Source organism: Hyphomicrobium sp. 99 (assembly GCF_000384335.2).
Taxonomy (GTDB): domain Bacteria; phylum Pseudomonadota; class Alphaproteobacteria; order Rhizobiales; family Hyphomicrobiaceae; genus Hyphomicrobium_B.
On record NZ_KQ031382.1, the window covers coordinates 228,661 to 283,789 of the forward strand.

Genomic DNA, 55,129 nt, shown 5'->3' on the forward strand with positions numbered 1-55,129 from the left:
CCCCGCTTTCGCCACGCAGCGCCAAGCGTCTCGTGAAAGCCGACCCGAAGCTCCAGGCTCAAGGTCCGAAGCTGAAGTCGGCGGATGCAAGCACCGGCTGGAATTCGTTCGTATCAGGCACGACGTTCGCCTGGGGATCCGACGCTGGCGGGTCGAGCCCCCGCACCAGATCGTCCCAGAACGAAGGCGATGCGGCTCTCGGCGCCGTCCAGCCGATCTTGAGGCGTTAACGGGCAGTCCGCCCAATGACCCCGGTTGCCGAACCGGTGCCGGTCCGGCTATGGCTCCTCACCTGACAATTATGCTCGTGTCCAACGCCCGGGCTAAACCGAAAGAGATTGCAATGCCGAAGGGATACGTCATCGCCCACGCCACGGTCACGAACCCCGAGAAGTGGGCCGAGTACGTGGCGAAATCGAAAATCGCTCTCGACAAGTACGAAGGCAAACCCATCGTGCGCGGCGGCCAGAGCCAGGTGATCGAAGGCAACGGAACGACGCGCAACGTCGTGCTGGAGTTTCCGAGCTACGAGCACGCTCGCGGTTACGCGACATCGCCGGAATACGCCGAAGCAAAAGCGCTTCGCCAGGGCGCCGGAACGATCGACATCACGATCGTCGAAGGCGTCTGAACACGTGCCGTCATGCCGACGAAGGTCGGCACCCAGTCAATTGGCCGCTCGCTGAAATTTGCCTGGATCCCGGCCTGCGCCGGGATGACGGAGACTAGGACTTCTCCTACGTCATCCTCTGTTTCGGCGGAGGACGATATTTTTTTGAGAGACCGCCATGCCTCACTTCCCCGCCAATGATGGACGGCCGGCATGGCGGGCACTCGTCCTGACCCTGTTCCCGGAAATGTTTCCGGGTCCGCTTGACGTATCCCTGCTCGGCCAAGCCCGCACCGCGAACATCTGGTCGCTCGATACTATCCAGATCCGGGACTTCGGCCTCGGCCGCCATCGGCAGGTGGACGACACGCCCGCAGGCGGCGGCGCAGGTATGGTGCTCCGCGCAGACGTTCTGGGTCCTGCGCTCGACCACGCACAAAACCTTTCTCCCCAAGCCCCGCTCATCTACCTGTCGCCGCGCGGCACGCCGCTGACCCAGAGCCTCGCACGCGATTTGTCCGAAGGCCCCGGCGTGACATTGCTCGCGGGCCGCTTCGAAGGCATCGACCAGCGCGTGATCGACGAAAAGGGCCTCAGGGAAATTTCGATCGGCGATTACGTCCTCGCCGGAGGCGAACTCGCTGCGATGGTTCTAATCGAAGCGTGCGTCAGGCTTCTGCCGGGCGTTCTCGGAGCCGCCGAAAGCCTCGCCAGCGAAAGCTTCGAGACAGGACTTCTCGAATACCCGCAATACACCAAGCCGCGTGAATGGGAGGGGCGGTCGATCCCCGAAATTCTCCTCTCGGGCGACCATAAGAAAGTTGCAGAGTGGAGACGGCATCAGTCCGAACAGCTGACCGCCGGCCGCCGTCCGGATCTCTTGCGTCCCACCCGAACCTCAAAGTGACATCGCGAGGCGCTTCGCCTTTGCATGGCCAGGATTTCTTGCCCAAATACGCCGGGAGAAAGATTCGCCGGCATGTCCCAGGGGCATTCGCGAATAGCGCTCTCGGCACGTGCGCGTTGCCCATTGAGAGACGGCGATGAAGAGTTTCAAGAAGCTTCGGTCTGTTTTGTCGGCCTCATTGCTGATCGGCGAGTTGCTGATCCTATCTCCGGCGTTTGCCGAAGACGCGGCCCCGGCGGCTGAGGCTTCGCCTCCGGTAGCGGCCGCCGTCGCAACTCCGGAAGTGCAGGACGACGCAGTGCTGATGGCCGTGCGAACGAAGCTTGCCGCCGAGCCCGCCGCGAACGAAGAACGCGACCGCAAGGATCAAACCGCCCTCGTCGATTTCTACGCTGCGCGCCACGGCGAAGCGCTCTGGGTCACCGCATCCGGCGTAAAGCCCGAAGCCAAGGCGCTCGCCGCCGAGATCGCGAACGCCTGGGCCTACGCACTCGACCCCGCGAGGTTCAAGCTTCCGGCGCTCAACGAAGGCACACTGCCCGCAACCGACACGGATTCGCTTGCCGAAGCCGAAATCGAATATTCGAAAGCGGCACTTCTTTATGCCCGCGACGCGCGCGGCGGCCGCATTCCCGATCCGGCGGAAATGCTGACGACGAACCTCGATCGCCGCCCGCAATGGATCGAGCCCAAGGTCGTCATCGAAGCGCTCGCCGCGACGCACGAACCCGACGCCTACCTGCGCAGCCTAGAGCCGCAGCATCCCCAGTTCGAAAAACTCCGCCAGATTTATCTCACCATGCTGCCGAAAGATGGCAAGCCGGGCAAGCTCAGCCCCGCCGCCAAACGCGTTCGCGCCAACATGGAGATGTGGCGCTGGATGTGGCCCAACATGGGCGACTTCTACGTGCTGAACAACATCCCCGAGTTCATGCAGTACGTCTACAAGGACGGGCAGATCATCCGCTCGGAGAAGATCGTCGCCGGTCTCCTGGACAAACAGACGACGATATTTTCGCGGCCCCTGAAATACGTCGTGCTGCGTCCGGCGTGGCGCGTGCCTGAAAGCATCAAGGTCAATGAGCTGTGGCCGAACCTCATCCGCGGCGGCGGCATGATGCGCCAGTATGGCTTGCAGATCGTCACCAAGGACGACAAGCGCGTCGACTATCGCAGCATCGATTGGGCAACGACCGATATCCGCAAATACGACGTGCTCCAGCCGCCGGGTCCGAAGAGCGTGCTCGGCCACGTCAAGTTCTCCTTCCCGAGCCAGCACACGATCTACATGCACGACACGCCGGACAAATGGATGTTCAAGCCCGCGCAACGCACGCTGAGCCACGGCTGCCTGCGCGTCTGGAAGCCGATGCAGTTGGCCGAGCTTATCCTCAAAGAAGACAAAGGCTGGGACGCCGATAAGATCGCCGAACTCGATCGGTCGGGTCCGCTCAACAACGAGATCCCGATCACCAAGGAAATTCCGATCCACCTCGTCTACTTCACGGCGTGGGTCGGCGAAGACGGCAAGCTGAAAACATTCAGCGACGTCTACGGTCACGAGAAGCGCGTCACGCAGGCGCTCGACGGCCAGTGGGAAAAGATTAACAAGGGCCGCGATCACCTGGCGCCGGTTGAACCATCGTTCAACCCGTCGGCAGTCGCCGCGCGCGGCCAAAACATGGACGGTGATTACGTCCCGGCCTCCAAGCGCAAAAGCGCCAACGTCGGCGACATGATCGGCAACGCCCTGGGCCTCAGCTACTGAGGCCAGTCACGTACTGAGGCCAGTCACGGAGCCACCGCCGTCTCGCCCAGGGGTCAGAGGGCAGAACGGCGCATGGCCGCGATATGGGCTTGGCCCCACTCGACAAAACCAGCCTCTTCCGCTATCACCCCGCCAACAACAATTCCCCAAACGGGTTGCCCTTAAAGGGCTGCACGACCGGCTCGGGTCCTGATGGACGCCAAGTCGATCCTCTGCGTCATCAAAAAACGAAATGGAATCAACAAGATGAACATTATCCAGCAGCTCGAGCGCGAGCAGATGGACGCCATTCTCGCGAAGCGCGGCGTCCCCGAATTTGGTCCCGGCGACACCGTCAAGGTGATGGTCAAGGTCATCGAGTCCGCCGATGCCGACCCCAAGGACAAGAAGAAGAAGGGCGCCGTCAAAGAGGCGACCGTCCGCTTCCAGGCCTACGAAGGCGTCGTAATTGCCCGTTCGGGCGCCGGCCTCAACGAGAACTTCACCGTTCGCAAGATTTCCTATGGCGAAGGCGTTGAGCGCGTATTCCCGGTTTACTCGCCTTACATCGCCGAGATCGAAGTCGTCCGCCGCGGCAAAGTCCGCCGCGCCAAGCTTTACTATCTCCGTGGACGCCGCGGTAAGGCCGCCCGTATTTTCGAACGTACGGACGCACGCGCTCGCCGCCTGAACGCCGCCTGGAAGGGCTTCAAGAAGCCGAAGGGCGAGGCCGAGGATCTGACGCAGATCAAGGGCATCGATATCGACCTGCAGAACCGCCTGAAGCAGCTCAACTGCTACAAGGTGGAGCAGATCGCCAACCTTTCCGACGAAGATATTGCCAACATCGACGAAACCCTGAACCTCAAGGGCGCCATCGAGAAGCAGGACTGGGTTGGACAGGCACAGCGTCTTCTCGCTGAGCTGACCGCTGCTGAAGTTCCGGCTGAAGAAGCCAAAGCCTAAGCCCAGCCACGGCTGATCTAGGCTATCGATTGAAAGCGCCGGGGAATTCTCCGGCGCTTTTTGCATGAGAAGTGCCGCACAGCGACGCAAGGTATTTTGCCGGCGATGATTTCGCACTAAATGTAGAAGCGTCAGCACCGTCCGACGTGGCGTGGAGTAGTATGTCAAACATCGAAGTATCCAAAACGGCCAGCCGCGACGGCAAAATTCCGCTGCACGGTCCCGATGCGTTTGCCGCCATGCGCAAAGCCGGCCGGCTCGCAGCCGAAGCACTCGATATGCTCGTTCCGATCGTCCAGCCCGGCGTGACGACGGCGGAGATTGATGAACTGGTGCTCTCGTTCGCGCTCGATCACGGCGCCATTCCCGCAACGCTGAATTACCGTGGCTACCGCTACGCGTCGTGCACGTCCATCAACCATGTCGTCTGCCACGGCATGCCGAACGACAAGCCGCTCAAGCCGGGCGACATCGTCAACATCGACGTCACGCTGATCGTTGACGGCTGGCACGGCGACACGAGCCGCATGTATTCGGTCGGCGATGTCTCGCGGCGCGCCGAACGCTTGATGCACGTAACCTACGAATCCCTGATGCGCGGCATCGCCGTCGTGAAGCCCGGCAACACCACGGGCGACATCGGCGCAGCGATTCAGCGCTTTGCCGAAGGCGAACGCTGCAGCGTCGTCCGTGACTTCTGCGGCCACGGTCTCGGCCGCGTCTTCCACGACCGCCCGAACATTCTGCATTACGGCGAGCCGGGAGAAGGCACCGTGCTCGAACCGGGCATGCTCTTCACGATCGAGCCGATGATCAACCTCGGCAAGCCCCACGTGAAAATTCTGGCGGACGGCTGGACGGCCGTGACGCGCGACCGGGAGCTCTCCGCACAGTTCGAGCACACCGTCGGCGTCACCGAAACCGGCTGCGAGATTTTCACCGAAAGTCCGGCGGGATATCATTTTCCACCCTACGGCGCTCGCGCCGCCGCTTGATGGAGTGAATGTCGATGTCGCGTTCCGATGGATTTCGCGACAAGACAAGCGCCGCCGAGCAAGCGACATTCTTTTCCGTAACGCCGGAACAGAAAAGCCAAACGAAAGCCGAAGCCAAAAGCGCGCCCGACGACAAGGCGGGCCATCGCCGGCGCCTGCGCGAGCGCTTTCAGAACGGCGGCGCCGAAGCCGTACCCGATTACGAACTTCTCGAAATGATCCTCTTCCGCGCCTTCCCGCGGATCGACACGAAGCCGATCGCGAAACGCTTGCTCGCGAAATTCGGCTCGTTCGCGGATGTCGTCTCGGCTCCTCCCGAACGCCTGAAGGAAGTCGAAGGCGTCGGCGATCGCGCGGTTGAAGAATTAAAGCTCATCAAGGCCGCAGCCGAACGCTTGACCAAAGGTCAGATCATTTCCCGGCCTGCGCTGTCGTCATGGGACGGCGTGCTCGATTATTTGCGCCTGGTGCAGGGCTTCGAAACGCGCGAGCAATTCCGCATCCTGTTTCTCGACAAAAAGAACCAGCTCATCGCCGACGAAGTGCAGGGACGCGGCACCGTCGATCACACGCCCGTTTACGTGCGCGAGGTCGTGAAGCGCGCGCTGGAACTCTCCGCGAGCGCCATCATCCTCGTGCATAATCATCCCTCAGGCGACCCGACGCCCTCGCGCGCCGACATCGACATGACCAAACAGATCATCGACGCATCGCGCCCGCTTGGCGTCGCCGTCCACGATCACATCATCGTCGGCCGTAACGGTCACGCGAGTCTCAAAGCTCTGCGCCTGATCTAAGGTGCGTCCGCTAAGCGCTGCCTGACCTGTCGATCGCGCTATCGGTCCGCGTATCTCGCATCGTCGCATAAACGCAAAGCGAGACGAGGATGCAGCCCGTAACGTACCAATAGAAATAGTGTTCGTTTCCCAGCTGCTTCAGCCAAAGCGCCATCCATTCCGCCGTACCGCCGAACACCGCAACGGTGATCGCGTAGGGCAAGCCGACGCCCAGCGCGCGGACCGATGTCGGAAAAAGCTCGGCCTTAACGACCGCATTGATCGCCGTGTAGCAGGAGATGATCGCGAGCCCCGCCATCACCAGGAGAAACGCGTTCCACGGATCGCTGATCGTCTGCAGCGTCGTGAGGATGGGCACTGTGCAGAGTGATCCCAGCACGCCGAATGCAATCAGCACCGGACGGCGTCCGACAATATCCGATAGCGCACCAACAACCGGCTGCAGAAGCATGTAGATGAACAGCGCCGACGCGGAGATGATCGTCGCCGTGTCTTTCGAAAACCCGGACGTGTTGACGAGGAATTTCTGCATGTACGTCGTGTACGTATAGAACGCCAGCGTACCGCCGAGCGTCAGCCCGACGACGATCGCGACTTCGCGCGGATGTCTGAGCAGCGCCGAGATCGATCCCTCTCGCTGCTTCGCGAACTTGAACGACTCCGTCTCTACGAGGTCACGACGCATCACAAAGGCGATGACGGCGAGGAACGCGCCAATAGCAAATGGAATGCGCCAACCCCACGCTTCGAGTTCGGCTGGCGTCAGTACGAGCTTTTGCAAAATGATCAGCACAAGCATCGCCGTCAGCTGTCCGCCGATCAGTGTCACGTACTGGAAGCTCGAATAGAATCCGCGGCGCTCAGAGGTCGCCATCTCCGACAGATAGGTGGCGCTGGTGCCGTATTCGCCGCCAAGGCTCAAGCCTTGGATCATGCGGGCGAAGAGCAGGATGATAGGCGCCGCGACCCCAATTGTTGCATAGACGGGCGTGAGCGCGATGAGCGCCGACCCGCAGCACATCAACAGCACCGATGTCGTCAGCGCCACCCGCCGTCCATGCCGATCTGCCATCCGGCCGAAAAACCACGCACCGATCGGGCGCATCAAAAACCCGACCGCGAAGATTGCCGCCGTGTTCAAGAGCTGCGCGGTCTGATTGCCTTCCGGAAAGAACGACTTGGCGAAATAGAGGGAAAACGCCGTGTAAACGTAGAAATCGTACCACTCGACGAGATTACCCGAAGATCCGATCAGGATGGCGTTGATTCGCTGCGCAAGGCTCAGCGTTGCCGGTGCCTTAATGTCTTGCACGCGCCCGTTCCCCCTCATTTTTCGTGAGGTATCTAGCACGCGCCGCGCCGGAGTGCCGCACATCTCCGCGTAACGGGGACGTCTGAGCCACCGTCATTGACGATTGGCGGACGGGCCCCCTAATTAGCACCCCTGATCGCGCTGCGAGCGGGCCGGAGATAGAGACATGACCAAAAAACCGCATCACGCGAAGGTAATCGTTCTGGGTTCAGGCCCGGCTGGCTATACGGCCGCGATTTACGCCGCACGCGCCATGCTCGCACCGACCCTCATTCAAGGCACGCAACCGGGCGGCCAGCTCACCATCACGACCGATGTCGAGAACTATCCGGGCTTTGCTGATCCCATTCAGGGTCCCTGGCTGATGGAGCAGATGCAGGCGCAGGCCGAACACGTCGGCACGCACATCGTCATGGACCACATCAACAAGGTCGAACTCCGCAGCCGGCCGATCCGCCTCGAAGGCGATAGCGGCGACACCTACACGTGCGACTCCCTCATCATCGCCACCGGCGCGCAAGCGCGTTGGCTCGGACTGAAATCCGAAGAGCATTTCCAAGGCCACGGCGTATCGGCGTGCGCGACGTGCGACGGCTTTTTCTACAAAGGCAAGGAAGTCGTCGTCGTCGGTGGCGGCAATACGGCCGTGGAAGAAGCGATATTTCTCACGAACTTCGCGAGCAAGGTGACGCTCATCCATCGCCGCGATTTTCTGCGTGCCGAGAAAATTCTGCAGGAACGCCTTTTCAAGAATCCGAAGGTCGACGTCATCTGGGATAGTGTCGTCGAAGAGATCGTCGGCACGCATGCGCCGAAGTCCGTGACCGGCGTCGTGCTGAAGAACTTGAAGACCGACATGACGTCCGAACTGCCGGCTGACGGCGTCTTCGTCGCCATCGGCCACGCGCCGGCAACCGAGCTTTTCAAAGGGCAGCTTGAGATGAAGCCGTCCGGCTATCTGATCACGGCGCCGGATTCGACCGCGACAGCGATCCCCGGCGTGTTCGCAGCCGGCGACGTCAAAGACGAAGTCTTTCGCCAAGCCGTGACTGCCGCCGGTATGGGATGCATGGCGGCCCTCGAAGCTGAACGCTATTTGGCCCAGGTCGAAAACCAAGCCGCCGCTGCAGAATAGCCTGTAACGGCGGTTTAATTTGCACCGCGACGCGACAAGACGGCGCTCGGAGGCTACAAAGCCGCGAATCTGCCATGCTGCTGTTGCATTGCGTCCAGTGCATAGCTAAATGCAGTGACCCAGAAACTGCTCTCGCAGGTCTCCGAAAATGGATTGGGATAAGCTTCGCATCTTCCATGCGGCCGCTGAGGCTGGCAGCTTCACCCACGCCGGTGAACAGCTCCATATGAGCCAATCGGCCGTCAGCCGCCAGATCTCGGCTCTGGAAGCCAATCTTCGCGTTACGTTGTTCCATCGCCATGCGCGCGGTCTGGTTCTGACCGAGCAGGGCGAGCTTCTGAACCGGACCGTGGCCGAAGTCTTTGCAAAGCTGCAGACCGCTGAAACGCTGCTGTCTGATTCCACGACGAAGCCTTCGGGCGACCTCAGGATTACCGCGCCCATCGGCTTCGGCACCATCTGGTTGACGCCGCGCCTTAGAGAATTCGGCGAACTCTATCCCGAAATTCGCGTCGAGCTGATCCTCAACGACGATCAGGTCGATATTGGCATGCGCGCCGCCGATGCCGCGATCTGGACGCGCGAACCGGAACAGGCCGACCTCATCCGCCGTCCGCTGTTCGAAAGCCGTGTGCGCGCCTTCGCATCCGCGCAATACGTTCGCAAATACGGCGCGCCGAAAAGCTTGGCCGACCTCGATCAGCACCGCATCATCGGCTACACGGGCCCGTCCGCGCAGCATCTCGACGCCATGTCCTGGATCGAGACGGCCGGCCGCAATGGACCGGGTTCCTCGCGCGAAGCGGCTCTCAGAGTAAACAGCGTCGTGGCGATCAAATATGCCATCCGCGCTGGTATCGGCGTCGGCATGATCCCGGATTATCTGACCGAAGAACCGTCCGATCTCGTACCCGTGCTGACGGAGATCGAGCAGCCGTCGCTCAACATGGTCTTCGCCTACCCGGAAGAGCTGAAATCTTCCAAAAAGGTCCAGCTTCTCCGCGACTTTCTGGTCTCGAAGATCTCGAAAAATAGAAATAATTAATACCGGCCGCGACAGGCTGCCGGAAGCGCTGAAATTTCGCTCCGGCAGTCCGAAGCAGGCCCGCTTTCCGCTTATGGCAGCTGCGACGAGCGCTGATTTGCGCAAACGGGCACGAGACGCTATCTAACCGGCTCATCCTCATCCGCCGTCCTCCAAAGGCTCAACGAAGTCATGGCAAAAACGCTGTACGATAAAATCTTCGACGATCACGTGGTTGAACAGTCGCCGGACGGAACGAGCCTCCTCTATATCGACCGCCACCTCGTACACGAAGTCACGAGCCCGCAGGCTTTCGAAGGCCTCCGCATGGCCGGCCGCAAGGTCCGCGCTCCCGAAAAAACGCTCGCCGTCGTCGACCACAACGTTCCGACCACCGACCGCACGAAAGGCATTGCCGACGAGCAGAGCCGAGTTCAGGTCGAGACGCTGGCGACGAACGCTCGCGACTTCGGGATCCAGTACTTCAACGAGCTCGACAAGCGTCAGGGCATCGTTCACGTCGTCGGACCCGAGCAGGGCTTCACCCTTCCCGGCACGACGATCGTCTGCGGTGATAGCCACACCTCGACTCACGGCGCTTTCGGCGCGCTGGCCCACGGCATCGGCACGTCCGAGGTCGAGCACGTTCTGGCCACGCAGACGCTCATCCAGAAAAAAGCCAAGAACATGCTGGTGACGGTCGACGGCGTCGCCCCGCACGGCGTCGGCGCCAAGGACATCACCTTGGCGATCATCGGCGAGATCGGCACCGCGGGCGGCACCGGCTCCGTCATCGAGTACGCGGGCGAAGCCATTCGCGCGCTGTCGATGGAAGGCCGGATGACGGTCTGCAACATGTCGATCGAAGGCGGCGCCCGCGCCGGCATGATCGCGCCCGACGAGAAGACCTTCGCTTTCCTCAAGGATCGTCCCAAGGCGCCGAAAGGCGCGGCCTGGGACATGGCGATGAAATATTGGGAGACGCTCCGCACCGATGAAGGCGCGCACTTCGATCGCGAAGTCCGCCTCGATGCTGCGAAGCTGCCGCCGATCGTCTCCTGGGGCACGAGCCCCGAGGACGTGACGTCGGTCGCCAGCACCGTTCCCAATCCCGCCGACGTTCACGACGAGAACAAGCGCATCTCGATGCAGCGCGCGCTCGAATACATGGGCCTGACGCCGGGCACAAAAATTACGGACATTCCGCTCGACGTCGTCTGGATCGGAAGCTGCACGAACGGCCGCATCGAAGACTTGCGCGCTGTCGCCAAAGTCGTCGACGGCAAGAAGATCTCGTCGCGGCTTGCCTACGCGATGATCGTTCCGGGATCTGGCCTCGTCAAAGAGCAGGCCGAAGCCGAAGGCCTCGACAAGATCTTCAAGGACGCCGGTTTCGAATGGCGCGAGCCGGGCTGCTCGATGTGCCTCGGCATGAATCCTGACCAGCTGAAGCCGGGCCAGCGTTGCGCCTCGACATCGAACCGTAACTTCGAAGGCCGCCAGGGCTACAAGGGCCGCACGCACCTCGTCTCGCCGATCATGGCAGCAGCTGCAGCGCTCGAAGGCCACTTCGTCGACGTGCGAGACTGGCAGTAAAAAAATTGGCAGGCCAAACGGCCTGCCATCATTTACGTCGGCCCAATTCGGCAGTGCCGATTACCCCTGCGCCGCAACCTTGCTGTCGTCGTCCTGCACGGCGGCAGCGGCAAGCGCCGGCTGAATGGCGACGCGCATACTCGCCACCTCGTCCGGCGTAATCTTGAAGAAGCGGTTTTGCAGCTTCTGGCGCATCTGTGCCTGCTTCAGGCTACCGCCCAGCAAGGTGATCTTGAAATCGCCCGGCGGATAGAAAGCTGGCTCCCCGATCGGCTGAAAGCCGAGCATGTATTTGTAGAACTTCACCCAGTCGGGACGCGTCGCGATCAGCAGCATCGAAACTTCTGCTGCCTGCGCCGCCGTCAGCGCCGCGCGCACGAGAAAAGCGTAGAGCGTCGTCCGGTATGATGTGTTGTTGATGCCCGGCTCGATGGAAAGGCGCGAGACTTCGACGAGCGCGCCGTCGGCTCTGCTTTTGATCTCTTTCAACGCCGGATAGTACGGACCGCACGGTAGCGACGAAATCGTCTGCCACGGATGGTTGAAACAGAGGCGGACGCTCCCGACGAGTCGGCCGTTATCGTACGCGCCGAGCAGCACCGTCGTCTCAAGCGAGTCGAACCGGTCGGTGTATTTGCCGTTGTCGCTCGAGACGTCGTAACCGATCGCCTGATAAGCGCGGAGCCGAAGCGCAGTCGCCTCATCGACATCGTCTGCTTTCGTAAGCACGCGCAATTCGAACGTCTGTATGTCGCCGTGCCAGGATCCTTCCTCGGGCGGCAGAGAATCTTGCCGTGGACGAAACGACAGCGGTATCGACATGTATGGAATTCTCGAAATGGAACTGCTGGAAGTCGGCGGGCGAACGTAAAGTGGGGGCAGAGATAGGAGTCCTTTACCGCAGGGCCGATGCGGCAAATGTTCTTTTGTTGCATTAACATTGCTTAGTTACCTTGCGGACACAAAACGTTTTTTCAACACTGATGCCGAGGTGCAACGTGACTGAAGATTTGAATGCGGTGATCCGCTCGAAATTCGGTCCTGCAGCAGCCGAGTACGCCACTTCCGAGGTGCATGCGAAAGGCGAGAGCCTGGCTCGCATCGTCGAGCTTGTGGCACCGCAACAGAATTGGAGCGCGCTCGATGTGGCGACGGGCGCCGGGCATACCGCAGCCGTTTTCGCACCCCATGTCGCGACCATTATCGCGAGCGACATCACCGACGAGATGCTGAAGGAAGCGGCCAAGCTCGCAGCTTCTCGCGGGCTCGCCAACATGTCGACGGCGACCGCATCGGCAAGCGCCCTGCCGTTTCCCGATGAAAGCTTCGACCTCGTCTGCTGCCGCCTTGCGGCCCATCATTTTCCCAGTCTCGAAACCTTCGTCGCCGAAGTCCACCGCGTTTTAAAGAAGGGCGGCCGCTTCGCTCTCGTCGATAACGTGGCGCCCGATCACGAGCGGCTTCCCGGCGCGACCGAAGATGAAATCAGCGACGCGGTCCGCGCCTACAATGCGTTCGAGAAATTGCGCGATCCCAGTCACGGTTTCGCGCCGCAGCCCGAGCACTGGTGCAATCTTGTTCGCGCTGCGGCGCTCAAGATTGTGGCGCGCGAGCAGATGGAAAAAGAATTGGAGTTCGATCCGTGGGTCGCCCGCATGCGTTGCTCACCCGCGGTCGTTGCCGAGCTGAAACAAATCTTGGGCGAGGATGGCTCGCACCTCAGATCGTTCCTGAAGCCCCGGCTCGATGAGCGAGGCGCGCTCCATTTCACGTTGCAGGAGCTGCTGCTCGTTGCCGAAAAAACAGATTGAGCGGAATAACCTTCCTATTTGCTGCGACCGGACCTATCTCCTGCACTCAACTTTCCGGAGTGAGCGCATGCCGACCGATTGGACCCACGCAACACCGCCAACGCTTGCCGATTTCGAAGCTTTGGCACAGGCGGCATGGAATACGCTTCCATCCGAATTTCGCGCGATGGCTGGCGACGTCGTCATTCGCATCGAGGACTTAGCATCGGACGACCTCCTCGACGAGATGGACATCGAAGATCCGTTCGAATTGACGGGCCTTTATTCAGGCGTGAGCCTCGACCGGCAGGGCGCGACGCCAGAAACCCGCGAGCCTGATATGGTCTTTCTCTATCGCCGCGCCATTCTCGATGAGTGGGCATCAGGCGACGAGGAACTCGGTCATCTCGTGGCCCACGTGCTGATCCACGAGATCGGCCACCACTTCGGCTTTTCCGACGAGGACATGGAGCAGATCGAGCAGCAGGTTTCCGACTGACCTTCGGCCGGAAGCCACACCGCAGGTCATATCAACTTAACTCCATTATGTCACAAGACAGCGCAGCTTGAGCCTGGGGTGATTTCAGGCCATGTTGTAGGGGCAGGCCGAGCGGGGCATGCGGAGCATTTCTGAAAGCATGGGCGAATGAGAGTACGGCGATTCATTTCCAGATTCGTCTTGGGCGTTGCCTTGGGCTCATCCCTGGCGATCGCGCCGGTTGCGATTGCGCAGGACACGACAACGCCCGTTCGTGACGGCATCCCGACGCCGGAGCAGTACATTTCGACCGTTGGCGGTGACAGCCACCTCGTTCCGCCAGGCGAGTTCAAGCTCGATGGCCGTCAGCAGTACTGCGGCCAGCGACCAACCGTAATCGATAACAAACTCGACGATTACGGCGCCGCTTATCCGGGCTTCCTGATTATGAACCCCAAATTGCTCGACCGCGTCTCGACGCCGGTGAAGCAATGGATTTACGCGCACGAATGCGGCCACCAGTTCCGCGGCCCCGATGAGGAAACCGCCGATTGCTTCGCCGTTCAGCGTGGCCGCCGCCAGGGATGGCTGAAGCCTGAGGGTCTCGAAGAGATCTGCACATTCATCAGCCCCGCCAAGGGCGACAGCATGCATTTCTCAGGGTCCTACCGCTGCGAATACATGCGCAAGTGCTACGAGGACCCGAACATCCGCTAGCAGCTTAGGCTGCAATCGTGCCTAGCGACTCATCCCGGCGAAGGCCGGGATCCATCCAGGCCGATGTCTGGTTGTTTCCCCACACTTGGACGGATACCCACCTGCGCGGGGATGACGTTAGTGTTTGGATAACGCCAATCAGCCGGATAAACTTATCCCCGCGCGCTCAGGCGCCCCTAAAATCGCAGATCCGTCGACCCGAGGATCTGCAATGCGGTTTGCCGACTATACCGAGCGTCTGTCCGAGCTTGCCAAGACCGTTAACCGTTGGTTGGCGCTCGCTGCCCGGCTCGACGTCCTGAGACGCGAGAAAGTCGCGCTTTATGCCGAAGAAGTGGCAGCCACCCTGGCCCGGGCCGCAGCCAACCTTGCGACATTGGAGACCTGCCCGGCAGACCGCCCGGCGCTCCTTTCCGCCACCCGTGAACTCGGCCGCATTTCGGGATATGTCGAAACGATTGTCGCCACGCTCGAAGATCATCTTGACGGGCGCAAGCGGGCTGGCGTTAAACGACGCCTAGAACATTTGCAGCCCTTCGATCTCGAGGCCGCCATCCGGGAGTTCGGCGCATTCCGCCACGCCCGGCGTCTCGCCTCGGCCGAAGGCTATTTCCGGGCGCTTGCGGACACGTTGCGCGCCTGACGACCAGGAGACCTAGACATGGACAAATTCACGGTTCTGACGGGCGTCGCGGCCCCGCTGCCCATCCGCAACGTCGACACCGACATGATCATCCCGAAGCAGTTCCTGAAAACGATCAAGCGCACCGGCCTCGGCAAGTCGCTGTTCTACGAAATGCGCTACGACCCGGCGACGGGAAATGAAATTCCGGACTTCGTCCTGAACAAGCCGCAGTACCGCAGCGCGACGATCCTCGTGACCGGTGACAACTTCGGCTGCGGTTCGTCCCGCGAGCACGCGCCATGGGCACTCCTGGATTTCGGCATCCGCTGCGTCATCGCCCCGGACTTCGCCGACATCTTCTATAACAACTGCTTCCAGAACGGCATCCTGCCGATCAAGCTGCCGCAGAGCGAAGTCGACAAGCTGATGGACGACGCGAACCGCGGCGCCAACGCGAGGCTCACTGTCGATCTCGAGAAGCAAGAAATTCACGGCCCCGACGGTGGCGTCATCAAGTTCGAAATCGATCCGTTCCGCAAGCACTGCTTGCTCAACGGCCTCGATAACATCGGCCTAACCCTCGAGAAGGGTAAGCAGATTTCATCGTTCGAAACGTCGACCGCTTCGTCGCGTCCGTGGCTCTGAGGCTGGCGAAGTCAAAACTTGCTCACGCTTCTACTCATCAACGTTTTCGTCCTTATCGGTTTGGAAGCGGCACTTCTCTACGGGCTCCGCGCACTCGTCGCGAGGTTGCCGTTGTCGAATTGGACTAAGCAGGTGTGTTTCGTGATAGCCTCGGTTCTGCTGTTCGCGCCTGTGGTCATGCCGATCGGCATCAGCTTGGCGTTGTTCGTTCCCAACGCCCTATTCCTTGCCTTTTCCAACTCGCCGGATCTTCTTCATTGGTACGAGATGACGTCGCCTCTTATCGCTCCGTTTGCACTTGTAATGGTGGTCGTGAGCTGGTGGATCGGCGCGAATAGCTTTCTGACTGATGCCCGACGCGGTGAAACAGGAGAGTTGTAAATGGCCAAAATCGTCCACATGATGATCCGCGTGCTCGACGAGGCGCGCTCGGTGAAGTTCTACGAGGCCTGCTTCGGTCTTGAAATCGCAGAGCGCAAAGAGTGGCCGGACTTCTCGCTCACCTACATGAGAAATCTCGAAACGGGTTTCGAAGTTGAGCTGACCGTCAACAAGGGCCGCACCGAGCCCTACAATCTGGGCGACGGCTACGGCCATATCGCTTTCGTCACGGGCGAGCTCGAAGCCGTCCACAAGCGGATCGCAGATGCCGGCTATCAGCCGAAAGACATCAAGACGATGAACTTCGAGGGCAAGCCCTTCGGCACGTTCTTCTTCGTCGAAGATCCGGACGGCTACAAAATCGAAGTTCTGCAACGCGGCGGACGTTTCCAATAACGAGCGGGCATAACGATCATGGCCGATGACGACTTCAAGTTCGATGCGGCAATGATGGGGCGTCTCGCAGGCGCATTGTCATTCGTCGTCGGCGCCGACCACGCCGCGACGAAAGCCCTGAAGACCGCATCAGAGACCGGTACCGAAAAAGACATCAAGGCCGCACGCACGCAATTCCTGCGCTTGAAGCCCGGTGACCGGCGCGCCGCGCTGACGATGCTGAACGATTAGCTGCCGCAGGTTGCGTGCGCATGGCCCTCATCCTCGAGCATGCGCTGCTTCCGATCTTCTTCGCGATTGTCGCCGCGCTCTATGCGTCCGTCGGACAGGCAGGCGGAACCGGCTACATCGCGATCATGGGCCTCGCAGGCTATGGCCCCGAGGTCATCAAGCCCACCGCCCTTGCGCTCAACGTCATCGTCGCCGCCATCGGATGCGCGAGATTTGCGCGCGCAGGTCTGCTGACGTGGCGAAGTTTCTATCCCTTCGCCATTCTCGGCGCACCGTTCTCGGTCCTGGGCGGCATCAGCGACTTGCCGCGCGGCCTCTATCAACCGGCGGTCGGAATATTGCTGCTCGCAGCGAGCGCATTGATGATCCGCTCTGTTGAGCGCGCGGCCGAGATCGATCGTGCCGCCGCCGCGACACCACCATTCTGGCCATCGCTCCTGGCGGGCGCCGTCGTCGGATACGTCTCTGGGCTGACAGGTGTTGGCGGCGGAATATTCCTCAGCCCACTCGTGCTCGCTTTCGGCTGGATCGCAACGCGTCAGGCGGCAGCCGTTTCCACGGTCTTCAATCTCTTGAACTCCGCCGCGGCCCTTGCCGCGATATGGACGGTGATACCCGCCATGCCGGAACCTCTCCCATGGTGGATGTTGGCCGTCGGGATAGGCGGACTGTTCGGCTCCGGACTCGGCATTCAATTCCTGTCGCCGAAGGCGCTACGCTACATACTCGCCGGCCTTCTTCTGGCGGCGGGCGTCAGAATGGTCTTCGCATAACGAGAATTCTAAAACCGCGATCCGCGCGAAGCGATGAGAGCACCCGTCAACGCATCGGCAAAATTTCGCCGCTCGTCATCCGTCAGGAATTGTCCGAACAGAACTTCCTTGCCTTGCGCGGCAAGCCGGAGTGACGTCCGCCCGTCAGGCCGGTCGACCGTGCAGCGAACGCGCGCCCAATAAGGGTTGAAATCGAACTCCTCGCGCTTTCCAGATGGATAGACGCGCGTCAGCTTAAGAAGCTCCGGCGACAGCGTCACCGTTTCGTAAAGCCGGCCCGAGCGATAGTTGAGCTTGAACGCCCAATAGATCAGCGCCACGTCGAGCCCGAAAAATCCGAAGACCGGCCATGCTCCCATCAGGAAGAAGACCATGCCGATGACGAAACTGACGAGACTGATCAGCGTCATCATGATCACAAAACCGCCGGGCGGCAGAGACCTGTGCGGGTGAAGCACAAACTGCGTCCCGTTCGAGGGTTGATTTTCGGACCGGTTATCGATCATTTCTGGTCATCCCCGTTGCGGGACTCTCGCGTGAATCTCTTTCCGAGGCCGCTGCGCATCAACGAACCGGAGCTCTGATGGCCAAAGCGTCCATGAAGATTGTACCTCCAAAGATCGGAAGTTCCGTTTCAAAAGGCAAGGCCGGAAAGCCGGGCGCCATCGCCGCAAGCAAAACCCGCAAACCGAAGCTTCTGGACGAAGCCCAAATCGCTGAGGTTTTCCGGCGCTTTCAAAAGGTAAACCCGGAACCCAAGGGCGAACTCGAGCACATCAATCCCTATACGCTCCTTGTCGCAGTCGTCCTTTCCGCACAGGCGACCGACGCCGGCGTCAACAAGGCAACGCGGCCCCTTTTCAAGGTGGTCGACACGCCGGAAAAAATGCTCGCGCTCGGCGAAGAGAAGCTGCGCGATTACATCAAGACCATTGGGCTCTATCGCGCCAAAGCGAAGAACGTTATCGGGCTATCGCAACGCCTCGTCCATGATTTCGGCGGTCAGGTTCCAGCCGATCGCGACGCGCTCGAATCTTTACCGGGCGTCGGCCGGAAAACCGCGAACGTCGTGATGAACATGGCGTTCGAGCATCCGACGATGGCGGTCGACACGCACGTCTTCCGCGTCGCCAATCGTATCGGCCTGTCGCACGGCACCACACCACTCGCCGTCGAAGAAGATTTGCTGCGCGTCGTGCCAACGGAATTTCTGATGCACGCGCACCATTGGCTGATCCTGCACGGCCGCTATCTTTGCAAAGCTCGCAAACCCGAATGCTGGCGCTGTGTCATCAGCGACATCTGTCTCTTTCCCGACAAGACGCCCGCGCCCTGAGCACACCCACCGTCATGCCGACGAAGGTCGGCACCCAGACAAGCATCAACAAGTTCGGTGGATGGATGCTGTGGGTTTCGAACGTGCCGCGCGCACCGGATGCGCTGACCGTTGTCTGGATCCCGGCCTGCGCCGGGATGACGGCGGAGCGGGACGAACACGTTTCAGAAAACAACATTGTCATCCCGGGCGAGCCGTCTTGCGAGACCCGGGATCCATTGGTCGACAGCGGTCCTGGGTCCCGGCTCTCCGCCGCGCTCCGGCCGGGATGACAAGGGTAGAGCAGGCGCGGTCGTGCTCGGTATCGCCACACCCACCGTCATGCCGACGAAGGTCGGCACCCAGACAAGCATCAACAGGTTCGGTGGATGCTGCGGGTTCCGAACGTGCCGCGCGCACCGGATGCGCTGACCGTTGTCTGGATCCCGGCCTGCGCCGGGATGACGGCGGAGCGGGACGAATATGCTTCAGAAAACAACATTGTCATCCCGGGCGAGCCGTCTTGCGAGACCCGGGAACCATTGGTTGAATGCAACCTAGCGGTCCTGGGTCCCGGCTCTCCGCTGCGCTCCGGCCGGGATGACAAGGGTAGAGCAGGCGCGGTCGTGCTCGGTATCGCCACACCCACCGTCATGCCGACGAAGGTCGGCACCCAGACAAGCTTCAACAAGTTCGGTGGATGCTGTGGGTTTCGAACGCGCCGCGCGCACCGGATGCGCTGACCGTTGTCTGGATCCCGGCCTGCGCCGGGATGATGGAGGGTTGGATGTGAGCGCGCTGGCCTTGGCCTACGGATCCAACCGCATCGCGAGACCGGCCTTGGCCATGTAGTCCTTCGCTTCGGGGATCGAATACGTGCCGAAGTGGAAGATCGAGGCCGCAAGCACCGCGCTGGCATGTCCCTTCTCGACGCCATCGACCAGATGCTGCAGCGTACCGACACCGCCTGATGCGATGACGGGGATCTTCACGGCATCAGCAATGGCACGAGTCAACGCCACGTCGAAGCCGGCTTTCGTGCCGTCGCGATCCATGGATGTGAGAAGAATTTCGCCCGCTCCCAGCTCCGCAACTTCCCGCGCGTAGGCGATGGCATCGAGACCCGTCGGCTTGCGGCCCCCGTGCGTGAAGATCTCCCAGCGCGGCGGCTCGCCTTCCCCTGAAACTTTCTTCGCATCGATCGCGACCACGATGCACTGCGCGCCGAACTTCTCGCTCGCTTCCTTGACGAAGGCACGATTGGTGACAGCCGCGGTGTTGATCGAAACCTTGTCGGCGCCCGCTTCGAGCAGCTTGCGAATATCTTCGACCGTCCGGACGCCGCCGCCGACCGTCAGCGGCATGAAGCACCGGTTCGCCGTACGCTCAACGACGTCGAAGATGGTGTCGCGGTTTTCGTGGCTCGCCGTGATGTCGAGAAAGCAAAGCTCGTCCGCGCCAGCGGCGTCATAGGCCGCCGCTGCTTCGACCGGATCTCCAGCATCGATCAGATCGACGAAATTAACGCCCTTCACGACGCGGCCGTCTTTTACGTCGAGGCACGGAATGATGCGGATTTTCAGCATATTTGCAAAGTCAGCTTTCTGATGTCAGGTCCGGCAAGTATCACGGAGGCCGAGACGCCGTCGAGAATTTTAACCAGCCGCGCCGGAACTTTGGGCCGGGCTCACGCGTTGAATTGTCCCGCGTGATTGCGCAGGCCTCCGAGGAAATGAGACTAATGCCCGACGATTTTGCTCCGAAAAACCTTCGCGCCCGCCTCGACGCGGTGCAGGAGCGCATCGCTCAGGCCCGGACCCAACTCGCGGCCCATGGCATCATCGGTGACCAAACGGATGCCTTGACGAACTTCATCGATCAGCACGATGCGATCCGAAGTTCGCTCGACACTGAAGGCACCGTGACCGAAATCCAGCACAGCAAGGCATCGGCGCAGACCGATGCCCTCGAAAAAGCTCTGACCGACTGGCTTTCGACCGTCGAGAACCGCTTCGCCGATCCAAAGCGCCGCGAGCCGAACATTTCCATGTAACGAGACGCTTCTTGGCCTTTAAGCGCCGCGCTCCCGGAGCGCGGCGAATTTGATATCGGGGAATTTCTCGCTCTTGTATTTCAGCATCCACGGGTTCTCCGCGAGGAACACGAGCGCCCCGTCGCGATCCGTCGCAAGCTCGCCCCGGTGCCCATCGACGAACTTCTGAAGCTTCGCGGGATCGTCCGCCGAAACCCAGCGCGCCAATTCGTAAGGCGGTTGCTCGAGTGTGATCGGCACGCCGTATTCAACGGCGACGCGCGACTGCAGCACCTCGAACTGCAGCTGTCCGACGACACCCAGAATCTGCCGCCCGCCTGCAATCGGCGTGAACACTTGAACGATGCCTTCCTCGGCAAGATCGTCGAGCGCGCGGTTGAGCTGCTTCGCCTTCATCGCATCCTGAATGACGACGCGGCGCAAAAGCTCCGGCGCGAAATTCGGAATGCCCGTGAACTTCAGGGCTTCCTTTTCCGACAGCGTATCGCCGACACGAAGCGTTCCGTGGTTTGGCACGCCGATGATATCGCCCGCCCACGCTTCATCCGCCGTCTCGCGGCCCTGCCCGAAGAAGAACGTTGGCGACGACACCGTCATCGCTTTGTTTTCGCGCACGTGAATGAGCTTCATCCCGCGCTTGAAACGCCCCGAGCAAAGCCGCACGAACGCCATGCGATCGCGATGGTTCGGGTCCATGTTCGCCTGCACTTTGAAGACGAAGCCCGTCACCTGATCTTCGCCGGGCTCGACCGTCCGTTGCGTCGCGGCCCTTGGCAGAGGGCCCGGCGCCCATTGCCCGAGCGCATCGAGCAACTGCTCGACGCCGAAATTCTTCAGCGCGCTGCCAAAGAAGACAGGCGACAGATGTCCCTCGCGGAAAGCCGCGAGATCGAACTGCGGCAGAGCACCCTGCGCAAGTTCGACGCCTTCGATCGTCCGATCCGCAATGCGCTCGTCGATACCTTCGATCCGGCGCAATCCCTCGAACGTGTCGAGCGGCTGCGAATGCCCATAGGACGCCCCGCGCTCCGCGCTCTCCGGCAGCAGGATCTTGTTGCCCACGAGATCGAGGACGCCGCGGAAGTCGGAACCCATGCCGACCGGCCACCCCATCGGCACGAGATCGAGCGCCAGGTCCGACGCGATCTGATCGAGCAGCGTCAGCGGATCTTCGGCTTCGCGGTCGATCTTGTTGATGAACGTGATGATCGGAATGTCGCGCAGCCGGCAAACTTCGAAAAGCTTGCGCGTCTGGCTTTCGATGCCCTTGGCCGCGTCCATCACCATGACGGCGGCGTCGACGGCCGAAAGCGTCCGGTACGTATCTTCGCTGAAGTCGGAGTGGCCCGGCGTATCGAGCAGGTTGTAGACGATGCCGTTCCGCTCGAAGGTCATGACCGACGACGTGACCGAGATGCCGCGCTGCTGCTCGATCTGCATCCAGTCGGAACGCGTGCGGCGGCGTTCGCCGCGCGCCTTGACCGCGCCCGCCATCTGGATCGCTCCCCCGAACAGAAGAAGCTTTTCCGTCAGCGTCGTCTTGCCGGCGTCAGGATGCGAGATGATCGCGAATGTCCGTCGGCGCGCGATCTCGGGCGGCAACTCGGCCCCGGTAAGCGAGGATTGGTCCATCAAGTTCAAAGAATTCAGCCCTCGACCGGCGAAACGTGGCTCGGCTCGAGCCAGATCTGGTGATACTCGGCGGGCTTTCCGAAAACTTCGCCGACATGCAGCTCAACCAAGCCGTCGTCGAACTTGACGATCGGGAAAGTCTTGCCGACGCAGCCGCGGAAAAGCGTCACCAGCTGCTTGTTGTCCTTCGGTAGGTCCGCGGGGATTTTGATAACCCGGACCTTGTCACCAATGTTCATGCCGTCTCCAGAAGTGCGAGTGCTTCTTTGGGATCGATCCGCCCATCGTATAGTGCGCGTCCGGTAATCGCGCCTTCGAGCATGCGATATTCGGGCTTTATGAGCTCTCTGACATCGGCGATCGACGCGAGGCCGCCGGACGCGATCACCGGGATGCGCGTCGCATTCGCCAACGCCGCCGTCGCCGGCAGATTGAGGCCCTTCAGAACCCCATCACGCTCGATGTCGGTATAGATGATCGCAGCGACGCCCGCATCCTCGAACCGCTGCGCGAGATCGGCCGCAGTCAGCTCCGACGTCTCCGCCCAGCCCTCAACCGCGACTTTACCACCCTTCGCGTCGATGCCGACGGCAACCTGCCCCGGAAAGCGCTTCGCAGCCTCCCGAACGAGCGCCGGATCGCGAACCGCGATGGTGCCGAGAATGACGCGGCGGATGCCCTTTTCAAGCCAAGCCTCGATGGTCGCCAAATCACGAATGCCGCCGCCAAGCTGCGCCGGGATGGTGATCGCCTTCAAAATCGCCTCGACCGCCGCGCCGTTGACGGGCTTACCCGCGAACGCACCGTTCAAGTCGACGATATGGAGATACTTGAAGCCTTGCCGCTCGAAACTGGCCGCCTGAGCCGCCGGATCGTCGTTGAACACGGTCGCGGCGTCCATTTCGCCGAGCTTGAGCCGGACGCATTGGCCGTCCTTGAGGTCAATTGCAGGAAAAAGGATCAATTCGAGCTCGCCACCTTTTGTGATGGCCCGCGACGAACCATCCATAATTTCCGTCATGCCCGCGCAGGCGGGCATCTCTCCAAGCTGATGACGAACTCCAAACCAATGCTTGGACGGATCCCCGCCTTCGCGGGGATGACGTTTGAACAAGCAGCCATCAGATTGCTATCTTCAGGCGCGATCAATCGCGTATCGCGCCCGGCGTCAAGCACCCGCATTCACGCATTGCGGCCGGCTTGGCGAAGCCAAGTCGTAATGCGAAGACAAAAAAATCATGGCCATCGCATTCCTTAACGAGCCACCGCCCATCGTCGCACGGCGTCCCCTGACGGAGAACGACGCCGTCGACATCTGGATCGCGCGCTGGCTCAGGATCCGCCCGGTAGACCTGCAACGCCGCTATGCCTGCGATCCGCGCCGGCTCTACGAGATATGGGAAGAGGTGCGGTTCCCAGGAAGCCGCAAGCGGGCACTTGAGGAGTTCCAGACCCGTTTCCCCGGCCTCGAACCACGCTTCGATCCGGGCCCCCATCGGCGAATTCCCGCCGTACCGGATCCCAGCCAGCTAAGCCTCTTCCCCGAGGTTTGACTGCAGCGGGTGGAAAAATGCTAATAAATCAATCGCTTATTCTCTGCCCTTCACGGTTGAAGGCAGTGAAATCCATCGAGGAAGTGTAAGCAGGCGCATCGCAGCAGGCGCGCATCACGTCCGCAACCAGATCAAAAGTCGAAGAACTTCCGGCGGAGCGCGTCTTCGTAATCCCTCTTGGCGGCCTTCACCTTGCTGCGAATATCGTCTTCGGCGAAGTGAGCTTCTTCCCATTTGTCGACATCAGCGATCGTCTGATTGACCGACACGAGTGCTTCTTCCCGCCTGATTGCAGCAATCCATTGCTCGACGGCGTCTTTGTACGCGCTCTGCAGTTGTTCGAGTTCAGAAACGTTGTCGTCCATGAGTCACCTTTCCGGGAACCACGACGGCTCTTTAGCTCGGTGACATGAACAGCCGAAGACAATCGACCGGCTCACATTCGATGTGAACAGCCCAGGTTACTCTGCCGCTTAAACCGCAATTCTTCTATTAAATCGGACGGTTACGGCTAGCGTTGCATCAGGGACACAGAACGTGAAATCAGATCACTGAATAAGATTCAAAAATAGCATCGCATACGGATTATTAATACTCTCCCGCTGCGTTTTGCGTTCAGTTTAGTGAGTGGTGGGGTAGTAATGTTGCGTAAAATTGCCGGCGTAGCGGCATGCGTGTCCGCTTTTCTATACGTTCAAGGAGCTTCCGCTCAGGAGTACCGCGGAAGTCTAAAAGATGGTCCAGCGATCGCTGAAGGCTACAACTGGTCCGGCTTCTACGCTGGCGCGCACGTCGGCGGTGCTTGGGGCGACGCAGACGTGAAGGACAACGCCAAAGATGGCGTCAACCCGGGACCCTTTTCCTATACGCCGTCAGGAGCCTTTGGCGGCGGCACCGCGGGCTACAATTTGCAACGTGAGAGACTCGTTTTCGGTATCGAAGCCGATCTCGGGTACTTAAACCTCACAGGGTCCGGGATCATCGGCTCGTCACACGCAAGTCAGCATCAGGACTTGACGCTCGATGGCGGTGTCTATGGTGATATCACTGCTCGCGCTGGCGTTTTGATAACGCCAACCACCCTCGTCTATGGCAAGGGAGGCTTTGCATTCTATGACGGCGAAGCCACCCAGGCGACGACCAACCCGAACTACGCACCGACTGGCACCGATACCTTCACCGGCTGGGTTGTCGGCGGCGGCATAGAGCATTTCATTACGCAGAGCTTGAGCGTGAAAGTCGAATATCTGCACTTCGATTTCGGTACTCAGGAGGGTTACCAGACTTCGCTCGTTGCCGACCCCCCAACACCGGCGGGATACAAGTTTCGCAACTGGACCGACCTGACGGCAGAGTCTGTAAAAGTCGGACTGGCCTACCACTTCTAGGTTCGTGTTCGTCCGTTGAAGAACATCAAGGGCCGGCGTTCTAGCGTCGGCCTTTGCATTGTCCCAAAACTGCGCAAAGCCCGGCCTACTCGGTTCAAAATCCTATAATTTCCGCAATTAAAACAGTGTTGCCTTGGCAACTACGTTAAGCACCCAAGAAGAACATTTTTGGAACAAACGCTGGACAAAGCCCGTGAGTCGTGGCATGTTCTTCCTATGTTCACGGGCGCCCTAAAAGAGGCGCCTCCCCGGGTCAGAGTAGCGTGTTAGACCCTCCCCGCAACACTAGGAGAGCCCCCATGCGCACCTACCTCATCTCTTACGATCTCGCTCACCCGAACCGCAATCAGCACGTTCTTGCGCAGGTCATTATGGGCCTCGGTGACAAGTGGGCTCGCCCGCTCTCCAACACCTGGTACGTGACGTCGGACCGCGAAGAGTTCGAACTCGAGACTGAGCTGCGCGAGCTTCTCGCTGAAGAGGATGGTCTTCTGATCCAGGCGACGAAGCGCGACGCGGTTATGACCAACACATCGCTCCGTTGGTTTCGTCAGCGCCGCCCAGGTCTCGACCTCGCACCCGATGGCAACGTGATCGCATTCCCGCTTCCGGCAATTGCCGCAGCCGAGCCCATGGAGCCCGAGCTGCCGTTCGCCAGGGCGGGTTGATCGGAACGCGAACAAGCGAATTCCGGTCTTTGGGCGGGGCGGGCCTTCTCCCCCCTCGCCGTTCCCAAACGGGGTTCGTCCCGTCCAAAGCCCGAAGCTGGAAGCCCGGGGATCATGCGCTAAGAGCCCCCTCGCAGGTCATGATCCCCGGCTCCCTTTAAATCTTAGACCGCTCTGCACATTTCACTGTTTGTAGCCTCGTTGCGTTCCTGCGTTTCCGCTTCTGAGCCCCCCGCACCGGAATGCTTCCCCCATGAAAACCTTCCTTCTCCATCACACCCCGAAATCCGCCAACCAGGACACCTGGACGGTGACGTTCTCGCTCCCCTACATCGCAACCGAATACGCGCCCGCTGGCAACGGTGTCTGGTACGTCCGGACGTGGCTCGGAGCCGATCAGATCAAGCGGCGCCTCGCGATTCTCTTCGATCATCCCGACGAACTTGGCGTGCACGAACTCGGCCGCGCCGATCGAGCGGCAACAGACCGGCTGAACTGGCTGCAGGGCCGTCTCGAAGACGACGACGAGCAGGACGGATCCTGGCACATGCCGCGCAGCGTCTGGAACGTGTTGCAGTCTGCCGTCGGCACACTGGCGCGCTGAAAAGCCCGCCAGTTGTCATCCAGGCCGAAGCGCAGCGCAGAGCCGCCGACCTCGAGTGCCATCCACCCCACCGTCATCCCGGCGAAGGCCGGGATCCAGGCAACCGTTCGCACATACGTTTCCTAGCGGTCCGCTCCGAACGGACAGCATCCACCCAACCTGTTGAAGCTTGTCTGGGTGCCGGCCTCCGCCGGCATGACGGAAATGGGTATGGGCCGCCGGAGAACTCGCCTCGGACGACAACGAGATCGAGAAAGGGATCGAGCGCGAAAGCTGGGCGCCAAAGGGCTTCTACGGCTTCCAGCCCAGAAAGTTCGCAATCAGCTTGAGGCCGAGCTTCTGGCTCTTCTCAGGATGAAATTGCGTGCCGGCGATATTGCCGTCGGCAACGAGCGCCGTAATCGCGCCGCCGTAGTCCGTCTCGGCGACCACGACGCGGCGCTCTTTGGGCACCATCGCGAAAGAATGCACGAAGTACGCGTGCCAGCCGTCAGGCCCCGTCGGAACCCCGTCGAGCAGCGCGTGCGGCGTGACGACGTTGAGCGTATTCCAGCCCATATGGGGAATTTTGAGCGTCGGGTCTTTAGGCTCGATGGCCCGAACCTCGCCCTTGATCCATCCGAGCCCCGGCGTCTCCACGAACTCGAGACCGCGCTCGCTCAACAGCTGCATGCCGACGCAGATGCCGAGAAACGGCCGCCCCTTTTGCCGGACGGCTTCTTCGAGCGCCGGGATCAGTCCCGGAACGCGTTCGAGCCCGGCCTTGCAATCGCCATAGGCGCCGACACCCGGCAGCACGATCCGATCGGCCGCGAGCACGTCTTCCGGACGCGGGCTGACGATGATTTTTGACACATTGGCGCTATCGCGAGCGGCGCTCTCGAAAGCTTTGGCGGCCGAATGAAGATTTCCCGACCCGTAATCGATAATGACGACGTTCTGCATCAGCGCTTGAGCCTTAAGCCCCCGCGCCGAACGGCCAGAAGCGTCCGCCGCTCGACCCGGTCGCCGCCTTGCCCGATCCATTCGGGGTATCGCTCTGAATGACCGGCTGTCCCGGCAGCCAGCTCTCGAGGAACCGCCGTTCGCACTCCGCGATCGACCGTCCATTGACGACGCCGAGCATCTGCCAGCCCTTTTGATCGAGCATCCAGCGCTTCAAGGTCGAAATCTCAAAACCGAGATAGATATTGATCATGAAAATGATCAGGCCGATCCAGTCGGGATCGATTTTGGCCTGTGCAAGCACGTAACTGAGAAGGCCTGTTCCGGCGAGATAAGCGATCGCCATCAGCCACAGCCCGTTGGCGATAAAGCCGAGAGGCGGAAAGATCGCCGTCAACCAGGAAAAGCCGTCCTTCACGAACGCGAGCTCTACCGCGCGGTCGACGCGATCGGATTCGGAAACGGGGGGCTCGTGCACGGTATATGTCGCCACGGAACTCGACACTCCTTGATCAAAACAAACGCCGGCTCGGAAATTCACGCGGAAAGCGAACTCAGCCCTGCAGCATGCCCTTCGTCGACGGGATACGGCCCGCCTGCCGCGGATCGAGAGCAATAGCGGCCCTGAGCGCCCGCGCCAAACCCTTATAGCAGGTCTCGGCTATATGGTGATTGTTCTCGCCATAAAGGTTTTCGACGTGCAGCGTGATGCCCGCGTTCTGCGCAAAGGCTTGAAACCACTCGCGGAACAGCTCTGTGTCCATTTCGCCGACCTTCGGCCGCGAGAACTCCGCCTTCCAGATCAGGAACGGCCGTCCCGACACATCCAGCGCAACGCGCGTCAGCGTTTCGTCCATCGGCAGATGCACGTCGGCATAGCGAACGATTCCCGCCTTGTCGCCGAGCGCCTTCGCGATCGCCTGCCCGATGACGATGCCCGTGTCCTCGGCGGTGTGGTGGAAGTCGATATGAAGATCGCCCTTGGCCCTGAGCGTGATGTCGATCAGCGAATGCCGGGCGAGTTGCTCCAGCATGTGATCGAGAAAGCCGATGCCCGTCGCAATGTCATAGGCGCCCGTCCCGTCGAGATCGACGGTCGCGGAGATCTCCGTCTCCTTGGTCTTGCGCGTGATCGAGGCCTGCCGTTGCTTCACGTGAATCTCTCCAACGCCCGTCATATCCTAATCCACCCTACCCCAGCGGCCAGCTCGTGTACCACGGCCTACCCCGGCGGCCGGCTCTCCGGAGGAGAGTCGCCGGGGTCAGCAAAGACTCTTCCGGACGCATGCGGGAGCGTTTATCAGCTTGTAGCCCACCCGGCCAAGGCCGGCGCACCAGCGCCGTGGCCGCAGGCAACCGGCTTCCCTTGCATCCTGCCTGCAAAAGCTTAACTGACGCGGTACAAATGACCCAACTGAGCCAAAATGCCGGCGATTCGTCGTGGCACGCCACCACAATACTCACCGTCCGCAAGGGCGGCCGAGTTGTAGTTGCCGGTGACGGCCAAGTGAGCCTCGGCCAGACGATTATCAAAGCCAACGCCAAGAAAGTCCGCCGCCTCGGCAAGGGCGATGTGATCGGCGGTTTCGCCGGCGCGACGGCCGACGCGTTCACCCTTTTCGAGCGTCTCGAAGCCAAGCTCGAGATGTATCCCGGCCAGCTGACCCGCGCGGCCGTCGAGTTGGCCAAGGATTGGCGCACAGACCGCTTTCTGCGCCGCCTCGAGGCCATGATGATTGTCGCGGATGCGACGACCACGCTCGTCCTGACCGGCACAGGCGACGTTCTGGAGCCCGAAAACGCCATCGCGGGCATCGGTTCCGGCGGCAATTATGCGCTCGCCGCCGCCCGCGCGCTTATCGACCAGCCGCTCGACGCCGAGGCGATCGCCAGAAAGGCGATGACCATTGCCGCCGAGATCTGCGTCTATACGAACAAGAACATCGTCCTCGAAACCCTCGACGCGGCGAGCTAGCGACAGGTGCGACAAGGTCCGGCGAGATGCAAACACACTCAGCTTCACGCGTTATCGCCGCGACGCCCGAGCGAATTTACGTGGCCTTCGTCAACGCGGGAGCCGTCATGGCATGGCGGCCGCCTCGCGGCATGAAATGTCAGATTCATTCGTTCGAGCCGCGCCCAGGCGGCAAATACCTGATGGCGTTCGAATACATTGGCGCCGATCATGATCTGCCCGGCAAGACGACCGAGCACGCCGACGTCATCCGCGGCCGCTTTGTGGAGCTGGTTCCCGACCAACGGATCGTCGAAGCCGTAGAGTTCGTAAGTGAGGATCCCGCGTTCTCGGACGAAATGACGATCACGACCACGCTGGCCGAAGTTCCGGACGGCACCAAGGTCACGATCCTTTGCGAGAACGTGCCGGTTGGGATACGACCCGGTGATCACGAAAAGGGCATAACCTCCTCATTGGAAAATCTTGCCGCCTTTATCGAGCGAAAGCCCGCCAGCCAACAATTGGATCACTGACCAATGCCAAGCGCATTATCACCTGAAGACCTGAAGGCTGCGGTCGAAGCGGGCGTCATCGACGCGGCGCAAGCAGAAAAGCTCAAGGCCATGCGCCGCAGCGATGCGGCCTTCGGCCCCGATGGCGAACCGGCGATGGCCGATGAGGAGCGTTTTCGCTTCCTGAACGGCTTCAACGATGTCTTCCTGACGATCGGCGTGCTGCTCGTCGCCGGCGCGTTCCTCATCGCAAGCTCGACTGCTAGCACCTTCGGCATGAGCTGGTTCGGCACGCTCGCGCTCGCCGCCGCCACGTTCTGGATCTTGAGTGAAATACTCGTCGCACGCCTGCGCGCCGTATTGCCCGGAATGGTTCTCTCGGTCCTGTTCGTTGCCTTCGCCGCCGCAGCCGTCGTCGTTCAAATGCATTGGACAAGCTTCAGCTCAGCGAACTGGAGCGTCGATTCCGAATTCGCGTTCTGGAGAAATCCATCGCTGACGTTCGGCGCGCCCGCGCTCATCGCCGCGATCATCTATTACGTGCGCTTCCGGCTACCATTCGCGCTCGCCTTGATCGCCTTCTTCGGCTACGCGGTCGTGAGCAAGGGCCTCCTGCAGGTTGCAGAGATCGGCCCGTCGATCGTCGCACTCGTCTACGGCCTAGCCGTCCTCGCCGTGGCCCTTGCCTATGATGCGCGCGATACCAAACGCGTGACGCGCCTTTCCGATTGCGCCTTCTGGCTGCAGCTCGTGGCGGCTCCGCTGATCGTTTCACCGCTGATCCTTTTCATCAAGGGTTCGACCATGGGCGGCGCGACATCAGCGGCCATCCTGGCGACGGTGTTCCTGCTCGCCATCTTCGCACTCGCGATCGATCGGCGTGCGCTCCTCGTGTCGGCGCTCCTTTACTTCACCGTCGCCGTCAATGATCTGCTCACCGGCGGCACGCTGACGAGTTTTGGCGCAGACTCCTCATCGTTCGTGCTGACGCTCGGCATCGTCGGCGCTTTCGTGCTGTTTCTGGGCGTCTTTTGGCACCCCATCAGAAACCGCATGCTGCCGTATCTGCAAAGAACTCCCCTAGCTCCATATCTTCCTGAACCGAGACAATGACCAACTTTTCACCGCGCGAAATCGTATCCGAACTCGATCGCTACATCGTTGGACAAGGCGACGCCAAGCGTGCCGTCGCCATTGCCCTTCGCAATCGCTGGCGGCGTCAGCAGTTGACCGGCGAACTGCGCGATGAGGTTTTGCCGAAGAACATCCTGATGATCGGCCCGACCGGCGTCGGCAAAACCGAAATTTCGCGCCGCTTGGCGAAGCTTGCCGGTGCGCCGTTCCTCAAGGTCGAAGCGACGAAATTCACCGAGGTCGGTTACGTCGGCCGTGACGTCGACAGCATTGTTCGCGATCTCGTCGAAGTCGGCATCGCTCTCGTCAAGGAAGCGAAGCGCCATGGCGTGCGCGCAAAGGCGGAGAAAGCAGCCGAAGAGCGCGTGCTTGATGCGCTGGTCGGCTCCGGTTCTTCCCCGGCGACGCGCGACAGCTTCCGCAAAAAACTCCGCAACAACGAATTGAACGACAAGGAAATCGATATCCTCGTCGCCGATACGACCTCGCCCATCCCTTCGTTCGATATGCCGGGCGGCTCGATGGCGACGATCAACATTGGCGAGATGCTGGGCAAAGCGCTCGGACAACGGACGAAGCCACGCCGCGTCACCGTCAAGGACAGCTTCGACATTCTGATCGCGGAAGAAAGCGACAAGCTGATCGACAACGATCAGATCGCGGGCGAAGCGATCACTGCGGTCGAGAACAACGGCATCGTCTTCCTCGACGAGATCGATAAAATTTCATCACGCGGCGAGACCGCGCGCGGCGGCGCCGACGTCTCGCGCGAAGGCGTGCAGCGCGATCTTCTCCCGTTGATCGAAGGCACGACTGTCGCGACCAAGCACGGGCCCGTGAAGACCGACCACATCCTCTTCATCGCCTCAGGCGCATTCCACGTCTCGAAACCCTCCGATCTCTTGCCGGAGTTGCAGGGTCGTCTGCCGATCCGCGTCGAGCTCAACGCTTTGACGCGAGATGACATGAAGCGCATCCTGACCGAGCCGCAGGTGAGCCTCATCCGCCAGTCGGTCGCGCTTCTGCAGACCGAAGGCGTAACGCTCGAATTCAAGCCGGATGCGATCGACGCCATTGCTGACGCCGCCGTAGAAGTGAATTCGACCGTCGAAAACATCGGCGCCCGCCGCCTGCAGACGGTACTCGAACGCGTACTTGACGATGTGTCATTCGAAGCCTCCGACCGCGGCGCGCAAACCGTCGTGATCGACGGCCCTTACGTGACCGAACGGGTCGGAACGCTTTCGAAAAACGCCGATCTGAGCCGGTTTATTCTCTAGCGTTCGTCATCCTCGGTCGAGCGGAAGCGAAGACCGGGGATCCAGCGTTAAACTTGTCGAAGACACGATATTTTGAGCCTACGGCGCTCTTTGCGCTGGATCCCCGAACGTCCTTGCAATGCTCGCCCGTTCGAGGATGACGACTTGAACTGGCGCGGCATCCGGGGACCTGTTCACCCGGGCCGAACGCCTGTAAAAGGGCGCTTTCCGAACTGAAAGCATGTTTTCGCTATGACCGCCGCGCCGTTAATCAAGATCGCCACAGACGAGCCAGCCGCGAAGCTCTCGCTCGCAGGGCTGACGCGTGACCGCTTGAAAGTGGCGCTCGCGGCAGCCGGCGTTCCGGAAAAGCAGCTTCGCATGCGCGTCGGCCAGCTCTGGAGCTGGATCTACGTGCGCGGCGTCACGCGCTTCGAAGACATGACGGACGTATCGAAGGATCTCCGCCGCCAGCTCGAAGAACTCTACACGTTGGACCGTCCCGAGATCGTCTCCGAGCAGATCTCGGTCGATGGCACGCGCAAATGGCTCCTCCGGTTGCCGAAACGCGGGCACGAAGCGCGCGCCCCCGAAATCGAAACCGTCTACATTCCCGAAAGCGACCGCGGCACGCTCTGCATCTCGAGCCAGGTCGGCTGTACGTTGAATTGTTCGTTCTGCCACACCGGCACGCAGAAGCTCGTGCGCAATCTCGAGACGGAAGAAATCGTCGCCCAGATCATGCTGGCCCGCGACCGCATCGGCGATTGGCCCGGCGCAAAAGGCCCGGACGATGGCCGCCTCCTTCCGCAAAGCGAGCGCAAGATCACAAACGTCGTGCTGATGGGCATGGGCGAGCCGCTCTACAATTTCGACAACGTAAAAGCGGCGATGGACATCGCCTCCGACGGCGAAGGCCTGTCGCTCTCCAAGCGCCGCATCACGCTCTCGACCTCCGGCGTCGTCCCCGAAATCCCGCGTTGGGGCGAAGAGGCCGACACCATGCTCGCCATCTCGCTGCACGCAACGAATGATGCGCTGCGCGACGAGCTAGTACCACTCAACCGCAAATATCCGATCGCCGAGCTGATGGAAGCCTGCCGCAACTATCCGGGGCTTTCGAACGCGCGCCGTATCACCTTCGAATACGTCATGCTGAAGGGCGTCAACGACAGCCTCGCAGAGGCCCGCGCTCTCGTGCGGCTGCTCTCCGGAATTCCGGCCAAAATCAACTTAATACCGTTCAATCCTTGGCCGAACACGCGTTACGAGTGCTCCGATTGGGAGACGATCGAGCGATTTGCAGACGTCGTAAATCGCGCCGGCTACGCAAGCCCCGTTCGCACCCCCCGTGGGCGCGATATTCTCGCGGCCTGCGGGCAACTTAGGTCCGAGAGTCTGAAGCTCTCCGCAAGCGAGCGAAACGCCCTTTCACAAGGCGGCTGAGGCGACGCTTACGCCACCCCCTCGTTATTCCTGCTTGAGCGGCGGACGCGCTTATATACATTTCGCACGGGATAAGACGCAGGGGCGGGGTCGTCGTGCTTAGGTTTCTCAGCACACTAGCGCGAGTGATGTTCGGGTTTGTGCTCGCGAGCTTGGCCGCAGGCCTCGTCACCGTTCTCTTTGTTACGACGCCGGTCGAGGTCTTGAACGAGCCCTTCGATCGCCTGCCGAAAACCGCCAGCGAAACCTTCGATCTCGCTTTGCTCGCTGCGACCCATCTCGGAATTTTCGCATCCGTATTCGTGGCGATCGTCGCGCTGTCGAGCGAGATCTTCTCGATCCGCTCGCTGACGTTTTATCTGTTCGCAGGTATCGCTATCGCAACGGGGGGCTTCATCGCGCAATTTGAGAGCGAAGTCGCCGGTCAGCCGACGATCCTGAATAATTACGCGATCAAAGCCTTCCTCACGATCGGCTTCTTCGGCGGTTTCTTCTACTGGCTCGCATCGGGCCAGTTCGCAGGCCGGTCGCGTGACCGGCAACAGGGAATGGCAGAGCCCGTCCGGACCGAAACAGCAAGATCGGCACGCGAAGAGGATACCGACACCGAGGTCGTCATTACGCGGGCGCCGACGCCCATCGAGCAGGCTCGCCCTCGGCGTCCCTTCCTGCAGCGCCTCAAGTTTTCAAAGCCGGACGTCGGCCCAGAGTCAGCGGCTGAGCGCGATCGCGATGAAAACCGGAGTGGCAACGACGCGGCGATCCAAGAAGAACCGGCGAGATCAACCGAAAACACCGCACTGAATGGCCACGACAAGGCCTCGACACTCCACTGAGCCCTCCCCCGCACCGATTGACCGTGCTGGCCTCGCGAAGTGTTGATTAACCAAACCTGCGTCAGACGAGCTTCTTCGTTGCTGCAATGCAGCACCCCTGCTACGGTCCGGCGAGGTTAAGGGGATAGATCAATTGTTCGATTGCGCCCTGCATTTTCGCTTTCTGCAAAAAGCGACCGAAGCCATGTTCGAGATGGGTCAAGCGTCGGTCGCAGCCGCGCTGGCTTGCCAAAAGCGCCTCTATGACGAAATGGCGCCCGAACATCAGAGCGTCCCAGAATCTCCGGCTTGGCCTTCCTGGTTCGGTGACTGGACACCCGTCGCAAAGGGGCCCGCTCCCGTCCAAGCGGAAATCATGCAGGCTTGGCTCGCGATGGCGAGCGCTTCGCTTGCCTATTGGCCCGGCGCCCAGCAGTCGGTTACTGCGTCCCGCGTCTTTCCGGGCGGCGATTCATTTTGGCCGGCATCGGTCCAGGCATTTTGGGGCACGACGCCTTGGTCGCTCTACCAGGGCCCAATGATGGCGATGATGCTGTCCTACGGCATTCCCTACGCCGTCGCCGCGCCGACAGCGCGCGCAAGCACATCAGCGATGGATGCAGCCGATGCCGCATGCACGCAGTGGCGGCTGGTATTTGGAAATGCGGAAGGCCGCCGGGTCATGGATCGGCATTTTCCGCAGCAATCGCCGTGGTCGGCCTATCTGCACTGAAAACACAGACGAACCGATTCGTGCCGGGAGCTTCCCGGCCGCATAACGTCTGAGCCCAATTCGCAGCGGCGCTTATTGCGCGTCGGTCGCCGGAGCTGATCCAGCGGCAGGAGCTGCATCCTGCTCGCTTGCAACCGGCGCAGCAGCAGCTGGAGCGGCCTGAATGGTTTCAGGCTTCGGCTTCGGCGTTTTCTTGACCACCGCAGTCTTCGTCTTTTTGGCGGGCTTGGTTGCATCGGGCGCCGTCGCAGCAGCCGCGCCATCAGCGGGCGGCGTCGCTGCCGAGCCGTTTGCGGCCCAAGGAAGAACTTCCGGCTTCGTGCTCATGGCGGCAGCCTTCGCTTTGCCCTTTGCTTCTTCCTTTTTCAGCATCGCCAAGGATCGGCAGCGGGCTTTCGTTGCCTTGCCCGCATCGTTGGTGCCGGCGGCAACCCAAATGCAAAGACTGTTTCCGCCGCAGGCGTTCTCATCGAGATTGAGGCACGGCGAAGCGGCCTTTGCGGTCTTCGGCTTTTCAGTAGGCTTTGCAGCCCCGTCCGCAGGCGCCGGAGCCTCAGCCGTCGCAGGAGCAGCCGTAGCGTCGACCGGCGCAGCGGCTGCAGCCGTTGCTGCTGCCTTCTTCTCATGTTTGACCGGAGGAGCCGCCGGTACCGACGAAGCCGGAACGCTGCTGTCGGCGGATTTTTGCAGGTGCTCGCCCGGCGTATATGCCGGAAGCGGCGCAGCGGCGGCGGGTTGAGGAGTCGCCTGCGCCGGCTGAGCGACAGGTTCCGCCTGTGCTGGCGGATCATCCGGAGGGATCGTCACGGTGATTTCTTCGGCAGCAAGCGGCAGGGCCATCGCCCCGGCAAGCAAACCCAACCACACTAGATTCCCGACGATGCGAATCGACCTGATCACGGCCGCTCTCCCCCGATGAGATAAGTTCCCGAGCTTGTATCAGCTGACGCTTGTTCGAAACACCGCAAACACCTTGGCGATGCCTTTTTTATGTTCATGAGTTTGATGCAATGCGGAAAGGGTTAATACGGGCCATTTGCGCCACAAATAGCCGAAATGAGTGCGCCCCGATCATAACGCGGACCGCCTTCAAAGTGTTGGGAGATCCGCTCGTCTTCAAGACGGAGCCCTATTTCTCGCCCACTCCAAGGCCTGTTCCAGCCGGTCGTCTCCCCAGAACAACTCGCCATCCGGAGTGCTGAAGCTCGGCGCGCCGAATATCCCGAGCGCCTGCGCTTCCTCGGTGTTGGCGCGCAACTCCGATTTGACCGCCTGGTCCCCACTGAGCCGTCGGACGTCGTCGGCTTCGAGACCGGCAGTCGTCAGGCAGTCCGCCAATACGGCGTCATCGGATATGTCCAAGCCCTTGCCGAAAGCAGCTGAAAAAACAGCGCGGGTGAACGCTGCGTCCGCACCTTGGCCTCGTGCCGCAATCGCAAGACGCGCAGCTTTCAATCCGTTGGCCGGAAACGATGCCGGCATTTGAAAAGGAATGCCGCGCGCTGCCGCCGTGCGCGCGATGTCGCGCTGCATGTAGCGGCCCTTCGCCGGATAAATGTTGAACGGCGAGGTATCCCAACCCTGCGATTTGAAGATCGGCCCAAGCAAAAAGGGCTTCCAATCAATGGCGACATCAGCCTTCGCTGCCATCTCCTCGACCCGCATCGCGCTCAAATAAGAGTAGGTCGAGGCGAACTCGTACCAGAAAACGACTGTTGGCTTCATTGCTCTTCCTCGCTGTCCTACCCGCTGTCACAACAGTTAAAGCCAATTGCGACATGTCGTGATATGGCGCCAACCGGACTTGCAGGCAGCGCCGCCGACCCTATAGTGCCGCGCGTTTCCCAACCATTCCAAATTCGAAAGCCAGATCTCCCATGAGCGCCGCGCCTAAATCCGTGAAAAAGGTCGTCCTCGCCTATTCCGGCGGATTGGACACTTCGATCATCCTCAAGTGGCTGCAGGAGACCTACAGCGCGGAAGTCGTGACGTTCACGGCCGATCTTGGCCAGGGCGAAGAGCTGGAGCCCGCCCGCAAGAAAGCCCTGATGCTCGGCATCAAGGAAGAAAACATCTTCATCGAAGACCTGCGCGAAGAATTCGTCCGTGACTTCGTCTTCCCGATGTTCCGCGCCAACACGGTTTACGAAGGCGTTTATCTCTTGGGAACGTCCATCGCCCGTCCGCTGATTGCGAAGAAGCAGATCGAGATCGCCCGCAAAGTCGGCGCCGACGCCGTCTGCCACGGCGCAACCGGCAAGGGCAACGATCAGGTGCGGTTCGAGCTCGGCTATTATGCGCTCGAACCCGGCATCAAGATCATCGCCCCCTGGCGCGAGTGGACGTTCAAGGGCCGCGAAGATCTTCTGGAGTTCGCGCGCAGGAATCAGATCCCCGTCGCCAAGGACAAGGAAGGCGAATCGCCCTTCTCGGTCGATGCCAACCTTCTGCACTCCTCGTCCGAAGGCAAAGTGCTCGAGGATCCGGCAAAGAAGCCGCCCGAGGTCGTCTACCAGCGCACCATTTCGCCGATGAGCGCCCCCGACAAGGTGACGACGATCAAGATCGGCTTTGAAAAGGGCGATCCCGTTTCGCTCGATGGCAAAAAGCTTTCGCCGGCGACCCTTCTGAAGGCCTTGAACGATCTCGGCCGCGACAACGGCATCGGCCGCCTCGATCTCGTCGAGAACCGCTTCGTCGGCATGAAATCGCGCGGCGTTTACGAGACGCCCGGCGGCACGATCCTGATCACTGCCCATCGCGCCATCGAAAGCCTGACGCTCGATCGCGGCGCGGCCCATCTCAAAGACGAGATCATGCCGCGTTACGCCGAACTCATCTACAATGGCTTCTGGTTCTCGCCGGAGCGCGAGATGTTGCAGGCACTGATCGACAAGAGCCAGGAGAACGTCGAAGGCGAAGTGACGCTCGAGCTTTACAAGGGCAACGTCATCGTCATCGGCCGCGAGAGCGCGAAGTCGCTCTATTCGCCGACGCTCGTGACATTCGAAGACGACAAGGGCGCTTACGACCAGAAGGACGCGGAAGGCTTCATCAAGCTCAACGCGTTGCGCTTGCGCACGCTCGGCCTGCGGAACAAGAACTAGCCGGTCAAATCCCTGAAGGAGACGAACATGATCGTCATCACGAGAAACGGCGAAACGACGGTTCTCACGGGTTGGCGCGAATGGCTCGTCAAGATTGTGATTTTCATGGCGGCGGTCCTGCTGTTCGCCGTCATGGCATTTTTGATGTTCGGCCTCGCGGTGACGATCGGAGCGATCGCGCTCGTCGTCATACCGGCAGCGATCATCGTCGGACTGTTCGCGACGATCTTCGGCAGACGCGCTTAAATCTCCGTGTTGCCCACCTGCATCGAGCAGCGCATCGCCAGGGCGCACTAGGACGCTCGCTGACGATTTAATGCGACATTCGAGAATATTGGAATAACATATCTCTGACGGGGGCGATTCGCCCCGATGGCGTCCAGGGCGTTTCACTCGGCACGCGCCCGTTTTATCGGAAGTCGTTCCCGTCGTTTATTTTCCATTTTTGATCGACAACGATTGGGCCCCGGCGACGGCGAGCACGCCGCCCGCATTTACCGTTTGGCTGCCCCGTTTCCGCAATCACACCAGTGTCATGTTCGACTGAAACGAACTCGCGGCCTGCGCAATTTTCGCCTTGAGGCATCTCCGGCCTTGACGACGGGGTCTCGATCCCCGACATCGCGTGCTCGGATGATGAAATGCGCCTCAAAGCGCAAATTGCGAGGATGAGAGAATGAAGCTTGCGGCGGACGGAACGCCCGTGGTGACGCCCGCCGAATGGGCGCCTCAGAAGGCGATTTGGACCGCGTGGCCGGCCGATCCCGACGAGTGGGGCGGCGACCTCGAGACGCCTCGTCGCGACGTGGCGGCACTGATCCGCGCGCTCAGCGTCGCCGGCAATAAGGTCCGCCTTCTCGTGAATGGCGACGAAGCCAAGACCTCGGCTCTCGCTGCACTCGGCGACGCCGCTGAAGTCATCCCCGCGAAGTACGGCGACATCTGGCTCCGCGATACGGGCCCTATCTTCGCGCGCGCAGGCAAGGACGCGGTCGCACTGCGGTTCAAGACGAACAGTTGGGGCGGCAAATACGATCTTCCCGACGACGCAACGGTCGGTGACAACGTTGCCGAGCTTGCGAAAACACCCATCCGCCGTTTCGACTTCGTGCTCGAAGGCGGCGCCGTTGATCATGATGGCGAGGGCACGATCCTCGCCACACAGCAGACCTTGCTCAACCCCAACCGCAATGGCTGGACGAAAGAAGCGGCCGAGCAGGCACTTCGCGATGCCTTCGGCACGAAGAAAGTCATCTGGATCGATGAAGGCCTGAAGAACGACCACACCGACGGGCACATCGACAACATCGCGCGTTTCGTCGCGCCGGGCCGCGTCGTCTGTCAGGCGCCCGCCGGTCCCGACGATCCGAACGCGGAAACGCTGAACGCGATCGCGACAAGTCTCGAGAACGCGACCGACGCGGCGGGCCGCAAGCTCGAAGTCGTTCGCATTCCGGGCGTCGGCCTCTACCGCAACGCGCTTGGCGAAATCTCGCCCGCGTCCCATATGAATTTCATCATCGCCAACGATGTCGTCGTTGTGCCGATCTATGGGACTGCAACCGAGGCCGAAGCGCTTCAGGCTTTGCAGGTTGTTTTTCCCACGCGCGCAGTTGTCGGCGTTTCGTCCCGTGGCTTGCTCGGCTGCGGATTGGCCGGCGGCGGATCATTCCATTGCATCACACAACAGGAGCCCCTGTAGATGGCGCGACGCTCGATCACGGTCGGCAGCATTCAAACGTCCTACGGCCCCAATATCAAAGACAACATCGCCAAGACGGAAGCGTTCGTGCGCGAGGCGGCCGGCCGTGGAGCTGAAATCATCCTGCCGTCCGAGCTGTTCGAGGGCATCTACTTCTGCACGCGTCAGGAACCGAAGTGGTTTCAAACCGCGCATCCGGTCACTGAGCACCCAGCCGTGCTCGCACTTCGCGATCTCGCGAAGTCGTTGAAGGTCGTCATCCCGATATCGTTCTTCGAGAAGGACGGTCCGCGCTATTACAACAGCATCGCGATTGCCGATGCCGATGGCGAAATCCTCGGCGTCTATCGCAAGAGCCATATTCCCGACGGTCCAGGCTATCAGGAAAAATACTATTTCCGCCCTGGCGACACCGGCTTCAAAACCTGGAACACAAAGCACGGCAAGATCGGCGTCGGCATCTGCTGGGATCAGTGGTATCCGGAAACCGCACGCGCCATGGTTCTCCAAGGCGCTGAGATATTATTTTATCCAACCGCAATCGGATCGGAGCCATACGATCCGTCTCTCGACACGCACCTGCAATGGCAGCGCGCGATGCAAGGCCATGCCGTCTCGAATTCCGTACCGATCGTTGCAGCCAATCGCATCGGCGAGGAAGACAACGACGGCGTGAAGCAGAAGTACTACGGCCACTCCTTCATCAGCGATCATCGCGGCGAACTCGTCGAGAAATTCGGCGCTGAAGACGAAGGCGTCCTCGTACATACCTTCGATCTCGACCTCATCGAAACGTATCGCGCCGAGTGGGGTTTCTTCCGCGATCGCCGCACGGACCTCTACGCCAAGAGCATCATCTGAGCGGACGAGAACACGTCGCCGTTCTGCTTAGCGAGCAGCGATAAATTTCGCCCAACGTCGATTTTGCGTGCTCCGCGCCGATAATAATCCGCGCGGAGATTTCTGCTTGCACATCGATATAGCTCTATGACTATATAGTCACGAAACTATAACGGAACGAACGGTGCGGGGGCACCGCGTAAGATCAAAATCGGGGGGAAGATGTCGCGGATTGCGTTGGCCGCCGTAGCGGCCGTGTGCCTTGTCGTTGTCGAATCGCATCAAGCAGAAGCTCAACAGCCACCGACACCGGGCGGCAACGTGACCGCCGACGAAGCCTCGGTCCTCCCGCCCGTCGTTGTCCAATCGCCGACCGAGCCGCTCGGTCAACGCGCCAAGCCCAAAGCTTCATCGCAAAATGTAAAAGCCGCATCGGGCACGGCGAAAGAAAACACCATCGACGCAGGTGAAGGTTCCGCAGCAGGCGCAAGTCCTACCGGCTCAACGTCCGGATCAGGTGGCCCCGCGATCGGCGTCTTCACACTCGGCCAGATCGACATGATCGGCGGCAGCACCGTCACCAACGAAGCAATGTGGACGTTCAACAAGAACTCGCTCGATCAGGCCGTCAACCTGTTGCCCGGCGTATCGTCGTCGAACTCCGGCGGCAGCCGCAACGAAAAAGATATCTTCGTGCGCGGCTTCAATCGCTATCAGGTACCTTTGTCGATCGACGGCGTGCGCGTCTATCTGCCCGCCGATAACCGGCTCGATTTCAGCCGCTTCCTGACACCGGACCTGGCCGAAGTCCAGGTCGCGAAAGGTTACGTGTCGGTCCTGAATGGTCCTGGCGGCGAAGGCGGCGCCATCAATCTCGTCAGCCGCAAGCCGACGAAGGAAATCGAACTCGAAGGCCGCACGGGCCTCGTCACCGATGGCGACCTCAGCAGCCTGAATTCCTGGAACGCTTACGCCTACGCCGGCACGCGTCAGAAGAGCTACTACGCCCAAGTCAGCGGCAACATCGTCGACCAGGACCACTTCAATCTCTCGCACGACTTCACGCCCGCCAATTCCTCGACCCTCGGCTATAACCAGGGCGTCGCGGCGGGCTTCCCGTATCAGCGGAGCGGCGACCGCGATAATTCCGATTTCCGCGATTGGCGTATCAACGCCAAGGTCGGCATCACGCCGAACGCGACGGACGAATACAGCATCAACTACACCAATCAGCAGGGCGAAAAGGGCGCGCCGCTCAGCACCGAACGGCAGATCGTGCAGGGCTACTTCAACGGCAACACGGTCCGCTATTGGGATTGGCCGCAATGGGATACGTCATCGCTATCGTGGCTGTCGAAGACGAAGCTCGGCGATGCATCGTACATCAAGACCAACGCCTTCTATAACACCTTCCAGAACTCGATCTCGTTCTACCCGAACGCGACCTATACGAACCAGTTCACCGACAGCCCGTACGATGACTATTCCTACGGTGGCTTCGTCGAAATGGGCACCGACCTCATTCCGATGAACACGTTGAAGGGCGCGATCCACTTCCGTCGCGACTTCCACAATGAGCAGAGCATCAACTACAAGTATGTACCGACCTACTCTGTTAGCCTTGATCCTGCGAAACGGCAGTCGGAAGAAACCTGGTCGTTCGCTCTCGAGAACACGTTCCACGCAACGCGTTCGCTCGATATCGTGACGGGCGCCAGCTACGACACCAACCAGGTTCTCTACGCCAACGGCGGCACCGATAAGCCAGACGTCGATGCCTGGAACTGGCAAGCCGCCGCGATTTACAGCTACAGCGACAGCGGCAAGGTCCACGCCGACGTGTCGAGCCGCACGCGCTTTCCGACGCTTTTCGAGCGCTACAGCACGCGCTTTGGCTCAAAGACGGCCAACCCCGATATCGCACCGGAGCGCGCCACCAACTACGAAATCGGCATCAGCGATAACGTGCTCCGCAATGTCCACGTCTCGTCGGCGATCTTCTATGCCAACATCGACGACAGCATCCAGAGTGCCTTCTCGGGCGGCGCCAACAGCAAGAACTCGATCATCGGCTTCAACGCCGACGGCTATAACTACGGCTTTGAACTGTCGGCCGACTGGGACGTGATGTCCGGCCTCCGACTTGGCGGAAACTACACATATCTCGAGCGCCACCTCGACTTTAACTCGGCCACCTTGGCTCCGGGCTCGACGACACCAGAATACAATTCCGTCGCCGCCACGCAGCTCGAAGGCACGCCACGGCACAAGGCTCTGATCTATCTTGCCTGGAAGGCAACCGACAGGCTGACGCTAACGCCCAGCGTCGAACTCGCGACAGACCGCACGGCCCTCGTCACCAGCTGCGCATCGACGCTGGTGAATACGACCGGCGCAGTCAACGCGACCGGCAACTGCGGCAAAACGAGTGGCTACACCGGCAAGCCCAACTACGTTGACCTCGGCGCCTATGCTCTGGTTAACTTCCAGGCCGAGTATGCGTTTACCGAGGGCACGACAATCGCGATTGGCGCCATGAACCTGCTCGACGAAAATTATTCTCTCGCAGACGGTTTCCCCGAGCCAGGCCGCCAGTTGTTCGCTAATGTGCGGGCTCGCTTCTGACGAAGAGGAGTTCCCATGAAAATCAGCGCGAGGAACGTCATCAAAGGAACAATCGTCGACGTCCACAAGGGCGCGACGACGTCCCACGTCCGAATCGATGTCGGCAGCGGCACCATAGTGACGGCGTCGATTACCAACGAGGCAGTCGACGACCTCGGTCTCGTCAAAGGCATGGCGGCGTCTGCCGTGATCAAAGCGACCGACGTCATGGTCATGGTGAACTGATTATGAGAAAATACGGATTGTTGCCTGTCGCTGTCTGTACCCTCGTATTGGCAGCGGCATCGACGGCTTTTGCTGCGGAGACAGGCGGCTGCGAAAGCTTTCCCTGGCCGATCAAGACCGAACTGCAATGGATGAAGGCATCCGACAGCCAAGCCGTAAAGTCCGGCGCAAAGCTGCCGACGCCTCCGGAAAAAGCTTTGGCGCTTTCGCTCGAACCGATGAGCGCCGTGTCGTTTCCCGTGGCGCCGACCGGCAAGTTGAAACCGGAAGGAGACGTCTTCGGCGGCTTCGTCAACTTCGATAGTCCGAGCAGCGCGCCGGGCCTCTATCAGGTGACGTTGCAAACTCCTGGCTGGGTCGATGTCGTGCAGGACGGCAAGTCGTTGAAGCCCACCGCCCACAGCGGCAAATCCGATTGCGACGGTGTTCGAAAGACACTTCGCTTTAACTTGGATCCGGGACCTTTCACGATACAGTTCAGCAACATCAAGAAAGACTCGATCAAATTCGCCATCCGGCAAGCCGAATAGAAGCTGGACGAAGAGAGTCGAAAACATTTCAGCTCGGCGAATTGGCAGACTGACATGAATTATGTTGCCGACACGCCGAGACTTGAACTCTGCCGCCTTGCCGGAATTCCGATCAAGGTCGACATTACGTTTGCGCTCGTGCCGCTATTTCTGCTGGGCATCGTCCAGCAATCGCCGGTTGCCTTCTCCGTCCTCGTGGCAGGCGTATTTTTGTCTGTGCTGCTGCACGAGTTCGGACACGCGATCATCGCCCGGCTTTTCGCCGTTCCGGTTAGCGAAATCCTGGTCGGCGGGTTCTACGGCTACACGCGAATGCTCAGCGCGCCGCCCTCGAAACTCGCGAACATCATCATCCTGTTTGCAGGACCGCTGACCAACGGCCTCATTTTCCTTCTCTGTTGGAACGCCCTCGGCCAGCCGGACGTCAGCCTCACTGGGCGCTTCGGCCCGATCGACCCCGCACCCTGGCTCGAAGGCAGCCCGTGGAAATTACAAGCGGTCTGGACACTCGGCAGCATCAACCTCGCAATGCTGGTCTTCAACCTGCTCCCGGCTTTCCCGCTCGACGGTGGAAAGATCTACCGCGACGTGCTCAGCGCGTTGCTGCCCGATACCGCCGCTATCCGGACAATCGCGCTCTTGGGCGTCATCATCGGGTTGGCAAGCGCCTACATCGGCTTTCGCATCAGCCTCGTGATGCTCCTGATCGGCGCCCAGATCGCGATCATCAACTGGTCGATCCTGAAAGCGCCGCGAGACGCGGAAAATAATTAGCAGGCGACATTTGCAAAGGCCCGGCTTCTCCGGGCATATCCTCGGGCGTAGCGCTCTCGCCGGAGTTTCGATGTCATGACCCGCGTCTCCGTCAACCGCACGTTGTCGCGGCTGTACTGGCTGCTCGCCGTCGTCTTGGCTTTGCTGCTGGCGTCGAAATTCGCCAACGATATTCCCGGCCTCCCGCCCTTCGTCGTTGCCGCCGCCAACAACGTCTACGATTTCATGCGCGACATGTCGTTGCTCATCGCGACGGGCGGAGTCGCCTACCTCTCGAACGTCTTCCAGAAGCGCTCGAAATTCGTCGAAAGCCTCGAAGAGGAATGGCGCAACATCGTGCGCACGAAATCCGTCCTCCTTTCGACGTGCGAGAAGCCTTATCTCGCGACCGACGACTATCTGGCCGCTTACTACCGGATCAGCGAGACGATCGACACGATGCGCATCGTCTACCGCAACGCCGGCGAGACCGATGGCCTGATCGGCCTTTATCCCTACGCGCCGTTGCATGACATGCGCCGCGCACTCCAAACGCTCGATCCGCGCGTCGCACCCGAAGCGACGAATGAGAAAAAGGCTCTAGTCCGCGACGCCATCCTGCAGTCGTTCAACGCCCTGCGCGAAACCTTCCTCGAAGAACTCGACCTCGAAGAGCCGCAGCATCCCCTCTTAATTCCGGGAAGCCGCCGTTTGAAGGCTTCGGGCGCCGCCGTCTCCGCACTCGTCGTCGAGGAAAATCAGCGCCGTCGCCTGAAACGCGAACCGTCCCCAAGACCCGATGTTGACGAATTTCTAACAACGCTGCGGACTGAAGAAGAAGCGCCGGGCAAAAAGGACGAGACCGCGCTCCGCTAACCTCCCCTGCCCAACCGGCTGAGCCATCAGGTTGAATATGCGCCTCATCCTGGACTGAGGGGGCCGGATGCGGCAACTCTGAACAAATTCCATGCCAAATAGAGCCCTGCTGCTCTTTAATACTGTTAAGCCGCACCCTAGATTTCTCTATGCCGCCTAGCCCAGCGCCGTGTCGCCGTGCTAGGTGCGAGCCAATATTGCGTTGCAGTGGCAAAGCCCGCGACGCTCCTCCATAACTTCAGGTTTAAAATGGCCCTTCGCAATATCGCGATCATCGCGCACGTCGACCATGGCAAGACGACACTCGTCGACGAGCTTTTGAAGCAATCCGGCTCCTTCCGGGAAAACCAGAAGGTCGCCGAACGCGCGATGGATTCCAACGACATCGAACGCGAGCGTGGCATCACCATTCTCGCCAAGTGCACGAGCGTCGAATGGAAAGGCACCCACATCAACATCGTGGACACGCCAGGCCACGCCGATTTCGGCGGCGAGGTTGAACGTATCCTCAACATGGTCGATGGCGTCATCGTGCTCGTCGACGCTTCGGAAGGCCCGCTCCCGCAGACGAAGTTCGTCGTCTCGAAGGCCCTGAAGCGCGGCCTCCGCCCGATCGTCGCGATCAACAAGATCGACCGCCCGGACGAACGCCACCAAGACGTCTTGAACGAAGTCTTCGATCTCTTTGCGAACCTTGACGCGACCGACGAGCAGCTCGACTTCCCCGTTCTCTACGGCTCAGGCCGCAGCGGCTGGATGGCGCGCGATCCTGCGGGTCCGCAGGAAAATCTGGCGCCGATGTTCGATCTCATCCTCGAGCACGTGCCGCCGCCGGCCGTCGATGACGGCCCGTTCCGTATGCTTGCGACGACGCTGGACGCCGATCCGTTCCTTGGCCGTATTCTCACGGGCCGCGTTACGTCGGGCACTGTGAAGCCGAACCAGCAGCTGAAGGCGCTCGATCGCGAGGGTAAGCTTCTGGAGAGCTTCCGCGTTCAAAAGGTTCTGGCGTTCCACGGCCTCGAGCGCACGCCCGTTGAATCGGCGGGCGCCGGCGACATCATCGCGCTGGCCGGTATGAGCCTCGCCAACGTCGCCGACACGCTCTGCGATCCAGCCGTTACTGAACCGCTGCCCGCACAGCCGGTCGATCCGCCGACGCTGTCGATGACGTTCCGCATCAACGACGGCCCCTTTGCAGGCCAAGAAGGCGACAAGGTTCAGAGCCGCGTCATCCGCGATCGCCTCCTGAAGGAAGCCGAACGCAATATCGCGATTCGCATTGAACAAAGCGAAGATAACGATAGCTTCATCGTCTCGGGCCGCGGCGAGCTTCAGCTCGCGATCCTGATCGAGAACATGCGCCGCGAAGGCTTCGAGCTGACCGTGTCGCGGCCGAAGGTGGTGTTCGAGACCGATCCCGAAACCAACCAACGCCTCGAGCCGATCGAGGAAGTCATCGTCGACGTCGACGATAACTATACGGGCGTCGTCGTGCAGAAACTCGCCGAGCGCAAAGGCGATCTCCTCGAGATGCGGCCTTCGGGCGGCGGACGCACGCGCATGGTGTTCCACGTACCGACGCGCGGCCTTCTCGGCTATCAGTCGGAGCTTCTGTCGGACACCCGCGGCACCGGCATCATGAATAAGCTCTTTCACGCCTATAAGCCGTATCGGGGTGAAATCGCCGGACGCCGCACAGGCGTGCTGATCTCCAACAGCCCCGGCGAAGCCGTCGCCTACGCGATCTTCAATTTGCAGGATCGCGGGCCCTTCATGATCAACCCGCAGGACCGCGTTTACGAGGGCATGATTGTCGGCGAGCACTCGCGCGAGAACGATCTCGAAGTCAACGTCGTCAAGGGCAAGAAGCTGACGAACGTCCGCGCCTCGGGCAAGGACGACGCCGTGCTGCTGACGCCGCCGATGCGCCTGACGCTCGAAAAGGCGATGAGCTACATCACCGACGAAGAACTCGTTGAGGTGACACCGAAGTCGATCCGTTTGCGCAAGCGCTGGCTCGACCCGAACGAGCGTAAGCGCCAGAGCCGCAAGAGCGAAGCCGATCGCGCAAGCGGCGCCGCGTAAACTGCTGAATAGGTTGTATTCAGCAAGTTAAGCTAAGAATTGAATGACATTCGGGCGGCCCCTTCGCAGGTCCGCCCGAAATTTTATCTCCATCGTGCAACACGCCGCCTATGTCCGCGATCCCGAGCAAACATGGCGCCGCGCGTCTCGCTTAGCCGCCGATTTGACTTATGAAGCGAGCTTTGGTTTGACTGCCTGACGCCAATTCGGCGCAACGAGGCGATGGGCCGAACCACCTGACAATGCCTCTTTCCATCGACACATCATTTGAGACGGCGAAAGTGAGCCGTTGCCCCCCGTGATCGACTGGCCCAAAGGCGTAACGCCTACACCAGCCTTCGAGCGCGCCGCTTCCTTCATGGAAGAAGAGAGCGGCAATCTCTTCGTCACCGGCCGCGCCGGAACCGGCAAGTCCACGCTGCTGAGAGCGCTGCGCGATGCCTACGAGGATCGCATGGTCGTGCTCGCGCCGACGGGCCTTGCCGCGATCAACATCGGCGGCCAGACGATCCATTCCTTCTTCGGCTTCCCGCCGCGCCTGATCCAGGAAAGCGACATCAGGCGAAGCCGCAACGGCCGCGTCATGCGCGAGCTCGATTTCGTCGTGATCGACGAAGCCTCGATGGTGAGATCCGACATGATGTGGGCGATCGACCGCGCCCTGCGCGTCAATCGCGGCCGCCTGCGCGAGCCGTTCGGCGGCGCGCGCATCCTGCTGTTTGCCGATCTCCATCAGTTGCCGCCGGTCATTCAGGAACGCGAAGTCCTCACTCACCTCATCGACACATACGGAAGCCCATTCTTCTTTTCGATACCGGCACTGCGGGAAGGCAACGGAACGGCGCTGTTGGAACTCGATCAAATCTTCCGGCAGACCGACGACGCTCTGATCCATGTGCTCAACGCTGTCCGCGACGGCAACGTCAGCAATGACGACCTCGCCTTCATCAACAAGCGCGTCAGTCCTATCCGCACGCTGGCCGAGGGCGAGCCCTATGTAATTTTGACGCCGACGAACGCCGCCGCGAAGCGGATCAACACCGCATATCTCGAGGCGATCAAGGGCCCGCCGACCCGGTTCGACGCCAATATCACCGGCGACTTTGCGACGAATGTACAGCCGGCCGATGTCGCTCTCGAGCTGAAGCCCGGCGCCAAGGTGATGATGCTGAGAAACGATCCCGACAGACGTTGGGTCAACGGCACCATCGCCCGCGTTTCACGCCTGACCGAGAAACAGATATTCGTCGAAGTCGGAGACAAGGAATACGAGGTCGAGCAGGTCGCCTGGGAACACCGGCGCTACGCCTTTGACCAGTCCGCTGAGAAGATCGTCGAGACGATCGCCGGAACCTTCAAGCAGTTCCCGCTGCGTCTCGCGTGGGCTCTGACCATTCACAAAGCTCAGGGTCTGACGCTCGATAAAGTCTATATCGACCTCGGCGGAGGGACGTTCGCGCACGGCCAGACTTACGTCGCGCTTTCCCGCTGCCGGACGCTCGAAGGCTTGGCTTTGGCCCGCCCGCTAACGCGCCGCGACGTTATGTTCGATCCGAGCGCCGTCGGCTATCGCGATGTTTTTTCAAAACTTTGACTGATTTGAAATAAGACGCCGATCCCTTCGCATGTGCGAACAAGAGGATAGGGGATAACTGCCCACCCGGGTCGGGATATAAACATATTTGAGGCATAAGGACGCGATTTGGACGTCGGAAGCAGCATTTTTCGAAGTGCGAAGCAAAAACTTGTTGCATCGCACAATGACTTTGCTTATATAACGAGCAATGGTTTTGCCGTCGGGCGCCAGACGCTCTTTCGAAGACACGCTCAGATTTGTTTGAAGAATTAGGAGTCACCCCATGACCGACGCTTTTACTCGCCAAGTCCAAGACTTCACGAAGCAGGCCCAGGAGATGTTCACCGCTGGCAAGGACGCCAAGGTTCCTGAGAACATTTCAGCCTTCGCCGAAGACGCCATCGCGAAATCGCGCGATGCCTATCACAAGTTCACCTCGCTCGCGAAAGACAACGCCAAGGTCGCTGAGGAAGTCTTGCTGACGACCCAGGCAGGCGCCAAGTCTATCGGCGAGAAAATCGTTGCCAACACGCTTGCCAACACCGAAGCGGCCTTCGAAGCTGCTCAGGCCATCGCACGCGCTCGCACGTTCCCGGAAATCGCCCGTCTGCACGCCAACTATTGGCAGCAGCAGTTCGCCGTTGCCGGCTCCCAGTCGAAGGAACTCTTCGAGCTGTCCAACAAGGTCACGAAGCAGGCTCTCGAAACGGTTGGCGCCGCAACGACGAAGTCGTTCGAGCAGTTCAAGAGCGTTGGCTAAAGCCGAACGGTGCGACGGCCAGTTTTTAAGGTCAGTCGAGTGGGGCACTTCCATCTAAACAGGCGCGGACCACCGGTTCCGCGTCTTTTTTATTTGTGTGTCGGCGCCCGAAGCGTTGATGCGTTTTATGCGGCTTCGCGTTAAACTGGCCCCATGCTGAACCAGAGCCTCAAGGTTTCTGTCCGCAACGCCCGTCCCGCCGATGCTGGCGAGATTGCCGAAGTTTTCCGCGATTCCTGGCGGCTTGCGTATACCGGCATTCTGCCATCTCCCCATCTTGAACGCGAAATCATGCGCCGCGATGCCAATTGGTGGCGTCGCGCTATCTCGACCGAACAAAACCTGCTCGTCGCTCTCCATGGCGAAACGATCGCGGGCTATGCCACGTGCGGACGTGCCCGCGGCGCCGGCCGAGACGTCGGAGAAATTTACGAGCTTTATCTGGCGCCCGTTTACCAAGGTCTCGGCATTGGCGAACATTTGTTTGAAGCGTGCCGCGCCACGCTCGACGGCCTGGACCTCGAACGGTTGATCGTCTGGGCGCTCGAAGGCAACGACCGGGCCCGCGCCTTCTATACGCGCTGCGGAGGCCGCCCCACCCGCCGCTCTTGCTTCCGCTTTGGCAAAGCTCTGAGCGCCCGTATCGCCTTCGAGTGGTAATGGCACCTTGCGGGGAACATCGGATGGATGACCGCACGCTCCTTTTGCCGCATATGATGCCGATAAACTGTGACCTAAGCGGTCCTGGCGCGGCTGCTCTTCCCAGCAAGAGCGGCCGCAAACCCGAATGATTTAATTTGAGGTCCACCAATGCGTCTTGACGCCATCAAGCCCGGCAACAACCCGCCGGACGATATCAATGTCGTGATCGAAGTGCCGGTCGGCGGCGAGCCGATCAAGTACGAGATGGACAAGGCGTCAGGAGCACTCTTCGTCGATCGCTTCCTCTACACGCCGATGCGCTACCCGGGCAATTACGGCTTCGTTCCCCACACGTTGGGAAGCGACGGCGATCCGATCGACGTTCTCGTCTGCAACACGCGCGCAATCGTTCCGGGTGCAATCATCAACTGCCGTCCCGTTGGCGTTCTCGTCATGGAAGACGACGGCGGCGGCGACGAAAAGATCATTGCAGTTCCCTCGAGCAAACTCACCAAGCGCTACGAGACGGTGACGAGCTATACCGACCTGCCCAAAATCTCGATCGAGCAGATCGAGCACTTCTTCGCCCACTACAAAGACCTCGAACCGGGGAAATGGGTGAAGATCGATCATTGGGGCCACGTGGACGAAGCCAAGTCCCTCATTGTGCAGGCTCTTGAGCGCGCTAAAGCCCACGCTTGACGCTTGCCTCACGGCGATTGCTCGCCGTTTAAGGCTTCAATCCGGCGATTTCGCCGGTGGTGCCCTTTACGGTTGAGCAACCCCGTTGCTATATCGGCCCGGCTGGACGGCAACCACGCTGACGCACCGCGCCGAGCCGTAGGTAAGTTGGAAGCTACCGGAGACGTCATGAAGATCGCCGTTATGGGCGCGGCCGGCCGAATGGGCCGCGAACTGATCCGCGCGATCGCCGCCGACCCCGGCTGCACCGTTAGCGGCGCCCTCGAAACGCCAGGCTCGTCCGTCCTCGGAAAGGACATCGGCGAACTCGCAGGTCTCGAGCGCCTCGGCATCGCCGTCACGAGCGACGCCGCCGCCGTTATCGCGGCAGCAGACGCGATCGTCGATTTCACCTCGCCGAAAGCGAGCGTTGAATTCGCGCGCCTCGCCGCAAGCTCGGGAACGGCCGATATCATCGGAACCACCGGCTTCGATGCCGAAAGCAACGCTGCGATCGCCGAAGCCGCAAAGTTGACGCCGATCGTCAAGGCTGGAAACATGAGCCTTGGCCTCAACCTGCTGCAAGCGCTGACGCGCCAAGTGGCCGCCGCACTCGGGAACGACTACGATATAGAAATCGTTGAAATGCATCACCGGATGAAGGTTGACGCTCCGTCGGGAACCGCATTGATGCTCGGAGAAGCCGCCGCTGCTGGTCGCGAAATTGCTCTCGCCGATCATTCCGTTCGCGTTCGCGATGGACATACCGGTGCGCGCCGTCCGGGCGATATCGGATTTGCGACGTTGCGCGGTGGAAGCGTCGTCGGTGATCACACAGTGATTTTTGCCGGTGACGGCGAGCGCATCGAACTCACCCATCGCGCCGCTGATCGCGGGATTTTCGCCCGTGGAGCAGTGAAGGCTGCGCTTTGGGCAAAAGGCCGCGCACCCGGTCTCTACGCCATGACCGACGTGCTGGGTATCTAATCAAAATCCATAGCTGAACGCTGCTTGGAGACGCCGGGATGAGGATATGACGGACGCTCTGACAGACAACATTCTCGTGCTTGTCCGCCACGGCGAAAGCGAGTGGAATAAGCTCAATCTTTTCACCGGCTGGCGCAATCCAGACCTGACCGAGAAAGGCGTGATCGAGGCGCGCGTCGCGGGCCGCATGATCCGCGACCATCGCGTCAAGTTCGATATCGCCTTCACGAGCGCGTTGAAGCGCGCGCAACGTACGCTCGATATCATTCTGTCTGAGCTGCACCAGACCGACGTGCCGATCATCCGCGACGCTGCATTGAACGAACGCGATTACGGCGCGCTATCGGGCCTCAACAAGGACGAAGCGCGAAAGAAGTGGGGCGAGTCCCAGGTTCAGCTCTGGCGCCGTTCCTACGACGTTGCCCCGCCCGATGGCGAAAGCCTGAAGGACACGCTGGCCCGCGTTCGTCCCTATTACGATAAGGCGATCTGGCCCCAGATAACTGCCAGCAAGAACGTGATCATCGCCGCGCACGGCAATTCGCTTCGCGCCCTCGTGATGATCCTGGAAAATCTGTCGAAGGACGAAATCCTGGAACGCGAGCTCGCCACCGGCGCTCCGATTCTTTACAGGCTTGGAGCCGACGGCAAGGCAATCGACCGTAAGGACCTGCTTCCCGCTCGCTCCCTCGCAGCGCCGCCGGAAGATCGTATCGTTTAGACGAAGGAAGCTATTCGACCGGGGGGTTAGATGGTTGCGTTGGAGGATCTCGGCGGCGAAAAGGCCGCCGGAAGCGCGAGCACCGAAGGCACGCGAAGCCGAGAGAGGCTCATCGGCGTGTATGTCGGCATTCTCGCGGTTGTCTTGGCGCTCTGCAGCCTCGGCGATAGCAACTCCCAGCAAGACGCGACCCAGCAGAATATCGCCGCAGCAAACGTCTGGTCGTTCTTCCAGGCCAAGAACGCTCGCCGCCAAGCGCTCAGACTTCACGCCGATGAATTCGATGTGATGCTGAAGGTAACGCCCGCGATGCCGGACGACGTCCGCAAAACCATCGAAGCGAAGCTGGCCGACTACAAAGTCCAAGACCAGCTTCTCACGACCGATCCGGAGCGCGGCGAAGGTCTCGACGAACTCTTCCAGAAGGGCAAGGCCCTCGAAGCTTCTCGCGACGAAGCTCTGAAACGCGGCCCCTATTTCGATTACGGTCAGGCGCTGCTTCAGATTGCGATCGTGCTTGCCTCCGTTGCGCTTATCTCGGGCGGCAACTTCCTTCTGTTCGGAAGCTTCCTGCTCGGCGGCCTCGGAACGGTTCTGACGATCGGCGGCTTCACGCTGGCGTTTCCGCTACCGGGCTTTTTATCGTGATGCTTCGTTGAGATCGAACGCGACGATATTCGTCGCGATTACGCCTTTGTCCCGAATAAGCTCGACACGTCCACTGTAACGCCCCGTCGGCCAAGTATCCGAGAGACGCCGCCGCCCCGCAAACGCGACGTACGTCGCCTTATCGCGATCGAGCGGAGCCGCGCTCTCATCCAAAATCTCGCCCCTCGGTCCCGAGGCGACGAAATGCACCTGATCGCCCTTCATCAGATTGATGAACCGGCCGAAGACGATGAGTGCTGGCGACCCCGGCGTCAGGGGAACGACATTGCGATGGTCGAGTTCAAGCGCCTCCACCGTCGGCGGCGCACCGGCAAATTCCGCACCGATCATCTCGCCGTTTTTATAGGGAAACGCTGCCGCGACCTGCGGCTCCCAAATCCCCGGTCCGCGCGCATTGGGATCACATTTTCCATCCGTCGCATCGGGAAGAAACGGATCGACGATCCGGCCGTCGTGGCGAACGCTGAGGTGCACTTGCGCGAAATCCGCGAGGCCCGAAAACCCGGCTTCGCCTAACGGATCGCCCCGTTTGACGGTCTGGCCCTTGGCGACGCGCACGCTCCCCTGATGCATGTGGCAGTACTGGGTTTCCCAGCCGCTGCCATGATCGAGAATGACGCCATTGCCGCATTCACGCCCGGCAACGTCCTGGGGCTTTGCTTTCTTGAAGAAGACGTCCTGAACCCTGTCCCTGACCGCCTTCACCGTACCGTCGGCCGACGCAAGGACTGCGACCGGTGGCATCGTAGCGGCGGCGGAGAGCAGACGGAAATCCACGCCGCTGTGCTTGTCGTAGGTCGCCCGGCCGCACATGTAATCCTTGGCGCCCCGGCCCGGGTCGATATCGACGTAATTCTGGATGAAGCACGTCTTATGGGGCTGGCAGACGAGCGGGAGCGACAGTACCGGGCGGTCGTCTGCGGCGGCCTCCTGCGTCAAGAGACGCGGCAGCAATAGCCCTAATGCCAGCAAAGCGGACCGCCATCGTTGAAGCTGCATAGAACCCTCTGCGCCAAAGTGCGGTTTTTTGCGGCCGGGAGCTTGCCGCGCGCTCCTCCAAACGCTAGCACTCCCCCCGACTGATTTCCCCTCTTGAGTGACCAAGGATTGTTAACGGATGACGACGCACAACCTCCTTTTGCTCCCCGGCGACGGCATCGGCGTCGAAACGATCGCAGAGGTCGAGCGCCTCATCACGTTCTTCAACA

At 60.6% G+C, this 55,129-nt stretch carries 66 protein-coding genes (2 of these 66 running past the window's edge); 52 read left to right on the plus strand and 14 right to left on the minus strand.

The annotated features are described in order from the left end of the window. From G359_RS01385 to radC, 7 genes are all read left to right on the plus strand, one after another. A protein-coding gene (locus G359_RS01385; protein WP_045834667.1) for a L,D-transpeptidase family protein crosses the window boundary here: on the plus strand, nt 1-230 show its final stretch. 787 nt of this gene lie to the left of the window's left edge; only the last 230 of its 1,017 coding nucleotides appear in the window; its start codon lies beyond the left edge, outside the window; its stop codon occupies nt 228-230. A gap of 113 nt (nt 231-343) precedes the next feature. Next, nucleotides 344-631 (plus strand): DUF1330 domain-containing protein, encoded by a 288-nt coding sequence (locus tag G359_RS01390; RefSeq protein WP_045834668.1) that lies wholly within the window; start codon nt 344-346, stop codon nt 629-631. Nucleotides 632-788: 157 nt separating this feature from the next. Beyond that, nucleotides 789-1,517: a tRNA (guanosine(37)-N1)-methyltransferase TrmD gene (trmD, locus tag G359_RS01395; RefSeq protein ID WP_045834669.1), complete on the plus strand. Its 729-nt coding sequence runs from the start codon at nt 789-791 to the stop codon at nt 1,515-1,517. Between the two features lie 136 nt (nt 1,518-1,653). After that, nucleotides 1,654-3,285, plus strand: a complete 1,632-nt coding sequence (locus G359_RS01400; RefSeq protein WP_045834670.1) for a L,D-transpeptidase scaffold domain-containing protein — start codon at nt 1,654-1,656, stop codon at nt 3,283-3,285. Between the two features lie 246 nt (nt 3,286-3,531). Further along, nucleotides 3,532-4,230 carry a 50S ribosomal protein L19 gene (gene rplS / locus G359_RS01405; protein WP_045837518.1) on the plus strand — a complete coding sequence of 233 codons (699 nt, stop codon included), beginning with the start codon at nt 3,532-3,534 and terminating at the stop codon, nt 4,228-4,230. Nucleotides 4,231-4,391: 161 nt separating this feature from the next. After that, nucleotides 4,392-5,225 carry a type I methionyl aminopeptidase gene (gene map, locus G359_RS01410; RefSeq protein WP_045834671.1) on the plus strand — a complete coding sequence of 278 codons (834 nt, stop codon included), beginning with the start codon at nt 4,392-4,394 and terminating at the stop codon, nt 5,223-5,225. A 14-nt stretch (nt 5,226-5,239) separates the two neighbouring features. Next, the gene (radC, locus tag G359_RS01415; protein ID WP_045837519.1) at nt 5,240-6,022 is read left to right on the plus strand and encodes a RadC family protein; all 783 of its coding nucleotides are present in this window, start codon (nt 5,240-5,242) and stop codon (nt 6,020-6,022) included. A gap of 10 nt (nt 6,023-6,032) precedes the next feature. Here the strand turns inward: radC and G359_RS01420 are convergent, their stop codons facing one another. Beyond that, nucleotides 6,033-7,352, minus strand: coding sequence for an MFS transporter (locus tag G359_RS01420; RefSeq protein ID WP_045834672.1), 1,320 nt, complete (start codon nt 7,350-7,352; stop codon nt 6,033-6,035). Between the two features lie 148 nt (nt 7,353-7,500). On the opposite strand from G359_RS01420, the gene trxB reads away from it, so the two are divergent. The 3 genes from trxB to leuC all read left to right on the plus strand — a co-directional run bounded on the left by trxB (nt 7,501) and on the right by leuC (nt 11,089). After that, nucleotides 7,501-8,469, plus strand: a complete 969-nt coding sequence (gene trxB / locus G359_RS01425; protein WP_045834673.1) for a thioredoxin-disulfide reductase — start codon at nt 7,501-7,503, stop codon at nt 8,467-8,469. Nucleotides 8,470-8,617: 148 nt separating this feature from the next. Continuing rightward, a complete protein-coding gene (locus tag G359_RS01430) occupies nt 8,618-9,514 on the plus strand; it encodes a LysR family transcriptional regulator (protein ID WP_045834674.1) in 897 nt (298 codons plus the stop codon). A gap of 171 nt (nt 9,515-9,685) precedes the next feature. Next, nucleotides 9,686-11,089, plus strand: a complete 1,404-nt coding sequence (gene leuC / locus G359_RS01435; protein WP_045834675.1) for a 3-isopropylmalate dehydratase large subunit — start codon at nt 9,686-9,688, stop codon at nt 11,087-11,089. A gap of 60 nt (nt 11,090-11,149) precedes the next feature. On the opposite strand, the gene G359_RS01440 is transcribed toward leuC, so the two are convergent. Continuing rightward, the gene (locus tag G359_RS01440; protein ID WP_045834676.1) at nt 11,150-11,911 is read right to left on the minus strand and encodes an N-acyl amino acid synthase FeeM domain-containing protein; all 762 of its coding nucleotides are present in this window, start codon (nt 11,909-11,911) and stop codon (nt 11,150-11,152) included. Nucleotides 11,912-12,087: 176 nt separating this feature from the next. On the opposite strand from G359_RS01440, the gene G359_RS01445 reads away from it, so the two are divergent. From G359_RS01445 to G359_RS01485, 9 genes are all read left to right on the plus strand, one after another. Further along, nucleotides 12,088-12,900 (plus strand): class I SAM-dependent methyltransferase, encoded by an 813-nt coding sequence (locus tag G359_RS01445; RefSeq protein WP_045837520.1) that lies wholly within the window; start codon nt 12,088-12,090, stop codon nt 12,898-12,900. Nucleotides 12,901-12,967: 67 nt separating this feature from the next. Next, nucleotides 12,968-13,378 (plus strand): metallopeptidase family protein, encoded by a 411-nt coding sequence (locus G359_RS01450; RefSeq protein WP_045834677.1) that lies wholly within the window; start codon nt 12,968-12,970, stop codon nt 13,376-13,378. Between the two features lie 192 nt (nt 13,379-13,570). Continuing rightward, entirely contained in the window at nt 13,571-14,074 is a 504-nt protein-coding gene (locus G359_RS01455; protein WP_245279893.1) for a hypothetical protein, read from the plus strand. A 211-nt stretch (nt 14,075-14,285) separates the two neighbouring features. Next, nucleotides 14,286-14,717 carry a hypothetical protein gene (locus G359_RS01460; RefSeq protein ID WP_045834679.1) on the plus strand — a complete coding sequence of 144 codons (432 nt, stop codon included), beginning with the start codon at nt 14,286-14,288 and terminating at the stop codon, nt 14,715-14,717. Nucleotides 14,718-14,735: 18 nt separating this feature from the next. Next, nucleotides 14,736-15,344 (plus strand): 3-isopropylmalate dehydratase small subunit, encoded by a 609-nt coding sequence (gene leuD, locus G359_RS01465; protein ID WP_045834680.1) that lies wholly within the window; start codon nt 14,736-14,738, stop codon nt 15,342-15,344. 18 nt (nt 15,345-15,362) lie between these two features. Then, a complete protein-coding gene (locus G359_RS01470; RefSeq protein ID WP_045834681.1) occupies nt 15,363-15,725 on the plus strand; it encodes a hypothetical protein in 363 nt (120 codons plus the stop codon). Continuing rightward, nucleotides 15,726-16,121, plus strand: coding sequence for a VOC family protein (locus G359_RS01475; protein WP_045834682.1), 396 nt, complete (start codon nt 15,726-15,728; stop codon nt 16,119-16,121). An 18-nt stretch (nt 16,122-16,139) separates the two neighbouring features. Beyond that, complete coding sequence (locus tag G359_RS01480; RefSeq protein ID WP_045834683.1) at nt 16,140-16,352, plus strand: hypothetical protein; 213 nt, start codon at nt 16,140-16,142, stop codon at nt 16,350-16,352. Nucleotides 16,353-16,372: 20 nt separating this feature from the next. Beyond that, nucleotides 16,373-17,125, plus strand: coding sequence for a sulfite exporter TauE/SafE family protein (locus G359_RS01485; protein WP_045834684.1), 753 nt, complete (start codon nt 16,373-16,375; stop codon nt 17,123-17,125). A gap of 8 nt (nt 17,126-17,133) precedes the next feature. Here G359_RS01485 and G359_RS01490 read toward each other — a convergent pair whose 3' ends face one another. Continuing rightward, nucleotides 17,134-17,631: a DUF2244 domain-containing protein gene (locus tag G359_RS01490; protein WP_045834685.1), complete on the minus strand. Its 498-nt coding sequence runs from the start codon at nt 17,629-17,631 to the stop codon at nt 17,134-17,136. Nucleotides 17,632-17,708: 77 nt separating this feature from the next. On the opposite strand from G359_RS01490, the gene nth reads away from it, so the two are divergent. The 3 genes from nth to G359_RS01505 all read left to right on the plus strand — a co-directional run bounded on the left by nth (nt 17,709) and on the right by G359_RS01505 (nt 19,183). After that, nucleotides 17,709-18,461 (plus strand): endonuclease III, encoded by a 753-nt coding sequence (gene nth, locus G359_RS01495; RefSeq protein ID WP_052699138.1) that lies wholly within the window; start codon nt 17,709-17,711, stop codon nt 18,459-18,461. A 14-nt stretch (nt 18,462-18,475) separates the two neighbouring features. Continuing rightward, nucleotides 18,476-18,733, plus strand: coding sequence for a hypothetical protein (locus G359_RS01500; RefSeq protein WP_045834686.1), 258 nt, complete (start codon nt 18,476-18,478; stop codon nt 18,731-18,733). A gap of 96 nt (nt 18,734-18,829) precedes the next feature. Beyond that, complete coding sequence (locus tag G359_RS01505) at nt 18,830-19,183, plus strand: hypothetical protein (protein WP_045834687.1); 354 nt, start codon at nt 18,830-18,832, stop codon at nt 19,181-19,183. A 66-nt stretch (nt 19,184-19,249) separates the two neighbouring features. Here the strand turns inward: G359_RS01505 and hisF are convergent, their stop codons facing one another. Continuing rightward, entirely contained in the window at nt 19,250-20,026 is a 777-nt protein-coding gene (hisF, locus tag G359_RS01510) for an imidazole glycerol phosphate synthase subunit HisF (RefSeq protein WP_045834688.1), read from the minus strand. Between the two features lie 155 nt (nt 20,027-20,181). Here hisF and G359_RS01515 point away from each other — a divergent pair, with 155 nt between their 5' ends. Beyond that, nucleotides 20,182-20,493 (plus strand): hypothetical protein, encoded by a 312-nt coding sequence (locus tag G359_RS01515; RefSeq protein WP_045834689.1) that lies wholly within the window; start codon nt 20,182-20,184, stop codon nt 20,491-20,493. A gap of 18 nt (nt 20,494-20,511) precedes the next feature. Here the strand turns inward: G359_RS01515 and G359_RS01520 are convergent, their stop codons facing one another. From G359_RS01520 to hisA, 3 genes are read right to left on the minus strand one after another with little or no spacing between them, the layout of a single operon-like run. Then, the gene (locus G359_RS01520) at nt 20,512-22,125 is read right to left on the minus strand and encodes a peptide chain release factor 3 (RefSeq protein WP_156150639.1); all 1,614 of its coding nucleotides are present in this window, start codon (nt 22,123-22,125) and stop codon (nt 20,512-20,514) included. A gap of 14 nt (nt 22,126-22,139) precedes the next feature. Beyond that, complete coding sequence (locus G359_RS01525; protein WP_045834690.1) at nt 22,140-22,364, minus strand: hypothetical protein; 225 nt, start codon at nt 22,362-22,364, stop codon at nt 22,140-22,142. Beyond that, nucleotides 22,361-23,089 (minus strand): 1-(5-phosphoribosyl)-5-[(5-phosphoribosylamino)methylideneamino]imidazole-4-carboxamide isomerase, encoded by a 729-nt coding sequence (gene hisA, locus G359_RS01530; RefSeq protein ID WP_045837523.1) that lies wholly within the window; start codon nt 23,087-23,089, stop codon nt 22,361-22,363. Before hisA ends, G359_RS01525 begins: the two co-directional genes overlap by 4 nt. Before the next feature lie 274 nt (nt 23,090-23,363). Here hisA and G359_RS19850 point away from each other — a divergent pair, with 274 nt between their 5' ends. After that, nucleotides 23,364-23,678 (plus strand): hypothetical protein, encoded by a 315-nt coding sequence (locus G359_RS19850; protein ID WP_082072754.1) that lies wholly within the window; start codon nt 23,364-23,366, stop codon nt 23,676-23,678. A 131-nt stretch (nt 23,679-23,809) separates the two neighbouring features. Here G359_RS19850 and G359_RS01540 read toward each other — a convergent pair whose 3' ends face one another. After that, entirely contained in the window at nt 23,810-24,043 is a 234-nt protein-coding gene (locus G359_RS01540; protein ID WP_045834692.1) for a hypothetical protein, read from the minus strand. 276 nt (nt 24,044-24,319) lie between these two features. On the opposite strand from G359_RS01540, the gene G359_RS01545 reads away from it, so the two are divergent. The 3 genes from G359_RS01545 to G359_RS01555 all read left to right on the plus strand — a co-directional run bounded on the left by G359_RS01545 (nt 24,320) and on the right by G359_RS01555 (nt 26,338). Beyond that, nucleotides 24,320-25,066: an outer membrane protein gene (locus tag G359_RS01545; RefSeq protein WP_045834693.1), complete on the plus strand. Its 747-nt coding sequence runs from the start codon at nt 24,320-24,322 to the stop codon at nt 25,064-25,066. A gap of 299 nt (nt 25,067-25,365) precedes the next feature. Next, nucleotides 25,366-25,734 (plus strand): hypothetical protein, encoded by a 369-nt coding sequence (locus G359_RS01550; protein ID WP_045834694.1) that lies wholly within the window; start codon nt 25,366-25,368, stop codon nt 25,732-25,734. Nucleotides 25,735-25,987: 253 nt separating this feature from the next. After that, nucleotides 25,988-26,338: a hypothetical protein gene (locus G359_RS01555; RefSeq protein WP_045834695.1), complete on the plus strand. Its 351-nt coding sequence runs from the start codon at nt 25,988-25,990 to the stop codon at nt 26,336-26,338. Nucleotides 26,339-26,629: 291 nt separating this feature from the next. On the opposite strand, the gene hisH is transcribed toward G359_RS01555, so the two are convergent. From hisH to hisB, 3 genes are all read right to left on the minus strand, one after another. Next, on the minus strand, nt 26,630-27,283 hold the full coding sequence (gene hisH, locus G359_RS01560) for an imidazole glycerol phosphate synthase subunit HisH (protein ID WP_045834696.1): 654 nt from the start codon (nt 27,281-27,283) through the stop codon (nt 26,630-26,632). Between the two features lie 13 nt (nt 27,284-27,296). Continuing rightward, complete coding sequence (locus G359_RS01565; RefSeq protein ID WP_045837524.1) at nt 27,297-27,776, minus strand: DUF2628 domain-containing protein; 480 nt, start codon at nt 27,774-27,776, stop codon at nt 27,297-27,299. Between the two features lie 61 nt (nt 27,777-27,837). Beyond that, nucleotides 27,838-28,461, minus strand: a complete 624-nt coding sequence (gene hisB, locus G359_RS01570; protein ID WP_045834697.1) for an imidazoleglycerol-phosphate dehydratase HisB — start codon at nt 28,459-28,461, stop codon at nt 27,838-27,840. Nucleotides 28,462-28,688: 227 nt separating this feature from the next. On the opposite strand from hisB, the gene hslV reads away from it, so the two are divergent. The 7 genes from hslV to G359_RS01605 all read left to right on the plus strand — a co-directional run bounded on the left by hslV (nt 28,689) and on the right by G359_RS01605 (nt 35,139). Continuing rightward, nucleotides 28,689-29,258 (plus strand): ATP-dependent protease subunit HslV, encoded by a 570-nt coding sequence (hslV, locus tag G359_RS01575; RefSeq protein WP_045834698.1) that lies wholly within the window; start codon nt 28,689-28,691, stop codon nt 29,256-29,258. Nucleotides 29,259-29,284: 26 nt separating this feature from the next. Continuing rightward, nucleotides 29,285-29,773 carry an SRPBCC domain-containing protein gene (locus G359_RS01580; RefSeq protein ID WP_045834699.1) on the plus strand — a complete coding sequence of 163 codons (489 nt, stop codon included), beginning with the start codon at nt 29,285-29,287 and terminating at the stop codon, nt 29,771-29,773. Between the two features lie 3 nt (nt 29,774-29,776). After that, a complete protein-coding gene (locus G359_RS01585) occupies nt 29,777-30,865 on the plus strand; it encodes a hypothetical protein (RefSeq protein WP_045834700.1) in 1,089 nt (362 codons plus the stop codon). Next, nucleotides 30,862-32,166 (plus strand): ATP-dependent protease ATPase subunit HslU, encoded by a 1,305-nt coding sequence (hslU, locus tag G359_RS01590; protein ID WP_045834701.1) that lies wholly within the window; start codon nt 30,862-30,864, stop codon nt 32,164-32,166. Before G359_RS01585 ends, hslU begins: the two co-directional genes overlap by 4 nt. A gap of 231 nt (nt 32,167-32,397) precedes the next feature. Continuing rightward, the gene (gene rlmN, locus G359_RS01595; RefSeq protein WP_045834702.1) at nt 32,398-33,591 is read left to right on the plus strand and encodes a dual-specificity RNA methyltransferase RlmN; all 1,194 of its coding nucleotides are present in this window, start codon (nt 32,398-32,400) and stop codon (nt 33,589-33,591) included. A gap of 95 nt (nt 33,592-33,686) precedes the next feature. Next, nucleotides 33,687-34,427, plus strand: a complete 741-nt coding sequence (locus G359_RS19545; RefSeq protein ID WP_156150640.1) for a hypothetical protein — start codon at nt 33,687-33,689, stop codon at nt 34,425-34,427. Between the two features lie 133 nt (nt 34,428-34,560). Then, complete coding sequence (locus G359_RS01605) at nt 34,561-35,139, plus strand: hypothetical protein (protein WP_052699140.1); 579 nt, start codon at nt 34,561-34,563, stop codon at nt 35,137-35,139. A 72-nt stretch (nt 35,140-35,211) separates the two neighbouring features. Here the strand turns inward: G359_RS01605 and G359_RS01610 are convergent, their stop codons facing one another. Together G359_RS01610 and G359_RS01615 are read right to left on the minus strand one after the other, a co-directional pair. Then, nucleotides 35,212-36,039 carry a hypothetical protein gene (locus G359_RS01610; protein WP_156150641.1) on the minus strand — a complete coding sequence of 276 codons (828 nt, stop codon included), beginning with the start codon at nt 36,037-36,039 and terminating at the stop codon, nt 35,212-35,214. A gap of 216 nt (nt 36,040-36,255) precedes the next feature. Then, a complete protein-coding gene (locus G359_RS01615) occupies nt 36,256-36,864 on the minus strand; it encodes a 2-hydroxychromene-2-carboxylate isomerase (protein ID WP_045834704.1) in 609 nt (202 codons plus the stop codon). Nucleotides 36,865-37,016: 152 nt separating this feature from the next. On the opposite strand from G359_RS01615, the gene G359_RS01620 reads away from it, so the two are divergent. The 17 genes from G359_RS01620 to G359_RS01700 all read left to right on the plus strand — a co-directional run bounded on the left by G359_RS01620 (nt 37,017) and on the right by G359_RS01700 (nt 53,900). Further along, the gene (locus G359_RS01620; protein ID WP_045834705.1) at nt 37,017-38,246 is read left to right on the plus strand and encodes an argininosuccinate synthase; all 1,230 of its coding nucleotides are present in this window, start codon (nt 37,017-37,019) and stop codon (nt 38,244-38,246) included. A gap of 27 nt (nt 38,247-38,273) precedes the next feature. Then, nucleotides 38,274-38,492, plus strand: coding sequence for a hypothetical protein (locus G359_RS01625; RefSeq protein WP_045834706.1), 219 nt, complete (start codon nt 38,274-38,276; stop codon nt 38,490-38,492). Nucleotides 38,493-38,922: 430 nt separating this feature from the next. Further along, nucleotides 38,923-39,948: an agmatine deiminase family protein gene (locus G359_RS01630; protein WP_045834707.1), complete on the plus strand. Its 1,026-nt coding sequence runs from the start codon at nt 38,923-38,925 to the stop codon at nt 39,946-39,948. Continuing rightward, on the plus strand, nt 39,949-40,809 hold the full coding sequence (gene aguB, locus G359_RS01635) for an N-carbamoylputrescine amidase (RefSeq protein ID WP_045834708.1): 861 nt from the start codon (nt 39,949-39,951) through the stop codon (nt 40,807-40,809). A 201-nt stretch (nt 40,810-41,010) separates the two neighbouring features. Continuing rightward, on the plus strand, nt 41,011-43,413 hold the full coding sequence (locus G359_RS01640; RefSeq protein ID WP_052699141.1) for a TonB-dependent receptor plug domain-containing protein: 2,403 nt from the start codon (nt 41,011-41,013) through the stop codon (nt 43,411-43,413). Nucleotides 43,414-43,428: 15 nt separating this feature from the next. Next, on the plus strand, nt 43,429-43,638 hold the full coding sequence (locus G359_RS01645) for a TOBE domain-containing protein (RefSeq protein WP_045834709.1): 210 nt from the start codon (nt 43,429-43,431) through the stop codon (nt 43,636-43,638). A gap of 17 nt (nt 43,639-43,655) precedes the next feature. Next, complete coding sequence (locus G359_RS01650) at nt 43,656-44,168, plus strand: hypothetical protein (protein ID WP_245279894.1); 513 nt, start codon at nt 43,656-43,658, stop codon at nt 44,166-44,168. Nucleotides 44,169-44,222: 54 nt separating this feature from the next. Further along, nucleotides 44,223-44,942, plus strand: a complete 720-nt coding sequence (locus tag G359_RS01655) for a M50 family metallopeptidase (protein ID WP_045834711.1) — start codon at nt 44,223-44,225, stop codon at nt 44,940-44,942. Between the two features lie 75 nt (nt 44,943-45,017). Beyond that, a complete protein-coding gene (locus G359_RS01660; RefSeq protein WP_045834712.1) occupies nt 45,018-45,797 on the plus strand; it encodes a hypothetical protein in 780 nt (259 codons plus the stop codon). A 249-nt stretch (nt 45,798-46,046) separates the two neighbouring features. Continuing rightward, nucleotides 46,047-47,885, plus strand: a complete 1,839-nt coding sequence (gene typA, locus G359_RS01665; RefSeq protein WP_045837528.1) for a translational GTPase TypA — start codon at nt 46,047-46,049, stop codon at nt 47,883-47,885. Between the two features lie 298 nt (nt 47,886-48,183). Further along, the gene (locus G359_RS01670; protein ID WP_045834713.1) at nt 48,184-49,479 is read left to right on the plus strand and encodes an ATP-dependent DNA helicase; all 1,296 of its coding nucleotides are present in this window, start codon (nt 48,184-48,186) and stop codon (nt 49,477-49,479) included. Nucleotides 49,480-49,744: 265 nt separating this feature from the next. Then, complete coding sequence (locus G359_RS01675; RefSeq protein WP_045834714.1) at nt 49,745-50,221, plus strand: phasin family protein; 477 nt, start codon at nt 49,745-49,747, stop codon at nt 50,219-50,221. Between the two features lie 153 nt (nt 50,222-50,374). After that, nucleotides 50,375-50,881: a GNAT family N-acetyltransferase gene (locus G359_RS01680; RefSeq protein WP_045834715.1), complete on the plus strand. Its 507-nt coding sequence runs from the start codon at nt 50,375-50,377 to the stop codon at nt 50,879-50,881. A 150-nt stretch (nt 50,882-51,031) separates the two neighbouring features. Beyond that, nucleotides 51,032-51,565: an inorganic diphosphatase gene (gene ppa, locus G359_RS01685; RefSeq protein ID WP_045834716.1), complete on the plus strand. Its 534-nt coding sequence runs from the start codon at nt 51,032-51,034 to the stop codon at nt 51,563-51,565. Between the two features lie 168 nt (nt 51,566-51,733). After that, a complete protein-coding gene (dapB, locus tag G359_RS01690; RefSeq protein ID WP_045834717.1) occupies nt 51,734-52,531 on the plus strand; it encodes a 4-hydroxy-tetrahydrodipicolinate reductase in 798 nt (265 codons plus the stop codon). Nucleotides 52,532-52,589: 58 nt separating this feature from the next. After that, nucleotides 52,590-53,252 carry a 2,3-bisphosphoglycerate-dependent phosphoglycerate mutase gene (locus tag G359_RS01695; protein ID WP_197077618.1) on the plus strand — a complete coding sequence of 221 codons (663 nt, stop codon included), beginning with the start codon at nt 52,590-52,592 and terminating at the stop codon, nt 53,250-53,252. A gap of 30 nt (nt 53,253-53,282) precedes the next feature. Then, nucleotides 53,283-53,900, plus strand: coding sequence for a DUF4337 domain-containing protein (locus tag G359_RS01700; RefSeq protein WP_045834719.1), 618 nt, complete (start codon nt 53,283-53,285; stop codon nt 53,898-53,900). Here G359_RS01700 and G359_RS01705 read toward each other — a convergent pair. Continuing rightward, complete coding sequence (locus G359_RS01705) at nt 53,892-54,920, minus strand: M23 family metallopeptidase (protein WP_045834720.1); 1,029 nt, start codon at nt 54,918-54,920, stop codon at nt 53,892-53,894. The genes G359_RS01700 and G359_RS01705 overlap by 9 nt on opposite strands. Before the next feature lie 118 nt (nt 54,921-55,038). Here G359_RS01705 and leuB point away from each other — a divergent pair, with 118 nt between their 5' ends. Continuing rightward, nucleotides 55,039-55,129, plus strand: partial view of a 3-isopropylmalate dehydrogenase gene (gene leuB, locus G359_RS01710; RefSeq protein ID WP_045834721.1) — the start only. It continues 1,025 nt past the right edge of the window; only the first 91 of its 1,116 coding nucleotides appear in the window; it begins with the start codon at nt 55,039-55,041; its stop codon lies off the right edge, out of view.

Coding starts and splice junctions, on each gene's coding strand:
- G359_RS01390 (WP_045834668.1), top strand. CDS start 344: ATGCCGAAGGGATACGTCATCGCCCACGCCACGGTCACGAACCCCGAG.
- trmD (WP_045834669.1), top strand. CDS start 789: ATGCCTCACTTCCCCGCCAATGATGGACGGCCGGCATGGCGGGCACTC.
- G359_RS01400 (WP_045834670.1), top strand. CDS start 1,654: ATGAAGAGTTTCAAGAAGCTTCGGTCTGTTTTGTCGGCCTCATTGCTG.
- rplS (WP_045837518.1), top strand. CDS start 3,532: ATGAACATTATCCAGCAGCTCGAGCGCGAGCAGATGGACGCCATTCTC.
- map (WP_045834671.1), top strand. CDS start 4,392: ATGTCAAACATCGAAGTATCCAAAACGGCCAGCCGCGACGGCAAAATT.
- radC (WP_045837519.1), top strand. CDS start 5,240: ATGTCGCGTTCCGATGGATTTCGCGACAAGACAAGCGCCGCCGAGCAA.
- G359_RS01420 (WP_045834672.1), bottom strand. CDS start 7,352: ATGAGGGGGAACGGGCGCGTGCAAGACATTAAGGCACCGGCAACGCTG.
- trxB (WP_045834673.1), top strand. CDS start 7,501: ATGACCAAAAAACCGCATCACGCGAAGGTAATCGTTCTGGGTTCAGGC.
- G359_RS01430 (WP_045834674.1), top strand. CDS start 8,618: ATGGATTGGGATAAGCTTCGCATCTTCCATGCGGCCGCTGAGGCTGGC.
- leuC (WP_045834675.1), top strand. CDS start 9,686: ATGGCAAAAACGCTGTACGATAAAATCTTCGACGATCACGTGGTTGAA.
- G359_RS01440 (WP_045834676.1), bottom strand. CDS start 11,911: ATGTCGATACCGCTGTCGTTTCGTCCACGGCAAGATTCTCTGCCGCCC.
- G359_RS01450 (WP_045834677.1), top strand. CDS start 12,968: ATGCCGACCGATTGGACCCACGCAACACCGCCAACGCTTGCCGATTTC.
- G359_RS01460 (WP_045834679.1), top strand. CDS start 14,286: ATGCGGTTTGCCGACTATACCGAGCGTCTGTCCGAGCTTGCCAAGACC.
- leuD (WP_045834680.1), top strand. CDS start 14,736: ATGGACAAATTCACGGTTCTGACGGGCGTCGCGGCCCCGCTGCCCATC.
- G359_RS01475 (WP_045834682.1), top strand. CDS start 15,726: ATGGCCAAAATCGTCCACATGATGATCCGCGTGCTCGACGAGGCGCGC.
- G359_RS01480 (WP_045834683.1), top strand. CDS start 16,140: ATGGCCGATGACGACTTCAAGTTCGATGCGGCAATGATGGGGCGTCTC.
- G359_RS01485 (WP_045834684.1), top strand. CDS start 16,373: ATGGCCCTCATCCTCGAGCATGCGCTGCTTCCGATCTTCTTCGCGATT.
- G359_RS01490 (WP_045834685.1), bottom strand. CDS start 17,631: ATGATCGATAACCGGTCCGAAAATCAACCCTCGAACGGGACGCAGTTT.
- nth (WP_052699138.1), top strand. CDS start 17,709: ATGGCCAAAGCGTCCATGAAGATTGTACCTCCAAAGATCGGAAGTTCC.
- G359_RS01500 (WP_045834686.1), top strand. CDS start 18,476: ATGCCGACGAAGGTCGGCACCCAGACAAGCATCAACAAGTTCGGTGGA.
- G359_RS01505 (WP_045834687.1), top strand. CDS start 18,830: ATGCTGCGGGTTCCGAACGTGCCGCGCGCACCGGATGCGCTGACCGTT.
- hisF (WP_045834688.1), bottom strand. CDS start 20,026: ATGCTGAAAATCCGCATCATTCCGTGCCTCGACGTAAAAGACGGCCGC.
- G359_RS01515 (WP_045834689.1), top strand. CDS start 20,182: ATGCCCGACGATTTTGCTCCGAAAAACCTTCGCGCCCGCCTCGACGCG.
- G359_RS01520 (WP_156150639.1), bottom strand. CDS start 22,125: ATGGACCAATCCTCGCTTACCGGGGCCGAGTTGCCGCCCGAGATCGCG.
- G359_RS01525 (WP_045834690.1), bottom strand. CDS start 22,364: ATGAACATTGGTGACAAGGTCCGGGTTATCAAAATCCCCGCGGACCTA.
- G359_RS19850 (WP_082072754.1), top strand. CDS start 23,364: ATGGCCATCGCATTCCTTAACGAGCCACCGCCCATCGTCGCACGGCGT.
- G359_RS01540 (WP_045834692.1), bottom strand. CDS start 24,043: ATGGACGACAACGTTTCTGAACTCGAACAACTGCAGAGCGCGTACAAA.
- G359_RS01545 (WP_045834693.1), top strand. CDS start 24,320: ATGTTGCGTAAAATTGCCGGCGTAGCGGCATGCGTGTCCGCTTTTCTA.
- G359_RS01550 (WP_045834694.1), top strand. CDS start 25,366: ATGCGCACCTACCTCATCTCTTACGATCTCGCTCACCCGAACCGCAAT.
- G359_RS01555 (WP_045834695.1), top strand. CDS start 25,988: ATGAAAACCTTCCTTCTCCATCACACCCCGAAATCCGCCAACCAGGAC.
- hisH (WP_045834696.1), bottom strand. CDS start 27,283: ATGCAGAACGTCGTCATTATCGATTACGGGTCGGGAAATCTTCATTCG.
- hisB (WP_045834697.1), bottom strand. CDS start 28,461: ATGACGGGCGTTGGAGAGATTCACGTGAAGCAACGGCAGGCCTCGATC.
- hslV (WP_045834698.1), top strand. CDS start 28,689: ATGACCCAACTGAGCCAAAATGCCGGCGATTCGTCGTGGCACGCCACC.
- G359_RS01580 (WP_045834699.1), top strand. CDS start 29,285: ATGCAAACACACTCAGCTTCACGCGTTATCGCCGCGACGCCCGAGCGA.
- G359_RS01585 (WP_045834700.1), top strand. CDS start 29,777: ATGCCAAGCGCATTATCACCTGAAGACCTGAAGGCTGCGGTCGAAGCG.
- hslU (WP_045834701.1), top strand. CDS start 30,862: ATGACCAACTTTTCACCGCGCGAAATCGTATCCGAACTCGATCGCTAC.
- rlmN (WP_045834702.1), top strand. CDS start 32,398: ATGACCGCCGCGCCGTTAATCAAGATCGCCACAGACGAGCCAGCCGCG.
- G359_RS01615 (WP_045834704.1), bottom strand. CDS start 36,864: ATGAAGCCAACAGTCGTTTTCTGGTACGAGTTCGCCTCGACCTACTCT.
- G359_RS01620 (WP_045834705.1), top strand. CDS start 37,017: ATGAGCGCCGCGCCTAAATCCGTGAAAAAGGTCGTCCTCGCCTATTCC.
- G359_RS01625 (WP_045834706.1), top strand. CDS start 38,274: ATGATCGTCATCACGAGAAACGGCGAAACGACGGTTCTCACGGGTTGG.
- G359_RS01630 (WP_045834707.1), top strand. CDS start 38,923: ATGAAGCTTGCGGCGGACGGAACGCCCGTGGTGACGCCCGCCGAATGG.
- aguB (WP_045834708.1), top strand. CDS start 39,949: ATGGCGCGACGCTCGATCACGGTCGGCAGCATTCAAACGTCCTACGGC.
- G359_RS01640 (WP_052699141.1), top strand. CDS start 41,011: ATGTCGCGGATTGCGTTGGCCGCCGTAGCGGCCGTGTGCCTTGTCGTT.
- G359_RS01645 (WP_045834709.1), top strand. CDS start 43,429: ATGAAAATCAGCGCGAGGAACGTCATCAAAGGAACAATCGTCGACGTC.
- G359_RS01655 (WP_045834711.1), top strand. CDS start 44,223: ATGAATTATGTTGCCGACACGCCGAGACTTGAACTCTGCCGCCTTGCC.
- G359_RS01660 (WP_045834712.1), top strand. CDS start 45,018: ATGACCCGCGTCTCCGTCAACCGCACGTTGTCGCGGCTGTACTGGCTG.
- typA (WP_045837528.1), top strand. CDS start 46,047: ATGGCCCTTCGCAATATCGCGATCATCGCGCACGTCGACCATGGCAAG.
- G359_RS01675 (WP_045834714.1), top strand. CDS start 49,745: ATGACCGACGCTTTTACTCGCCAAGTCCAAGACTTCACGAAGCAGGCC.
- G359_RS01680 (WP_045834715.1), top strand. CDS start 50,375: ATGCTGAACCAGAGCCTCAAGGTTTCTGTCCGCAACGCCCGTCCCGCC.
- ppa (WP_045834716.1), top strand. CDS start 51,032: ATGCGTCTTGACGCCATCAAGCCCGGCAACAACCCGCCGGACGATATC.
- dapB (WP_045834717.1), top strand. CDS start 51,734: ATGAAGATCGCCGTTATGGGCGCGGCCGGCCGAATGGGCCGCGAACTG.
- G359_RS01700 (WP_045834719.1), top strand. CDS start 53,283: ATGGTTGCGTTGGAGGATCTCGGCGGCGAAAAGGCCGCCGGAAGCGCG.
- G359_RS01705 (WP_045834720.1), bottom strand. CDS start 54,920: ATGCAGCTTCAACGATGGCGGTCCGCTTTGCTGGCATTAGGGCTATTG.